The sequence below is a fragment of the Nocardioides sp. WG-D5 genome (assembly GCF_054031175.1).
Genome location: NZ_CM132928.1, coordinates 5,193,083 through 5,248,172, shown reverse-complemented (window position 1 = coordinate 5,248,172; position 55,090 = coordinate 5,193,083). Strand labels below are relative to the sequence as shown.

The 55,090-nt window shown below is 70.1% G+C and carries 54 protein-coding genes and 1 tRNA gene (2 of these 55 cut by a window edge); 23 read left to right on the top strand and 32 right to left on the bottom strand.

Going from position 1 to position 55,090, the window contains the following annotated elements; translation table 11 throughout:
• Together ACWZJV_RS25375 and ACWZJV_RS25370 are read right to left on the bottom strand one after the other, a co-directional pair.
• On the bottom strand, positions 1–464 hold the 5' end (the start) of the coding sequence (locus ACWZJV_RS25375; RefSeq protein ID WP_457179286.1) for an NAD(P)-binding protein. It extends 901 nt beyond the left edge of the window; 464 of the gene's 1,365 nt are visible here — the first part of the coding sequence; the start codon lies at positions 462–464; the stop codon falls past the left edge of the window.
• A gap of 50 nt (positions 465–514) precedes the next feature.
• Positions 515–934: a DUF309 domain-containing protein gene (locus tag ACWZJV_RS25370; protein WP_457179285.1), complete on the bottom strand. Its 420-nt coding sequence runs from the start codon at positions 932–934 to the stop codon at positions 515–517.
• Positions 935–1,001: 67 nt separating this feature from the next.
• Between ACWZJV_RS25370 and ACWZJV_RS25365 the strand changes: the two genes are divergently transcribed.
• Positions 1,002–1,559, top strand: a complete 558-nt coding sequence (locus ACWZJV_RS25365) for a YciI family protein (RefSeq protein ID WP_457179284.1) — start codon at positions 1,002–1,004, stop codon at positions 1,557–1,559.
• A 62-nt stretch (positions 1,560–1,621) separates the two neighbouring features.
• Here the strand turns inward: ACWZJV_RS25365 and ACWZJV_RS25360 are convergent, their stop codons facing one another.
• Together ACWZJV_RS25360 and putP are read right to left on the bottom strand one after the other, a co-directional pair.
• Positions 1,622–1,825 carry a cold-shock protein gene (locus ACWZJV_RS25360; RefSeq protein ID WP_008361680.1) on the bottom strand — a complete coding sequence of 68 codons (204 nt, stop codon included), beginning with the start codon at positions 1,823–1,825 and terminating at the stop codon, positions 1,622–1,624.
• 217 nt (positions 1,826–2,042) lie between these two features.
• Entirely contained in the window at positions 2,043–3,551 is a 1,509-nt protein-coding gene (putP, locus tag ACWZJV_RS25355; protein ID WP_457179283.1) for a sodium/proline symporter PutP, read from the bottom strand.
• A 95-nt stretch (positions 3,552–3,646) separates the two neighbouring features.
• On the opposite strand from putP, the gene ACWZJV_RS25350 reads away from it, so the two are divergent.
• The gene (locus tag ACWZJV_RS25350; RefSeq protein ID WP_457179282.1) at positions 3,647–3,997 is read left to right on the top strand and encodes a UBP-type zinc finger domain-containing protein; all 351 of its coding nucleotides are present in this window, start codon (positions 3,647–3,649) and stop codon (positions 3,995–3,997) included.
• 54 nt (positions 3,998–4,051) lie between these two features.
• Here ACWZJV_RS25350 and ACWZJV_RS25345 read toward each other — a convergent pair whose 3' ends face one another.
• Positions 4,052–5,020, bottom strand: a complete 969-nt coding sequence (locus ACWZJV_RS25345; protein WP_457179281.1) for an ATP-binding protein — start codon at positions 5,018–5,020, stop codon at positions 4,052–4,054.
• Positions 5,021–5,073: 53 nt separating this feature from the next.
• Positions 5,074–5,622, bottom strand: coding sequence for a CGNR zinc finger domain-containing protein (locus tag ACWZJV_RS25340; RefSeq protein ID WP_457179280.1), 549 nt, complete (start codon positions 5,620–5,622; stop codon positions 5,074–5,076).
• 26 nt (positions 5,623–5,648) lie between these two features.
• On the opposite strand from ACWZJV_RS25340, the gene ACWZJV_RS25335 reads away from it, so the two are divergent.
• Together ACWZJV_RS25335 and ACWZJV_RS25330 are read left to right on the top strand one after the other, a co-directional pair.
• Positions 5,649–5,843 (top strand): hypothetical protein, encoded by a 195-nt coding sequence (locus tag ACWZJV_RS25335; RefSeq protein ID WP_050800949.1) that lies wholly within the window; start codon positions 5,649–5,651, stop codon positions 5,841–5,843.
• A gap of 121 nt (positions 5,844–5,964) precedes the next feature.
• Complete coding sequence (locus ACWZJV_RS25330) at positions 5,965–6,633, top strand: TetR/AcrR family transcriptional regulator (RefSeq protein WP_196874584.1); 669 nt, start codon at positions 5,965–5,967, stop codon at positions 6,631–6,633.
• Positions 6,634–6,664: 31 nt separating this feature from the next.
• Here the strand turns inward: ACWZJV_RS25330 and ACWZJV_RS25325 are convergent, their stop codons facing one another.
• The 3 genes from ACWZJV_RS25325 to ACWZJV_RS25315 are packed head-to-tail and all read right to left on the bottom strand — an operon-like array spanning position 6,665 to position 9,740.
• Positions 6,665–7,762, bottom strand: a complete 1,098-nt coding sequence (locus ACWZJV_RS25325) for a catalase family protein (RefSeq protein WP_457179279.1) — start codon at positions 7,760–7,762, stop codon at positions 6,665–6,667.
• A 13-nt stretch (positions 7,763–7,775) separates the two neighbouring features.
• Positions 7,776–9,119, bottom strand: coding sequence for a Dyp-type peroxidase (locus ACWZJV_RS25320; RefSeq protein ID WP_196874586.1), 1,344 nt, complete (start codon positions 9,117–9,119; stop codon positions 7,776–7,778).
• Positions 9,120–9,131: 12 nt separating this feature from the next.
• Positions 9,132–9,740 (bottom strand): hypothetical protein, encoded by a 609-nt coding sequence (locus tag ACWZJV_RS25315; protein ID WP_457179278.1) that lies wholly within the window; start codon positions 9,738–9,740, stop codon positions 9,132–9,134.
• 231 nt (positions 9,741–9,971) lie between these two features.
• On the opposite strand from ACWZJV_RS25315, the gene ACWZJV_RS25310 reads away from it, so the two are divergent.
• Genes ACWZJV_RS25310 through mhpA form a run of 5 tightly spaced genes read left to right on the top strand, consistent with a single transcriptional unit; the run spans position 9,972 to position 15,850 of the window.
• Positions 9,972–11,105, top strand: coding sequence for a VOC family protein (locus ACWZJV_RS25310; RefSeq protein WP_008361695.1), 1,134 nt, complete (start codon positions 9,972–9,974; stop codon positions 11,103–11,105).
• Entirely contained in the window at positions 11,102–12,037 is a 936-nt protein-coding gene (locus tag ACWZJV_RS25305; RefSeq protein WP_008361698.1) for a fumarylacetoacetate hydrolase family protein, read from the top strand. The genes ACWZJV_RS25310 and ACWZJV_RS25305 overlap by 4 nt, the downstream gene beginning before the upstream one ends.
• 5 nt (positions 12,038–12,042) lie before the next feature.
• A complete protein-coding gene (locus ACWZJV_RS25300) occupies positions 12,043–13,950 on the top strand; it encodes an acyl-CoA synthetase (protein ID WP_457181987.1) in 1,908 nt (635 codons plus the stop codon).
• Positions 13,951–13,958: 8 nt separating this feature from the next.
• Positions 13,959–14,309, top strand: coding sequence for a DoxX family protein (locus ACWZJV_RS25295; RefSeq protein WP_008361701.1), 351 nt, complete (start codon positions 13,959–13,961; stop codon positions 14,307–14,309).
• Positions 14,309–15,850, top strand: coding sequence for a bifunctional 3-(3-hydroxy-phenyl)propionate/3-hydroxycinnamic acid hydroxylase MhpA (gene mhpA, locus ACWZJV_RS25290; protein WP_457179277.1), 1,542 nt, complete (start codon positions 14,309–14,311; stop codon positions 15,848–15,850). The genes ACWZJV_RS25295 and mhpA overlap by 1 nt, the downstream gene beginning before the upstream one ends.
• A gap of 60 nt (positions 15,851–15,910) precedes the next feature.
• On the opposite strand, the gene ACWZJV_RS25285 is transcribed toward mhpA, so the two are convergent.
• The 4 genes from ACWZJV_RS25285 to ACWZJV_RS25270 are packed head-to-tail and all read right to left on the bottom strand — an operon-like array spanning position 15,911 to position 20,798.
• Positions 15,911–17,443 (bottom strand): amidohydrolase family protein, encoded by a 1,533-nt coding sequence (locus ACWZJV_RS25285; RefSeq protein WP_457179276.1) that lies wholly within the window; start codon positions 17,441–17,443, stop codon positions 15,911–15,913.
• A 27-nt stretch (positions 17,444–17,470) separates the two neighbouring features.
• Positions 17,471–19,015 carry an FAD-dependent oxidoreductase gene (locus ACWZJV_RS25280; RefSeq protein WP_457179275.1) on the bottom strand — a complete coding sequence of 515 codons (1,545 nt, stop codon included), beginning with the start codon at positions 19,013–19,015 and terminating at the stop codon, positions 17,471–17,473.
• Positions 19,012–19,902, bottom strand: a complete 891-nt coding sequence (locus ACWZJV_RS25275; RefSeq protein ID WP_457179274.1) for an alpha/beta fold hydrolase — start codon at positions 19,900–19,902, stop codon at positions 19,012–19,014. The genes ACWZJV_RS25280 and ACWZJV_RS25275 overlap by 4 nt, the downstream gene beginning before the upstream one ends.
• A complete protein-coding gene (locus ACWZJV_RS25270) occupies positions 19,899–20,798 on the bottom strand; it encodes an alpha/beta fold hydrolase (protein ID WP_457179273.1) in 900 nt (299 codons plus the stop codon). Before ACWZJV_RS25270 ends, ACWZJV_RS25275 begins: the two co-directional genes overlap by 4 nt.
• Positions 20,799–20,824: 26 nt before the next feature.
• On the opposite strand from ACWZJV_RS25270, the gene ACWZJV_RS25265 reads away from it, so the two are divergent.
• On the top strand, positions 20,825–21,541 hold the full coding sequence (locus ACWZJV_RS25265) for a TetR/AcrR family transcriptional regulator (RefSeq protein WP_196874595.1): 717 nt from the start codon (positions 20,825–20,827) through the stop codon (positions 21,539–21,541).
• Positions 21,542–22,048: 507 nt separating this feature from the next.
• Here ACWZJV_RS25265 and ACWZJV_RS25260 read toward each other — a convergent pair.
• Positions 22,049–22,120: transfer RNA gene (locus ACWZJV_RS25260), tRNA-Val, on the bottom strand.
• A 112-nt stretch (positions 22,121–22,232) separates the two neighbouring features.
• Between ACWZJV_RS25260 and ACWZJV_RS25255 the strand changes: the two genes are divergently transcribed.
• On the top strand, positions 22,233–23,042 hold the full coding sequence (locus ACWZJV_RS25255) for an alpha/beta fold hydrolase (RefSeq protein WP_008361713.1): 810 nt from the start codon (positions 22,233–22,235) through the stop codon (positions 23,040–23,042).
• Positions 23,043–23,050: 8 nt separating this feature from the next.
• On the opposite strand, the gene ACWZJV_RS25250 is transcribed toward ACWZJV_RS25255, so the two are convergent.
• On the bottom strand, positions 23,051–23,404 hold the full coding sequence (locus tag ACWZJV_RS25250) for a nuclear transport factor 2 family protein (RefSeq protein WP_457179272.1): 354 nt from the start codon (positions 23,402–23,404) through the stop codon (positions 23,051–23,053).
• 98 nt (positions 23,405–23,502) lie between these two features.
• Here ACWZJV_RS25250 and ACWZJV_RS25245 point away from each other — a divergent pair, with 98 nt between their 5' ends.
• Complete coding sequence (locus ACWZJV_RS25245; RefSeq protein WP_457179271.1) at positions 23,503–24,372, top strand: LysR family transcriptional regulator; 870 nt, start codon at positions 23,503–23,505, stop codon at positions 24,370–24,372.
• Here ACWZJV_RS25245 and ACWZJV_RS25240 read toward each other — a convergent pair.
• Positions 24,354–25,007, bottom strand: a complete 654-nt coding sequence (locus ACWZJV_RS25240; RefSeq protein ID WP_008361716.1) for a DUF3159 domain-containing protein — start codon at positions 25,005–25,007, stop codon at positions 24,354–24,356. The two genes, ACWZJV_RS25245 and ACWZJV_RS25240, sit on opposite strands and share 19 nt — an antisense overlap.
• Positions 25,008–25,229: 222 nt before the next feature.
• Between ACWZJV_RS25240 and ACWZJV_RS25235 the strand changes: the two genes are divergently transcribed.
• Entirely contained in the window at positions 25,230–26,993 is a 1,764-nt protein-coding gene (locus tag ACWZJV_RS25235) for a histidinol-phosphatase (protein WP_457179270.1), read from the top strand.
• Positions 26,990–27,526 carry a hypothetical protein gene (locus ACWZJV_RS25230; protein ID WP_457179269.1) on the top strand — a complete coding sequence of 179 codons (537 nt, stop codon included), beginning with the start codon at positions 26,990–26,992 and terminating at the stop codon, positions 27,524–27,526. The genes ACWZJV_RS25235 and ACWZJV_RS25230 overlap by 4 nt, the downstream gene beginning before the upstream one ends.
• Before the next feature lie 16 nt (positions 27,527–27,542).
• Here the strand turns inward: ACWZJV_RS25230 and ACWZJV_RS25225 are convergent, their stop codons facing one another.
• A complete protein-coding gene (locus ACWZJV_RS25225) occupies positions 27,543–28,172 on the bottom strand; it encodes a trimeric intracellular cation channel family protein (RefSeq protein WP_008361723.1) in 630 nt (209 codons plus the stop codon).
• Here ACWZJV_RS25225 and sepH point away from each other — a divergent pair.
• Together sepH and ACWZJV_RS25215 are read left to right on the top strand one after the other, a co-directional pair.
• Positions 28,075–29,328, top strand: coding sequence for a septation protein SepH (sepH, locus tag ACWZJV_RS25220; RefSeq protein ID WP_457179268.1), 1,254 nt, complete (start codon positions 28,075–28,077; stop codon positions 29,326–29,328). The two genes, ACWZJV_RS25225 and sepH, sit on opposite strands and share 98 nt — an antisense overlap.
• A 156-nt stretch (positions 29,329–29,484) precedes the next feature.
• On the top strand, positions 29,485–31,167 hold the full coding sequence (locus ACWZJV_RS25215; RefSeq protein WP_457179267.1) for an alkaline phosphatase D family protein: 1,683 nt from the start codon (positions 29,485–29,487) through the stop codon (positions 31,165–31,167).
• 149 nt (positions 31,168–31,316) lie between these two features.
• On the opposite strand, the gene ACWZJV_RS25210 is transcribed toward ACWZJV_RS25215, so the two are convergent.
• The 7 genes from ACWZJV_RS25210 to ACWZJV_RS25180 form a co-directional block, all read right to left on the bottom strand.
• Positions 31,317–31,973, bottom strand: a complete 657-nt coding sequence (locus ACWZJV_RS25210; RefSeq protein ID WP_457179266.1) for a thymidine kinase — start codon at positions 31,971–31,973, stop codon at positions 31,317–31,319.
• A gap of 10 nt (positions 31,974–31,983) precedes the next feature.
• Positions 31,984–32,628 (bottom strand): CGNR zinc finger domain-containing protein, encoded by a 645-nt coding sequence (locus ACWZJV_RS25205; RefSeq protein WP_457179265.1) that lies wholly within the window; start codon positions 32,626–32,628, stop codon positions 31,984–31,986.
• Positions 32,629–32,646: 18 nt separating this feature from the next.
• Positions 32,647–33,276 (bottom strand): pyridoxamine 5'-phosphate oxidase family protein, encoded by a 630-nt coding sequence (locus ACWZJV_RS25200; protein ID WP_457179264.1) that lies wholly within the window; start codon positions 33,274–33,276, stop codon positions 32,647–32,649.
• A 111-nt stretch (positions 33,277–33,387) separates the two neighbouring features.
• Positions 33,388–34,512, bottom strand: coding sequence for an alkaline phosphatase family protein (locus ACWZJV_RS25195; RefSeq protein WP_008361735.1), 1,125 nt, complete (start codon positions 34,510–34,512; stop codon positions 33,388–33,390).
• Between the two features lie 4 nt (positions 34,513–34,516).
• The gene (locus tag ACWZJV_RS25190; RefSeq protein ID WP_008361736.1) at positions 34,517–35,101 is read right to left on the bottom strand and encodes a DUF5998 family protein; all 585 of its coding nucleotides are present in this window, start codon (positions 35,099–35,101) and stop codon (positions 34,517–34,519) included.
• Between the two features lie 33 nt (positions 35,102–35,134).
• Positions 35,135–37,837, bottom strand: coding sequence for a bifunctional acetate--CoA ligase family protein/GNAT family N-acetyltransferase (locus tag ACWZJV_RS25185; protein ID WP_008361737.1), 2,703 nt, complete (start codon positions 37,835–37,837; stop codon positions 35,135–35,137).
• Between the two features lie 57 nt (positions 37,838–37,894).
• Positions 37,895–38,785, bottom strand: a complete 891-nt coding sequence (locus ACWZJV_RS25180; protein WP_457179263.1) for a TIGR03620 family F420-dependent LLM class oxidoreductase — start codon at positions 38,783–38,785, stop codon at positions 37,895–37,897.
• Between the two features lie 71 nt (positions 38,786–38,856).
• On the opposite strand from ACWZJV_RS25180, the gene ACWZJV_RS25175 reads away from it, so the two are divergent.
• Complete coding sequence (locus ACWZJV_RS25175; RefSeq protein WP_008361739.1) at positions 38,857–39,159, top strand: ArsR/SmtB family transcription factor; 303 nt, start codon at positions 38,857–38,859, stop codon at positions 39,157–39,159.
• Here the strand turns inward: ACWZJV_RS25175 and ACWZJV_RS25170 are convergent.
• The gene (locus ACWZJV_RS25170) at positions 39,153–39,380 is read right to left on the bottom strand and encodes a type II toxin-antitoxin system VapB family antitoxin (protein WP_008361740.1); all 228 of its coding nucleotides are present in this window, start codon (positions 39,378–39,380) and stop codon (positions 39,153–39,155) included. The two genes, ACWZJV_RS25175 and ACWZJV_RS25170, sit on opposite strands and share 7 nt — an antisense overlap.
• A gap of 176 nt (positions 39,381–39,556) precedes the next feature.
• Here ACWZJV_RS25170 and ACWZJV_RS25165 point away from each other — a divergent pair, with 176 nt between their 5' ends.
• Positions 39,557–42,019, top strand: coding sequence for a DNA gyrase/topoisomerase IV subunit A (locus tag ACWZJV_RS25165; protein WP_457179262.1), 2,463 nt, complete (start codon positions 39,557–39,559; stop codon positions 42,017–42,019).
• 135 nt (positions 42,020–42,154) lie between these two features.
• On the opposite strand, the gene ACWZJV_RS25160 is transcribed toward ACWZJV_RS25165, so the two are convergent.
• From ACWZJV_RS25160 to ACWZJV_RS25135, 6 genes are read right to left on the bottom strand one after another with little or no spacing between them, the layout of a single operon-like run.
• Positions 42,155–43,153, bottom strand: a complete 999-nt coding sequence (locus ACWZJV_RS25160; RefSeq protein ID WP_457179261.1) for a cyclase family protein — start codon at positions 43,151–43,153, stop codon at positions 42,155–42,157.
• Positions 43,150–44,322, bottom strand: a complete 1,173-nt coding sequence (locus ACWZJV_RS25155; protein ID WP_457179260.1) for an alpha/beta hydrolase family protein — start codon at positions 44,320–44,322, stop codon at positions 43,150–43,152. Before ACWZJV_RS25155 ends, ACWZJV_RS25160 begins: the two co-directional genes overlap by 4 nt.
• A gap of 27 nt (positions 44,323–44,349) precedes the next feature.
• Positions 44,350–45,078, bottom strand: coding sequence for an SDR family oxidoreductase (locus ACWZJV_RS25150; RefSeq protein WP_457179259.1), 729 nt, complete (start codon positions 45,076–45,078; stop codon positions 44,350–44,352).
• Positions 45,075–46,064 carry a fumarylacetoacetate hydrolase family protein gene (locus ACWZJV_RS25145; RefSeq protein WP_457179258.1) on the bottom strand — a complete coding sequence of 330 codons (990 nt, stop codon included), beginning with the start codon at positions 46,062–46,064 and terminating at the stop codon, positions 45,075–45,077. The genes ACWZJV_RS25150 and ACWZJV_RS25145 overlap by 4 nt, the downstream gene beginning before the upstream one ends.
• 9 nt (positions 46,065–46,073) lie before the next feature.
• Positions 46,074–47,039 carry a VOC family protein gene (locus ACWZJV_RS25140; RefSeq protein WP_457179257.1) on the bottom strand — a complete coding sequence of 322 codons (966 nt, stop codon included), beginning with the start codon at positions 47,037–47,039 and terminating at the stop codon, positions 46,074–46,076.
• A 26-nt stretch (positions 47,040–47,065) separates the two neighbouring features.
• Positions 47,066–48,193, bottom strand: coding sequence for an FAD-dependent monooxygenase (locus tag ACWZJV_RS25135; RefSeq protein ID WP_457179256.1), 1,128 nt, complete (start codon positions 48,191–48,193; stop codon positions 47,066–47,068).
• Between the two features lie 115 nt (positions 48,194–48,308).
• Between ACWZJV_RS25135 and ACWZJV_RS25130 the strand changes: the two genes are divergently transcribed.
• The 5 genes from ACWZJV_RS25130 to ACWZJV_RS25110 all read left to right on the top strand — a co-directional run bounded on the left by ACWZJV_RS25130 (position 48,309) and on the right by ACWZJV_RS25110 (position 54,188).
• Positions 48,309–49,235 carry a LysR family transcriptional regulator gene (locus ACWZJV_RS25130; RefSeq protein ID WP_457179255.1) on the top strand — a complete coding sequence of 309 codons (927 nt, stop codon included), beginning with the start codon at positions 48,309–48,311 and terminating at the stop codon, positions 49,233–49,235.
• A 121-nt stretch (positions 49,236–49,356) separates the two neighbouring features.
• Positions 49,357–50,547, top strand: coding sequence for an MFS transporter (locus tag ACWZJV_RS25125; RefSeq protein ID WP_457179254.1), 1,191 nt, complete (start codon positions 49,357–49,359; stop codon positions 50,545–50,547).
• 161 nt (positions 50,548–50,708) lie between these two features.
• A complete protein-coding gene (locus ACWZJV_RS25120) occupies positions 50,709–51,716 on the top strand; it encodes an FUSC family protein (protein WP_457179253.1) in 1,008 nt (335 codons plus the stop codon).
• Positions 51,717–51,765: 49 nt separating this feature from the next.
• Positions 51,766–52,473 (top strand): LppX_LprAFG lipoprotein, encoded by a 708-nt coding sequence (locus ACWZJV_RS25115; RefSeq protein ID WP_457179252.1) that lies wholly within the window; start codon positions 51,766–51,768, stop codon positions 52,471–52,473.
• Positions 52,470–54,188 carry an MFS transporter gene (locus ACWZJV_RS25110; RefSeq protein ID WP_457179251.1) on the top strand — a complete coding sequence of 573 codons (1,719 nt, stop codon included), beginning with the start codon at positions 52,470–52,472 and terminating at the stop codon, positions 54,186–54,188. Before ACWZJV_RS25115 ends, ACWZJV_RS25110 begins: the two co-directional genes overlap by 4 nt.
• Here ACWZJV_RS25110 and ACWZJV_RS25105 read toward each other — a convergent pair.
• Positions 54,185–55,090: the 3' portion of an IS481 family transposase gene (locus ACWZJV_RS25105; RefSeq protein ID WP_457176814.1), read on the bottom strand. Its footprint extends 108 nt past the window's final position; the window shows 906 of its 1,014 coding nt (coding positions 109–1,014); its start codon lies beyond the right edge, outside the window; it ends in the stop codon at positions 54,185–54,187. The two genes, ACWZJV_RS25110 and ACWZJV_RS25105, sit on opposite strands and share 4 nt — an antisense overlap.

The following is a 55,090-nucleotide window of genomic DNA, read 5'->3' as shown; positions in this document are numbered from 1 at the left end:
GGCGGCTTCTCGGCGGGGATGCTGGGCGCCAGGTAGCGGGCGTCGACGACCCGGGCACCGGGCATCTCGAACCGCTCCCCCGAGATGTGCGAGACGACGGTGTTGTCCCCGACGTACTCGCTGTTCGGGAAGAACTCGACCTGGCCGGACTCCACCATCCGGTCGAGGGCTCGGGCGTAGTAGGCGCAGATCTCCGCCTGGGCGGCCCGCTCCTGCAGCCCCTTCTCGGGCCCGCGCTGCTGCAGCTGCCCGCCACCGAGCAGCGTCGAGGCGACGCCGTAGAAGGCGGAGGCCTGGTGCAGACGCACGAACGGGTACGCCTCCAGCCAGTGCCCGCCGACGCCGTGGCGGCGGTCGACCAGGGCCACCCGCACGTCGGCATGCTCGGTCAGGGCGTCCGTGAACGCCATCCCCATGGCACCGGCTCCCACCACCAGATAGTCGACATCGACCGTGCGGCTCATGGCTCCACCAAAGCACGACGCCGACCTCGACGGTCAATAGACAGTTGGAGCTATACCCGGTCTCGGGCACAGGCGATGAGCTCGCCGAGGTCGAGACCGTAGGTGGGCCCGGCCCCCTCCTCGTACGCCACCAACCGCCGCGCCGCGCGCTCGATCAGCCGCGAGGCGCCGACGGCGTTGCCGCGCTCGTGGTGGGTCAGGCCGACACACAGCTGGGCCAGGCCCTGCCACAGCTCGCGCTCCTCCTCCGGGCACGACTTCCACCGCACCTCGAGCGCCTCGTGGGCCGCGAACGGGCGCCCTGCGTCCAGGAGCTCGCGGGCGTAGGCCAGGGTCTCCTCCGGCGGGAGCGGCTCCTCGGAGATCGGCTCGACGCCGACCTCGCCGTAGGGCAGCGGGCGCCCGAGCTCGTCACGCGGGCGCGCCTGTTGCGCCCGCCCCTGCTCGTTCCGATCCCGATCGACCACCACGCCTGCCTCCTCGGCTCCCACCTTAGGACCCGTCGGCATAAACCGATTGCACGGGAGGCCGAGGCCCGTGACGCTCGGCCCCATGGAGTTCTTCTGCTACCACCGCGACCGCCCGGGATCGACGCCGCTGCGAACCCGGATGGTGGAGGAGCACTGGGCCTACATGGACACCTTCGCGGAGACGATGATCGCTCGCGGTCCGACCTTCGCGGACGACGACACCCTCACCGGCAGCGTGCACATCCTGGACCTCCCGGATGCGGCAGCCGCCCGGGCGTTCGCGTTCGAGGAGCCGGGCTATCAGACGGGTGCCTACCGCGACGTGATGCTGCGGCGCTGGCACAACTCGCTCGGACGGACGATGTGGGACTTCGACGGCCGACCCGACGCGAACCGCTACCTCGTCCTGGGGTTCACGGAACCGACGCCGGACCGCATCGACCTGCCGCACGGGGACACGCTGATCGCTGCCGGGCCGCTGTTGTCCGACGACGGAGTCGCGACGGTAGGCGCGGCCGTACTGCTGGAGGCGGCCTCGGAGAGCGCCGCGCGGGACGTCCTCTCCCCCGACCACTACGTCGCGATCGAGGTGCATCGATGGACGTTCGGCGGACGACCCGCGTAGGAAGCGTCCCGTATGCACGAAGGGCCCCGACCGCAGCAGCGGTCGGGGCCCTTCGTGGTGAATCAGGAGACGCGGACGTTCTCGGCCTGCGGGCCCTTGGGGCCCTGCGTGACGTCGAACTCGACCTTCTGGTTCTCGTCGAGCGACTTGTAGCCGTTGGACTGGATGGCGGAGAAGTGGACGAACACGTCCTCGCCGCCGCCGTCCTGCGCGATGAAGCCGAAGCCCTTGTCAGCGTTGAACCACTTGACGGTGCCCTGAGCCATGATCTTTTCCTTTGTTCGGTGCCGGGGCACTGTGCCCCGAGCCGCTGAAGACATCCATCTGTGCTGATGTCCAGCGAACCGAAAACCAGGAGTAAGAGATACAAGCCGCGACGTCTTGTGCGGCCAGGACGGCTTACAGAGCCGTCCCTTCAACATGACCCACGGTACGCCATCGAGCGCCGGTTGGTGGTTTCGCCGAGACCTTCGGCTCGGCGGGTCAGACCCGCGCCGCCTCCTCGCGCGGACCGTCGGCGTCGAGCAGCCGGATCGCCTCGTCGAACTCGGCCTCGATGTCCGGGTTCTCCTTGTACGTGGCCAGGCTGACCGCCACGGCGACGACCGTGTTGAGCACGAAGCCCGGCACGATCTCGTACATCTGCGAGCTGAGCGCCTCGATGTTGCCCCACACGACGACGGTCACGGCACCGACGACCAGACCGGCCAGCGCCCCGGACGCGGTGAGCTTCCGCCACCACAGCGCCAGCAGGATGATCGGGCCGAAGGAGGCACCGAAGCCCGCCCAGGCGTAGGCCACCAGGTCGAGCACGGTGCCGGTCTTCGGCCAGGCCAGCACGGCCGCCACGACCGCGATCCCGAGCACGGCGAGCCGGCCGAACAGGACCAGCTGACGGTCCGAGGCGTCGTTCTTGAAGACGGCCTTGTAGAGGTCCTCGACCAGCGCCGAGGAGGTCACCAGCAGCTGGGAGGAGATCGTGCTCATGATCGCGGCGAGCACGGCGGCGAGCATGATGCCCGCGACCAGCGGGTGGAAGAGGATCTGGCCCAGGACGATGAACACGGCCTCCGGGTCGTTGAGCTTCGCGTCGGGGTTCTGCTGGTAGTAGGCGATGCCCACGAGCGCGGTGCCGACCGCGCCGAAGAGGCTCAGCAGCATCCAGCCGATGCCGATGCGTCGCGCGGAGGCGGCCTCCCCTGCCGTACGCAGGGCCATGAACCGGACGATGATGTGCGGCTGGCCGAAGTAGCCCAGGCCCCACGCCGCCGCCGAGATCACGCCGAGGGCGGTCGCCCCTTCCAGCATGCTCAGCCGCGACGGGTCGACCGCGCGGATGCTGTCGAGGGTCTCGGCCGGCCCGCCGGTCACGAAGACGCCGACGAGGGGCACCAGGACCAGGGCGAGCAGCATGATCGCGCCCTGCACGAAGTCGGTGTAGGAGACGGCGAGGAAGCCACCGAAGAGCGTGTACGCCACCACGACCGCGGCCACCACCAGCATGCCGGTGTGGTAGTCCGTGTTGAACGAGCTCTCGAAGAAGACGCCGCCGGCGACCATGCCGGAGGAGACGTAGAAGGTGAAGAACACCAGGATGACGGCGCCGGAGGCCATCCGCAGCAGCCGCGAGCTGTCCTTGAGCCGGTTCTCCAGGAAGCTCGGCACGGTGATGGAGTCGCCCGAGACCTCGGTGTACGTCCGCAGCCGCGGAGCCACGACCTTCCAGTTGAGCCAGGCACCGACGGTCAGGCCGACGGCGATCCAGCCCTCGATCAACCCGGTCGCGTAGATCGCGCCGGGCAGGCCCATGAGCAACCACCCGGACATGTCCGAGGCACCCGCGCTCAACGCACTCACCATCGGGCCGAGGTCACGCCCGCCCAGCATGTAGTCGTCGAGGTTCGAGGTGCGCCGGTAGGCCCAGGCGCCGATGCCGAGCATGGCGACCATGTAGGCCACCAACGCCAGCATTTGATAGGTCAGGTCTGACATCAGAACTCCATATTCGGGGGAAACGCCGCCGCAGAACCTAACCCGTAGACCGCGTTTGCCTGTGATCGGCGTCGTACGCGGGTAGCGTGACCGCCATGACCGGGACACCAGGCATCGACGTCACCGTGCGGCCGTCCGGCAACGGATGTGCGGAGTGCCTCGGCAGCGAGGCCGGGTGGTGGTTCCACCTTCGGCGGTGCGCCGAGTGCGGCCACGTGGGCTGCTGCGACAGCTCTCCGGCGCAGCACGCCAGCCAGCACTTCCGCGAGACGGGCCACCGCTACATGCAGAGCTTCGAGCCCGGTGAGTCCTGGTACTGGGACTTCGAGAACCAGCAGGCGCTCGAGGGCCCGGCGCTGGCCGAGCCGACGAGCCGGCCCGAGGCGCAGTCCCCGCCCGCGCCGGCGGATCGCGTCCCGCAGGACTGGCAGAAGCGCCTGCACTGAGCTGTGCGATCACCATCCCCGCCGGCCACGTCCGGGAAGGGTCGATCACCCCGATCAACTCGGTGAGGCTTCTCCCCTGGAGTCACCGCGCGCCCGCGCCCATTCCTCGTACGGCACCGGGTCGGCGTCCTCCTCGGCCTGGCCGACGATGCTCTCGGTGAACCAGGTACGCAGCGACACCATCTCCGGCGTGGAGCGCAGGGTGAGCAGCTGGTGGGTCTCGCTGATCTCGTCGGCCAGGTTGTCCGCGGCCAGCAGCTCGGGCAGCAGGGAAGCCATCTCGCGAGGCAGGGTCATCTCGATGTCGACGTACTCGAGCCCGGCCGCGGCCGCGTCCAGAGCGATCCGACGACCCATGTGACGCGCGAAGGCCGGTCGGGTCACCAGCCGCTCGATGAGCTGGCCGAGCTCGCGCGGCGGGGTCGGGCCGTCGTCGGAGTCGATGAGCTGCAGCTCACGGACCAGGTCGTCGAGGCGCTGGTCGATCTGGAGCCCGAGCCGCACCGGGCAGGCGGGCAATCGGACGGTGACCCAGTCCGCGGGCAGGACGACCGGCTCCGGCATCGCCTGGTCGCCGTACTCCACCCTGGGAGGTCGTACGTCGTGCTCGACCCCGTCGCCGGCGAGGTCTGCCCAGATCCGCCGGCCGTCGACGCGCTCCTCGATCCCCCATGACTTCGCCAGCACCGACACGATCGCCAGCCCGCGCCCGGTGGTCCCCTGACTCTCGATCGGCGGCGGAGCAACGGCGGGAAGCGGGATCAGCGCGCCGTCGTCCTCGACGCTGAGCCGTATGCCTGGCTCGAGGTCACGCATCCGGACCTGCATGTAGGGGCTGCCGCTGTGCAGGGCGGAGTTCGCCGCCATCTCGGTGATGCACAGCGCCGCGTCGTCGACGAGATGCGGGCGGTCCCACTCCAGGAGCCCGTCGGTGACGAACCGGCGCGCACCGGGCACGCTGGCGGTCTCGGCGGCGAGGCGCACCCGCAGCTCAGGACGGCCTCTGTCGGGCACAGAGATCATGGGGCCAGTCTGCCCCGCGTCTCCCCCGGACGTCACTGAACTCGACAGGCCGATCAGTCGACGGGCAGGGAGCGTCGGGCGCGATGACGACGGACCGCGGCCCGGTTGGCGCAGCGGACCGAGCAGTAGCGCTGGCGTCCGTTGCGCGTGACGTCCACGACCACCGCGGTGCACGGGTCCCCCTCGATCTGCCCCGCGGCGCACCGGCTCAGGCGGTGGATGCCCCGAGTGGTCAGGTGCAGCGCCGTGCCCACGCTGATCACCGCTCGCAGCACATCGGGAAGCGAGTCGTTGGTGTCGTCACGGAAGTGGATGTGCCATCCCTCCTGGTCGTGGTCGGTCAGCCTCGGGTACGCGGTCGCCTGCGCCATCAGCTCGTTGAGCAACCGCGCCCGTTCCGCGGGCTCCTGCGCATCGACCACACGAAGCCACTCGTCGATCACCTCCCGAGTGCGCCGGTGGTCGTCAGGAGACTCACCGAAGTCCATCGTCATCCCGAACTCCCGGGTCCGGGCCTCGATCCCGGCGCGGTCCTCGGGCCAGTCGTCGGCGAGCGAGCCGGCCATCAGCACGGCGTACTCGCCGTAAGGGTTGAGATGCATAAGACCATTACAGCAAAGTGGCGACCATGACCGACAGCGCGACCGAACAGTCCCGGGGCGTGGACGCCCTCCACGAGCACGGCTGGCTCACCGAGTCCAGCCATCAGACGTCGGAGGGTCGAGTTCTCTACGTGCGCTGCGCGCACTGCGGCGTACGTCGCGTCGATCTCCAGCCGCACCCGCTCCTGCCGCCGCAGTCATTGAGCCGCGAGCAGAGGTGATGCCATCGCTCCAGCACGAAGAGAGCACGCACCCAGCAGTCACCAGATGACGAAAGCCTCAGAACTGCAGAACGTTGCTACAATGAACTTTCAGTTCATGTAGAGCGAGGGAGTGCTGAGTATGCCGGACGCGATGAAGCCGTCGGCGGAACAATCCACCCGCACCGAGCGGCGCAAGGCTCGCACTCGTGCGAGCCTGGTTCGCGCCGGTCAGCAGCTGATCGCACAGGGGCGCACGAGCGTCGCGATCCTGGAGATCACCCAGCTCGCCGACGTCGGCATGGGCTCGTTCTACAACCACTTCGAGAGCAAGGAAGAGCTCTTCGACGCTGCCGTGGACGATGCGCTGGAGCGCCATGGCGCCCTCATGGACGAGCTGACGGCAGACCTCGACGATGCTGCCGAGGCCTTCGCGCAGAGCTTTCGCCTCACGGGGCGCCTCCATCGCGCCTACCCCGAGCTCAGCAAGGTGCTGATCTCCACGGGCGCCCGTCTGGTCACCTCGAAGCGGGGTCTGACTCCGCGAGCGCTGAGAGATATCGCCCGCGGGGTCGAGACGGGGCGGTTCACCATGGTCGACCCGGAGATCGCTCTCGTGCTGGCAGGAGGGTCCGCACTCGCACTGGGTCAGCTGCTGCACGATCACCCGGAGCGCGACGACGCGAAGGCCACCGACGAGACGACCGAAGCGCTGCTTCGTACCTTCGGACTGACCACCGAGGAGGCTGCCGAGATCTGCGCCCGACCGCTGCCTGACGTCACCGTTCCCCTGGATGGCTCGGCCGCCTGAGCCCCGAGGCTCAGGCGGCCGAGGCTCGGGGTCAGGCGGGGATCTCGTCGATGCTGACCGGCTCGTGCTCGGCCACGCCGTTGTAGTCGTGGCGGAACGTGCTCGAGTGTGGATAGGCGCTACGGCGGGACCGCATGACAGACCCGAGCGGCCGGTGCGCGGCCAGTGCGTGCCACGGGTTGAACGAGAGCAGGTCGTCGGCGTATCGGCGCCTCGCGTCGCTGTAGGGGTCTTGGGCCGGCAGGTGCACCGTGGCCACGACCTCGTGCGGCGAGAGCTCCTCGGGCCAGAGCACCGAGGCGTCCTCGATCGGCATCCGCTCGACGTCCACGCACAGCTGGGCCCGCAGGTCGTACTCGGCGCCCTGCTCGGTGAAGAAGTCTCCGACGAGCTCGCGCAGCGCGGATTCGCCGAGCTTGGGGTCGACGGGCTGCCCGGTCAGGTTCCTGACGTTGGTCGAACGCGGCGCGACCGACAGCTTTGCCACGTGGTCGCCGTAGCGCACCGCGGCCATCGAGTGGAAGGTCTCGCCGAGGATGTGGTTGTTCTGGGCTGCGAGGGTCTCCACGGCCGGCGGGATCGGCCGGCGCAGGCGGGTCAGGACGGCATCGGCGACCCGCGCACCCGCACCGAGGACCTTGAGCTGTTGATCGCTCTGTCGGGGCTGGCTCTCGAGGAGGTTCTGCAGCTTGGCGTACTCGCCGATCGTGCCGAACGGGAGGGTGGGGTGGTTGACCAGGAGGAAGTCCTGGGTGCTGAAGCCGTCCTCGACCGCCCGATCCCCGGACACGCCCAGGACCTTCATGGCGAACCCGCGCTGAACCGGCACCTGATCCGTACGGAGGTCGCCGGGGGCGGTCGAGAGGCGCACCACGATCGGGTACGTCGCCGGCGCCTCGAACAGGCCCTGTGCGAGGTGCTCGGGTAGACCTGCGTGGACGCGCAGCTCGCCGACAAGCACTCCGTGGCTCTTGGCATGTGCATCGCGCAGGCCGTGCCGATGCTTGGCGGCCACCTGCTTGTTGGCCTCGAGCATGGCTGCCACGACCTGTCGGGTCAGCTCCTCCTCGTCCGGGAAGGGTTGTTCGAGGTCGTCGCGGTATCGGACATAGCCGACGGGTTCGGTCATGATGATCTCCGGTTCAGGCCGTTGGTTCCTGGCTCAGCCAGGCGATGGCGGACAGGCTGGGCATGAACAGGTACTCCCCGCCCAGCAGCGTGTTGAAGCTCTGGATGCCCTGGACGCGGCGCGGAGGTGTGCCGGGCACCGTGAAGTAGGCCCCCTTGTCCTGGTGGGAGATGAGTGGGTCCTTCTCCTTGTCGAGGCCGGCGAAGTTGCCCGAGTTGACCCATTCGCTCTGCAGGAACTCGACGGTGTCGATCGCCCGCGCGCTGAGCGCGATGAAGTCCAGGCCGCGACTGCTTCCGTCGTCGCGTACCTCGCTGTCGGGGACAGCGTCGCCGTAGGACGTGCTGCGACGGATGAGCCGGCGGATCCTGAGGTCGGTGAGGATCTCGAGCTTCGAGTCGCGCGGGTTCATGCGCCGGATGTGCGATCCCAGCGGCGTACGCAGCCCGCGAGGGTCCTCGGCGTACTTGAAGTGGTTCTGCCGTCTCGGATCTTCGCCGAGCGCCGGGTCGTCGCGGTCCGGGGAGAGCGCGAGCGGGGCGCCGCTGCGCCAGCGGCCCACGAGCTTCGCCGCGAGCAGCTCCCGCTCCTCGGCGGTGTCGGCGTTGTCGTGCAGGAACCGGTTGAACGCGGCGACGTGGGAGTGGTACTTCCGGAAGACCACGTAGGTGCCGTTGCGTCCCAGGACGCTCGGGCTCGGCATCGGCAGCGGTCGGCCCGTCTCGCTGGGATAGCCGAGGACGAACTCGCCCGGCTTGATCGGCCGCCCGTCGCCCGGCATCGTCTCCGCACCGCTTCCTTCGACCGCGGGCTGCGTGAAGCCGTCGCGGTAGCCGAACACGTTGAACCCGGTGGCCCCGAAGTCCTGGTGCGACAAGAGGTCGACCCCTGCCACCTGGGCCAGCTCTCGCTGGTAGCCGTCGACGGCGTCCTGCCACGCCTCCTTGCTCTCGGCGTAGACGCTGACAGCAAGATGGGCACGGCCGGTGCCGAAGGGGAACTCCCAGTTCTGCGGAGCGTTGGGGCCGGTGTCGCGAAGCCTCTCGGCGCGGGCCGCCATGCCGGCACGGAAGTTGGCAGGGAACGAGGCCAGGCTCTCCTCGGAGACCCCCAGTGCCTCCAGCCCCGGGTAGCTGATCGCCACGACGGTCCAGGCCGGGACGGGCTCGTCCCAGCGGGCCGCGGAGGTGATCCGCGGCGCGAGTCGCCGCAGGAGCTCCCTGCCGGCCGCGGCATCGGTGATCTCCAGGATCGCGTGGGTGCCGAAGTACGGCTCGGGCCGCGCTCGCAGGACTGCCGCCTGGATGTCGTCCAGTTCGAGCGTCGGCTGTTTGGTCAGGCGGCGGAACAGGTCCATGGCCGCGCGAGATCAGTTCAGCTCGGTGAGGAAGTTCTGCACCGTGCGGTCGAGGCGCTTCAGACGGTTGGCGCCGGCGACCGTGAGGGTGGGATGGGCGACGAACCAGGCCTCCGCCGGGAGCTGGTACTGGACGATGAAGTCCTTCACATCCGGCGACTGGATCCCAGGCCAGCCCTCGACGTTGCCGAACAGGTAGTCCATGAACTCGGGGATCTTGGTCGCGAAGTCGTCGATGTAGGGATCCCACTCGCCGTCGTAGGCGGTGGCGAAGAGCAGCTTGGTGTCGTCGTCGAGGAACACGAAACGCATGTTGTGCAGCGTGCCGACCTGGCCTGCGCCCGCCAGGTTTCCCCCGACGAGGCCGAAGAACTTGCGCAGCTTCTCGGCGCCGCCCGGCTTCAGCGGCATGATCGCCGTCAGCTCTGACACCTCACCGCTCTTGGCTCCGACGCGGCCGGCTGAGGTGACGGCGTGCTCGACCATCTCCTCCTTGTCGGCGAGCAGCTCGGCCACTCGCAGCTTCAGTGCGATCTTGGCGTCGTCGATGACGGCGTCGATCTTCTCGCGGATGGCGGTCGGCAGACCCTGGAATCGGTTCTCGAGATCGCGGTCACTCATGGTTCCCCCTTGGTCGATGGATGGCGCCCCGGAACTGGAGCGTCGCTACGACAGTACTCCAACCTGACGAATTTGTCAGTCCTGCTGGTTTCGGCAAACAGCCGTTCGCAATAGTCCCCGAAAGCACACTGACCAGCTTTCGCTCAAGAATGCCGATTTCGTCAGCGAGGTCTTGACTGAGGATATGCTCGTAAGTGACGATTGTCTCAGTTGAGATGAAGGGAGTGGATGATGGCTGGCCATCACGGCACGCACAACGACCTCCACAGCGAGCAGGGCGCCGTGCGCGGCGAGCACCCGGGCCGAGCGACCGACCCGGTGATCAAGGTGCGCGACCTCGCCTGGCTGGAGTTCCAGAAGCCCGACCTCGCGGCCTCGGAGCGGTTCGCCCACGCGTTCGGGTTCAGCACGCTGACCCGCACGGCGGACGAGCTCCTGCTCCGCGGCACCGAGGCCGGCGGACCCTGCGTCATCGTGCGCAAGGGACCCTCCAAGTACCTGGGCGCGGCCTTCCAGGCAGCAGACGCCTCCGATGTCCTACGGCTCGCGGGTGCAGTGGGCACGAGCGCCGCACAGCTCCCCGAGAACCTCGGGGGCCTGGGCGTCGACCTGGTCGACCCGAGTGGCGCCCGGGTGCGAGTGGTGGCCGACCTGTACGAGCATCCCGCCCTGCCTGATCAGCCGGTGCAGATACTCAACACCGGCCGGCAGACCCTGCGGGTGAACCGGACCCAGCGGCCCGCGCGCGAGCCCGCACGCGTCGAGCGGTTGGGCCACGTCGTACTCCAGACCACCACGTATCTCGAGACGCTCGACTGGTACCTGGAGCACCTCGGCCTGATCGTGAGTGACTTCAAGTATTTCGAGGGCCAGCGGGAGCGCGGCCCGACGATGAGCTTCATCCGCTGCGACCGCGGGTCGGAGCCCGCCGACCACCACACGCTGGCGATGACGCTGGGGCCTCGCAACCGCTACGTGCACTCGGCCTACCAGGTCGCCGATCTGGATGCGCTCGCGGCGGGCGGAGAGCACCTGCTCGCACTGGGCTACTTCCGGTCGTGGGGAATCGGCCGTCACATCGAGGGGAGCCAGATCTTCGACTACTGGCGCGACCCCGACGGGTTTCTCGTCGAGCACTTCACCGACGGTGACCTCTTCGACAACACCCTCGAGCCCGGCTGGTCTCCGATGACCGCCTCCGGTCTGGCCCAGTGGGGCCCCTCGGCCTCTGCCGACTTCATGGGCGTCTCTCCCCGGCGCACCGACACCTTCCGCGAGCTCGGTTCGATGATCACCGCGCTGCGCGGTGACAACGAGTTCGACCTCTCCCGCCTCCGCGGCCTCCTGAAAGTTGCCTCCTCATGACCATCTCCGTACTCCGCACCGCCGACGCCTGGTGGGTGCAGAAGACCGACGGCGCCACCCGCGTCGAGACCGACGCCCTCACCACCGCCGACCTGCTGGCCGACCGGACCGCCGTGGTGGCGGCGCTGTCGCAGCCGGCCACGACCTCGGTGGAAGACCTCGACCTGGTCTCGCCCGTGACGGTGCCGTGCCGCGTCGTGGCGCAGATGACCAACTACGCCTCCCACGTCAAGGACGCGGGCATGAACCCGGCGAGCATCCCGCTCACCTTCTTCCGCAAGACCTCTGGGTCGATCAGCGGCCCCTACGACGAGGTCGTACGGCCGCCCCACGTCCGTCTGCTCGACTACGAGGCCGAGATCGGCATCGTCATCGGACGCTCGATGCCGGTCGGCACCACGATCACCGAGGACAACCTCGCAGACTTCGTCGCCGGCCTCGTGATCACCAACGACGTCTCCGCACGCGACGTACAGCTGCCCAAGACCCAGTTCTTCGAGGCCAAGTCCTACCCCACCTTCACCCCGACGGGCCCGGCGCTGCTGCTGCTGGAGGCCGACGACCTGAAGCGGTTCACCGACCTCCGTCTGCGGCTGTGGGTCAACGGCGAGCCACGCCAGGACATGACCGTCGCAGACATGATCTACAGCCCCCTCGAGGCCCTCCGGGCACTGTCCCTCTTCCAGCGCCTCGATCCCGGTGATCTCCTGCTCACCGGCACCCCCGTCGGCACGGCGCTCAGCGCACCCCCGAAGCCGATCGAGATCATCGGCTCCTTGTTGCCGCCGGCGACCAAGTGGCGGCTGTTCTTCCGGGCCCAGGGCAAGAACCCGAAGTACCTCGAGGAGGGCGACGTCATCGAGATCGCCATCGCGACCGACGACGGCGCTCTCGACCTGGGCCGGCAGCGCACCGAGGTGAGGCACGGGTGAACAGCATGCTCTGGCCGACGTACGACGCGCCCGGCGACCTGACCGAGATCGAGGCGGTGCCTCTCGCCGACCGCGGGCTGCCCGGATCCACCTACTCCCTGCTGAGCCGGGCGGCCTCTCTGTGGCCCGACCGGGTGGCGGTGTCCGTCCTTCGCGACGCCGCACGGTGGGAGCAGCCCTCCGAGCGGACCTTCCAACGGCTTCTGGCGGATGTGCATCAGGTCGCCAACCTGCTGCACCGTATCGGCGTCGGACGAGGCGATGCCGTCGCGCTGCTGTCCCCGAACTGCGACGAGCTCATCACTGCGACGCTCGCTGCGCAGCTGGCGGGCGTCGCGGCCCCGATCAACCCGGGACTCTCGCCCGACCACATCACCCAGCTCCTGAACAGGTCCGGCGCCCGGGTGCTCATCGCCGCCGGCCCCGAGCTCGACCCAGGGGTGTGGCAGACAGCCCGCGAGATCGCGTCCCGGGGTGAGCTGGACGTCCTGCTGGTGCTGCGACCCACCGCCGGAGATGGACCGGCCGAGCCGCTTGCGGCGATCGGGGACGTACGTCTGGACTACCTGTCCGTGCTGGCGCAGGAGGAACCCGACTTCGGTTTCGCAGGAGTCGAACCCACCGGCAGCGACCTGGCCGCCGTCTTCCACACGGGCGGAACCACCGGCACCCCGAAGCTGGCCGCCCACACGCACGCCAACGAGGTCTCGGACGCCTGGATGATCGCGGCCAACGGCCTGCTCGACGAGGACAGCACCGTGTTCGCCGCGCTCCCGTTGTTCCACGTCAACGCCTTGGTCGTGACCACGCTGGCCCCGCTGTTCAAGGGGCAGCGCGTCGTGTGGGCCGGACCGCAGGGCTACCGCGACGCGAATCTCTACGGGTGCTTCTGGCGGCTGGTCGAGCGTTACCGGATCGCCGCGATGAGCTCGGTGCCCACCGTCTACGCCCTCCTGGCCGGGTGCCCGGTGGACGCCGACATCACCTCCCTGCGCTTCGCGCTGGTCGGAGCCTCTCCCCTGCCGCTGGCCGTACGCGAGAGCTTCGAGACGCACACGGGAGTCGCGTTGGTGGAGGGATACGGACTCACCGAGGCCACCTGTGCCAGCGCCCGCAGCTTCCCGTATGCCCCTCGCCCGGGAGCGGTCGGACAGCGACTGCCGTACCAGCAGGTCAAGACCGTCGAGATCTCCCCGAGCGGCGAGTGGGTCGACCTGCCGCACGGCACCGTCGGCATCCTGGCGATCAAAGGACCCACGGTCTTCCCCGGCTACGTCACCGGCCGCAGCAGCGAGGGACGCCTCCTGCTCGACGGCCTCGGCAAGCTCCGCGACGGGTGGTTGGACACCGGCGACCTGGCCTGGATCGACGCCGACGGCTTCGTCCACCTGGCCGGTCGTGCCAAGGACCTGATCATCCGTGGCGGGCACAACATCGACCCCGCCGTCATCGAGGACGCCCTGCTCTCCCATCCTGACGTGACGGCTGCACAAGCCGTCGGCCGTCCAGATCTGCATGCCGGCGAGGTGCCCGTCGCCTTCGTCACGTTGGCACCTGGTGCCACGGCGACCCCTGCCGAGCTACGCGATTGGGCGCGCGACAACGTGACCGAGCAGGCCGCCGCACCCAAGTCCGTCACCGTCCTCGAGGCCATGCCCGTCACCGACGTCGGCAAGCCCTACAAACCCGCTCTCCGAGCCGAGGCGACCCGCGACGCGGTCGAGGCCGCCCTCGCCGGCATCGACGGCGTCGCCGAGGTCCGCGGGCTGGTCGAGGACGGCGGCGTGGTCGCCGAGATCGAGACCACGACCGGACTCGAGGAGGCACTCGTCAAGGACGCCCTCGGGCTCTATCCCATCGCCTGGCGCCTCGCCGCGACCGTCCCCGATCCCCTCGTGCGCACCCGACCGTAGGAACCTCGATGACCATACTCTTCATCCTCACGGTCGCCCTGGCCGCTGTCTTCACAGCGCTGGGCGCGGCCAAGCTGCTCGGTCTGCCCGCCATGGCTCAGCGAGCCGCCCACGTCGGATTCAGCGTCGCCGCCTACCGCGGCATCGGTGTCCTCGAGATCGCCGGCGCGGTCGGGCTGCTCCTGGAATCGGTCTCGAGGTTCATCCCCGTCGCGGCCGCGCTCGGGCTGTTCCTCCTTCTCGCTGGAGCGACCTTCGTCCATCTCCGTGGCGGGGACGGCGTCAAGGAAGCAGCACCGGCGCTGGTGCTCGGTGGCCTGGTCGTCGTCGTGCTGGCACTCAGGCTGGGGAGCCTGTGATGAACTCAGCAGCTCCCTCCGAGACGTACCCGATCGTCATCGCCGGCGCCGGCCCGACCGGCGTCACCGCCGCAACACTGCTGGGGCACTACGGCATCCGATGCCTCGTGCTGGACCGCTGGGACGGGGTCTACCCCCAGCCTCGCGCTGTTCATCTGGACGACGAGATCTACCGGATCCTCGCCGAGCTCGGGCTGGCAGACGACTTCGCTGCGATCTCGCGACCTGCGCACGGTCTGCGACTCGTCGACCGGGATCTCCGGGTTCTGGCGGAGTTCGACCGGAGAGGCGAGCAAGGACGCCACGGGCACCCGCGCGCGAACATGTTCGACCAGCCGGCTCTCGAACACCTGTTGCGCACGAACCTGAAGGACCAGCCGAGCGTCACCGTACGTGGCAACGTCGAGGTGACCGATGTGACCCAGGACGGTCACGGCCGTGTCCGCGTCGACTTCACCGACCGGATCACCGGTGCCCACGAGTCGGTCCTGGCGACGTACGTCCTCGGCTGTGACGGTGCGAACAGCGTCGTGCGGTCCGCCATCGGAGCCCGGATGGAGGACCTGCACTTCGAGCAGCGCTGGCTCGTCGTGGACGTCGCGACCTCGGCCGACCTCGACCAGTGGGAGGGCGTGCACCAGGTCTGCGACGCCACCCGTGCCGCGACGTACATGCGCATCGGCGAGACCCGGTACCGGTGGGAGTTCCAGCTGCTGCCGGGAGAGACCGCCGACGACTTCGCCTCGCTCCACGCGCTGCTCCCGATGATCCAGCCCTGGGTCAGGGGCACCGCCATCTCCTATCTCGAGCTCGTCCGAGTCGCGGAGTACACCTTCCGTGCCCAGGTTGCGGACCGGTGGCGCGATGGCAACGTGTTCGTGTTGGGCGACGCCGCACACCTGACGCCGCCCTTCATCGGCCAGGGCATGGGCGCGGGCCTCCGAGACGCGATGAACCTCACCTGGAAGATCGCCGGTGTGCTGGCCGGAGACCTCCCCGAGAGCGTGCTGGAGACGTACGAGGCCGAGCGCAAACCCCATGCTCGGGCGCTGATCCGCATCGCCAAGCTCATGGGCGTCCTGATGACGCAGGGCGGCCGCGCAGGCGACACCGCTCGCCGCGTCCTCGCCCCGCGCCTGCGCTACATCCCAGGCATGCGGGCCAGGATCCTGGACAGCGAGACCCCCGCACTGGCGCGCACCGCACTCGTCAGGAGGTCGAGGCTCCGCCGCTCGCCGGCAGGGCATCTGGCACCGAACGCGGTCATCTCCGACGGCCGCCGGTTCGACGAGACCGTCGGGCACCGGTTCGCTGTCGTCTCCGCGCAGCCCCTCACCGCTTTCCAACGCTCGTTCCTGACCAGCCGGGGCGCGGTCGCGGTCGAGGCCCCCGCCGGTTCCCCGCTCCACGCCTGGCTCACGCACAACCACGTGGCCGCGGCGTTGGTGCGGCCGGATCGAACGGTCATGCTCGCCAGCCGCGACGTGGCCGCCGTCTGTGCCGCGACGCCGACCTTCTGCCCCGAGCGGGAGCGGTCGTAGGGCAGCAGCGGCCGACGCGCCGTCACCGGCTCCGCGGGCCGCACATGCGCGGGTATCAATTCATCGTCTGGTTCTGGACCGTTGGCCCTTGGCGGACTGGGCGAGCATGACCCTGAACACCATGTCGTCCAGGCCGCGGACCTGCAGAGCCTTTCCTGCGACCCGAGCTCCGATCGCGGTTGCTCTGTCCAGCGGGAATGCTGCCCGGACGTAGGTGTACGCCTGGTCGAGGCTGTGCTGGGTCGCAGCCGTGAAGATCCGATCGGCGGCCTGCTGAAGACGTAGCTCGATCCCGTGCCAATCGGTACCCACCAGTTTCCCGTCCCGTTTGACGATCCGGCCGTCAACCATGACCAGCTCGACGTCGCCGGCCCCTGCTTGCACGACGACGGTCTTGACCGGGTCGAGGAGAGGCGACAGGTGGTGCTCTGCGGTGCGCACCAGGATCAGGTCGGCACGCTTTCCGACCTCCAATGTGCCCACCTCGCGGTCCAGGCCGGCCGCGCGGGCGCCGTCGATGGTGGCGGCGCGCAGGGCGTGCTCCGTGGTCAGCTGCAACTTCTCCGGCATCATTCGGTGGTCGCCGAGCTTGTCGTTGGCGGCCATGCGCCCGGCTGCCAAGGCCAGGCGCATCTGGGTGAACAGGTCCCCCGAGCCTCCCGAGACGATGTCGACTCCCAGACCACAGGCCACTCCTGCGTTCCGTGCCCTGGGCCAGATCGGAGTTCCCATACCCATCTGCATCTCGCTCTCCGGGGTCACCGAGATCGAGGCGCCGACGCTCGCGATACGTGACAGGTCGGCGCGGGACAGCACGTTCCCGTGGACCAAGAGTGTGCGGTCGTCGATCATGCCCTTGGCCAGGAGTCGGGTGACATAACGGGTGCCGCGGGCGAACGGCCCGTTGGCGACGTGCACCGAGAACCGATGCGCGCCCAGGCGCCGGGCAAGCTCCACCTCCGGGACGGTGTAGTGCAAGGGGGCGAAGAGGAAGTCGCTGCCGCTGATCCCGAACCGGATCAGACCAGCGTCAGCAGGCAGCCTCGCGGCGCGAAGCCTCTCCGCGTCCTGGTGGCGCCAACGGGAGGTGAAGGTTCGTTCAGGCTCGATGGGTACGTCGGGGTTCGCGACATCGGGCAGGCCGTAGCAGTAGACGGCTCGAATCCCCGCGTTCTCCAGACCCGTGAGCAACGCGTCGGCATGATCCGGGGTGACGACCAGGTGAGCGTTGTCGACCACCGTTGTCACGCCGGCGTTCAGCGCATCCAACGCGCCTGCGTAGTTGGCCAGTTCCGCGTCAGCCGCGGTGAAGTGGGGCGCGTAGCCGTAACGCACCAGCGCCATGTAGTCGTACAGGGTCCCGTCGGCCAAGGTGGCTCGCAGGAGCGACTGCCAGGTGTGACGGTGCGTGTCGACCATGCCGGGCATGACGATGCCTGCACGTGCGTCGACCACCTCGGCATCGGTGACTCCGAGGTCTTGTCCGATCGCGGCGATCCGACCGTCCTCGACCAACAGCTGGTTGAGTCCAGGCGGAGCCGGTTCGGCGACGGTCAGCAGGTTGGCGTTGGTGATCAGTACGCGTCTGGACATGGATCGACCTCGGATCGATTGCGGCTTTCAGGTGGCGGAAGGGGTCAGCAGTGGGATCGCGGCCGTCGACTTGCTGACCATGTCTCCCGAGGCGATCGAGGCGAGATAGCCATCCGGGCGCACCAGGAGCAGCGTGTCCTCGTCGACTCCGTATGAGTCGCGGAAGCTCCCGTCGTCATCGGTCAGAATCAGATCGGCGGTCGGGGACTGTGCGTCGATCGCCACCGTCCTCAGGGCCGCGCCGGCCGCTGGCCACTGGAATTCGCTCAAGGCACGAGCTGCTCCCTCGCCGTACGCGACAGCGGTGAAGTGTGGGCCTCGGTAGGCATCGAACATCCTCGTGGGCTGCCCCTCGGCGTCGACCACCTTGGCATCCGGCGCGCGGTCGCCGGCGCTGAGCCGGCTGGTGGCCTGGTCACCGGAGGCTGCCAGCGGACCGCCCCGATAGGTGATCCCGAGCTGCTGTTCGTCCTTGCCACGACGGATGCTGGTGAGATCGAGCTTGCCGATGGCCTCGTACTTCTTGGTCGACAGGCCGAGGACTCCGGCTGCGATGGGCTGGCGCTCGGCCTCGTAGGAGTCGAGAAGGGCGTCGTCAGCTCCCGCGAGGACCTGGCCGAGCTTCCAGCCGAGGTTGTAGGCGTCCTGGATGCCGGTGTTGAGGCCTTGAGCTCCTGCGGGGGTGTGCACGTGCGCTGCGTCCCCGGCGATGAAGACCCGGCCCTGGCGGTAGGTGCTGGCGAGCCGGATGTTGGGGCGGAACACCGACCGCCAGCGGATGTCTTGGAGCTCGACACCCGATGCGTGGGTGTGGACACGGATCCGCGCGTTGATCTCGTCGAGATCGGTGGGCGGGTTCTCGTCCGGCGCGAGCCGGACCATCCATTGGAAGAGATCGCTGTCGGGCAGTGGGCACGCCGCGACGAAGCCTGCACGGATCCGGGGCCACATGTGCCACCGGTCTCGCGACAGGCCGGTGGTGGTGGCGTCGACGATGAGGATGCGGTCCTGCTCGTCGGTCGACCCGATGAAGTCGATGCCGAGTGTGGAGCGGGTCGTGCTCGCACCACCGTCGGTGCCGACCAGGTAGCGGGCGGTGACGTGTTCGACGCCGGCGGCCGTGGTGAGGGTCGCGGTGACCGTCGTGTCGTCCTGGGTGAATCCGGTGATCTCGGTGCCGTACTCGACCTTGCCGCCCAGCTCGGCGAACCGAGCGTGCAGCGCCGCGTCGGTGGCGAACTGAGGAATGAGCCACGTGTTGGGATACGGCACGTCGGCGGTGGCCGCGCGGTTCTTCATCATGCTCCACGGGATCACGGCCCGCCCGAGGTGGAGGCCGAGCTTGGGATACAGGCTCCCCTGGTCGAGGACGGCCGAGAGAACACCGAGATCGTCGAGGACCTCGAGTGTTCGCGGCTGGAGTCCCTTCGCGCGGGACCCTTCAAAGGAGCGCGGTGCCTTGTCGACGATCCGGACGTCGAGGCCGCGACGCACCAGGTCGATCGCCAGCGCCGAGCCACTCGGGCCGGCACCAGCGATGAGTACGTCGATCACGGTGTCATCTGTCTTCATTGCTCGAGCCGTTCTGTTGGATGGGTGGTGAACGACGCGACCAGGTGCGCGACCTCGTCGGGTCGCTCGAGTGGCGTCATGTGCCCGCACTGCGTGATCACGTGACACCGTCGCGGCTGCAGGAGTGTGCGAGCCTCGTCGAGGCTGGCGATCGGGGTGACATGGTCGTCGTCGCCCCAGATGAGCATGGTGGGAATGCCCGAGTGGCCGGTGCGACCGAAGAGCTCGGCCCGGCCGTGCAAGGGCAGATTCTGCAGCGTCGAGAACAAGGCGTACATCGAGCCTTGGTAGCGGAAGGCGTCATGCACCATGCGAGTCAAGGCCGCCGCACTTGCGTCGTCTCGCACGTTGTGGTCCAGATGGTTTTCCAGGAGTCGCCGTCCGAGTCGTCTGCCAACGAATGCCGCAGCGTGATCGCTCTTGAAGAGCCAGCGGCTCGCCGGGGCGGCGGACAGCCCAGCCGGCCCGGCAAGAGTCAGACTCTTGATGTCCGAGCGCCCCGCCACGTACGCCATGGCGATGATCGCGCCCATCGAGGTCCCGACAACGTGGTGAGGTGGGAGTCCGAGCGCTTCCACGAGCTCCTCGACCTGACCGACGAAGACTGCCTCGTCGTAGTCGCACGTCAGGCGCTGCGAGTAGCCACGTCCATAGGCGCTGAACGCGAGCGTTCGCAATCCCATGCCGTGCAGGTGCTCGGCCAGGCCGTCCCAGTAGAACAGGGGAACGGTCAACCCTCCGGTGAGGACGACGGTCTCGCCGTCCTCGGGACCGGTCAGCTCGTAGTGCGTCACGCCCTGGGACAGCTCGACGAAGCTTCCGCGTAGGCCGAGCCTCGCTCGCTCGTCCAGGAGAAGGTCCTCACCCTGACCGACGAAGTACTTCATGATCGCGCCCCGTCCTGCCTCGGGCGATCTCTGTGGAGATCCGGATCGCCTTCCAGAAACTCGCGGATCCGCGCGGCAACCCACTCAGGGTCCTCCTCGGGCAGCAAGTGGCCCCCGGTCGGGTGGGTCCGCTCGACCGCCCCCACGATGTCCCGGCCGAAGTGCTGACCATCGATCGACCGGCTGCGAAGCACGAGCGTCGGTACGGCGACATCAGGAATCAGGCTGCTGCGGTCCTCCTGGTCCGTGTTCGCGAAGTCGACGAAGGCAGACCGGTTGCCGGGAAGGCTCATCATCGCGTGGACGCGGTCGACCATCGCCTCGTCCACGATCGACGGTCGACCGACCAGAGCGCGAAGGTTCCGCTCCGTCGCCCGCCTCGGAAGCCCGCGCCGCAGCAGCGGGCGGAGGATCGGGTTGCGGGCCAGCCGTATGCCCATCGGGAGCGACTTCTCGGGATAGCCCGTGGCGTTGATGAGCACCAGGTTCTCCACCCGAGAGGGTTCGGCCAGGGCAAGGTTCCAGCCGATGTTGCCGCCGAGCGAGTTGCCGACGACGGAGAAGCGTTCCAGGCCCAGCTCGGTCATGAACCCAGCGACCGTGTCGACGTACGTCGACACCCGGTAGTCCCGGTCGGGGCGCGGTCCGGTGAGCCCGAAACCAGGGAGGTCGAGGGTGATGACGTCGAACGACGTGGACAGGCGCTCCGCGACGCGCTCGAAACCGTGGATCGACGAGCCGCTCCCGTGCAGCAGCAGAAGCGGGCGGCCGCTGCCGGAGCGCTTGAAGTGCAGCCGCAGGTCGCCGACGACGGCGAATCGAGAGTCCGGGTCCGGATCAACAAGGGAGGATTTCATAACGGATACAGTGTTGTCATTAATGCTGGCGCTTGTCAACAACTATCGGATACGATGTAACCGATATGAATGCGCGCACTGATTCCGCTGCCGAATCGACCTCAGGTCCGGACGGCGACACCGACGCCCCTCGTCCTGGCCGCTCGCGCGGCCGTCCGCCTGTCCCCAAGGAACGAATCGTTGCGACAGCACTGAAGATCGTTGACGAGGAAGGTGCCGAGGCCCTCTCGCTCCGCGTTCTGGCGCAACGGCTGGACTCGAGCACCGCGACCCTGTATCGACACTTCTCCAATCGGGCCGAGCTGATCAACCACGTGATCGACCACACGTTCGGCAGGGTCCCTGTTCAGGTCGACGAGCTCCGGAGCCTCGGCTGGGAGAACGCGTGCCGAGCCATGGCCACGTGGATGTTCGAGAACCTTCGACGCCATCCGAACGTCGCACCCCTACTCCTCGCCCAGGTGCCCACCGGGCCGAATGCGTTGGCACTGCGGGAGGTCGCCCTCCAGGTGCTTCTGGACGCCGGGTTCCAGCCACCAGTCGCAATCCGTTGCTACGCGACGCTCGCGCGATTCGTCCTGGGTTTCGCCATCCAGCTCAACGGTGAGGACACAGAGGACGCGGCACCCGCCCAGGCCTATCGGAACCCCGGCGACGACAGCCGCCCCGCCTCAGCTGCCGTGGCCGACTTCTTCCCCGTCCCGCTGGATGACGAGTTCAGCTTCGGCCTCAATCTTCTGGTGACCGGACTGGCCCAACTGCGACGAGAAGGAAGCGCATGAGGTCCTCACAACCCTCTCGAGAACCCGCGCGAGGCTCCGCCGAGGGCTCCGGCTCGAGCTCGGTCGAGATCCCAGCGGCAGCAGCGCGCATCGCCGCCACCGCCCCACCGGGCCGAATCCCCTTGCCGATCAACCGGCTCACGGCACCTCTCCTCCGGGCAGCCGTCAATCGGCGCGTTCGCCAGCAGATGCGTACGGCGCTCACGAACTTCGACGGTGACATCGTCGAGGACATCGTCGCCGGTGTGCGCGTCACCCGCGCTTGGAAACGCTCAGCAGCACTGAACGGTGGCATGCAGCCATGGGCCGTCTCACCCAGATCAGCCGGGTCCGAACTCTGACCAGGTCATGTATCTGAGCGGGGTCCACGGTCCGTCCGCGACGAAATGCGCGTGGCCACCTGTTCAGGCAGTTTGTCAGGCAAGACCGGACAATCGTTCGACGGACCGAAAAGCAAACCAGCCTCCGACCCGGGTAAAACACCTGGTCGGAGGCTGGTTCTTCGCGTGCGTGATACTGGGTTCGAACCAGTGACCCCTTCGGTGTGAACGAAGTGCGCTACCACTGCGCCAATCACGCGTTGCGGGTGAAACATTAGCGCATCCGCTCGCCGGACCCACATTCGGGGACACGCCGGACGTAGGCTCCGAGCCATCGGCACGACACCCGAGGGCAACCCGAAGGAGCAACGATGCTCGCGTACGAACGGACCGGCAGCGGGGAGCCGCTGCTCCTGATCCATGGCATCGCGCACCGCCGGCAGGCGTGGGCGGGGGTGGTGGAGCGGCTGGCCGACGAGTTCGAGGTGATCACCGTCGATCTGCCGGGACACGGTGAGTCGCCGGCGTTCGATCTGGCGGGACGTACGGTGCGGGAGGCGGTGACGGCGGAGCTCCATGCGCTGCGCAGCGAGCTCGGGGTCGAGCGGCCGCACGTCGCGGGCAACAGCCTCGGTGGGCTGCTCGCGCTGGAGATGGGCGATGCGGGGCACGCGCGTACGGTGACGGCGCTCTCCCCCGCCGGGTTCTGGATGAACCGCGTCGACTACCTCTACGTGCGGGGCCTGTTCGCCGGCATCCAGGCGGTCGCGCGGCCGCTGGCGCCGGTGGCGGGGACGGTGCTGCAGTCTCGGGTGGCGCGTACGGTCACGATGAGCCCCTTCTTCGCCCACCCGGAGCGGATCGACCCGGCGGTCGCGGCCGCCGACACGGCCAACATGGTCGCCTCGCGGGAGGGGATCAAGACGTTCTTCAGCGGTGTCTACCGCTACGACTACCCCGGGCCACCCGAGCCCGACGTCCCCACCACGATCGCCTGGGCATCGCGCGACCTCACCCTGCTCCCCTACCAGGCCAAGGTGGCCGCGCGTCGGCTTCCGCACGCGAACCACCGCTGGCTGGCGGGGTGCGGCCACGTACCGATGAACGATGACCCCGACCTGGTGGCCGAGGTCATCCGCGAGACCGCTCGTACGCAGCCGCGCGGCCAGCAGGTCGCCTAGCAGGTCGCCTACCCGCGCGCGGCGAGGATCCCGCGCGGGTCGAAGGCGACCCGGATCTCGGTGATCCGCCCGTCCTCGACGCGCATCCAGTTGGCGGTCGGGGCGGGCTCGGCGACGGTGGTGTGCAGGTCGAACCAGGTGATCACACTCGGCCCCTCGGCGAGCCGCTCCTTCACCTCGATCCTGTCGAGCACCTGCGCCATCCCCTCCAGGCCGGCGACGCACTCGTCGGCGCCCTCGATGGTGGCGAGCGGGCCGGCGAAGCTCACCTCGTCGGCGAGCAGCGAGCGCAGGCGGGCGAAGTCGCGCTCCTGCCAGGCGGTGAAGTACGCCTCGGCGAGCTCGGCAGCGGATGCGGTCATCGGGTCTCCTCAGTCGGTCCGGTTTTCACCACCCAGCCTGACCGGGATCGATCCAGCACTCAAACAGATAGTTCTGCTGGTTGCTAGCATCAATGCTTATGGAGATCGGACAGCTCCGCTACTTCGTCGCCGTCGTCGACCACGGCTCGTTCACGGCCGCGGCGCAGCGGCTCCACGTCAGCCAGTCGGGCATCAGCGCCCAGCTCGCCAAGCTCGAGCGCGAGCTCGGGCACGACCTGCTCGTCCGGGGGCCTCGCAGCGTACGGCTCACCCATGCCGGCGAGACCCTCCTCCCCCGCGCCCGCGAGGCGATCCGGGCGATCGAGGGCGTGCGGCAGAGCGCCGACGAGCTGAGCGACCTCATCCAGGGCCACGTACGCCTCGGGATGATCGCCGGCTGCACGATCCCCGGCTTCCTCGACGCCGTCGCCACCTTCCACCGGGAGCACCCTGGCGTCGGCGTCGAGCTCGTCGAGGACACCTCCGACCGCCTCCAGCGACGTACGTTGGCCGGCGAGCTCGATCTGAGCCTGATCTCCCACGCCGGACCCGTCATCGACGGCCTGGCCACGAAGTCGGTCAGCGACGAGCGGCTCGCGGTGATCACGCCGGCCGGTCATCGCCTCGCCGGCGCCCGGCCCCGGCTCGCCGACCTCCACGCGGAGACGGTGCTGTGCATCCCACCCGGGACCGGCGTACGGACGGCTCTGGAGCAGTCATGCGCCCAGGCCGGGGTGGAGTCGAAGGTCGACCTGTCAGGGTCGAATCCAGAGACGCTGCTCGGGCTCACCGCGCGCGGGCTGGGGGTCTGCGTGCTGGCCGAGTCGATGGCGGCCGGGACGGATCTGGTCGCGACGCCGATCGTGGACGCAGAGGTGCGCGCCGGGCTGGCGCTGGTGATCCGGGAGGGCGACCAGCAGCGCGCCACCCGCCGGCTCCACGGCCTGCTTCAGGCGGCGCTGACCTGAGGGTGGCGCAGCCCGGGGTGGTCCTCGGGCAGGGAGCGGCGCAGCACGAACCAGCTCACCAGCAGGCAGAGCGCGACCAGGGGCCAGCTGAGCGCGACCCGGGCGATCGCCAGGGCGACCACGTCGCCGGACCACCACAGCGGGCCGAAGATCGCGACCCGGATGACGTACTGACAGACCCAGACCCAGCTCGCCAGCGCATATCCGCGCAGCAGGACGGGATCGCGGCGCCAGGCACCGCGCTGGCGCAGCACCAGGCCGACGACCACGCCGAGCAGCGGCCAGCGGAACGCGATGCTGACCACCCACACCAGGGCGCTGGCCGCGTTGGCCGCGAGCTGGACCACGAAGAAGTCCTCTGCCCGCCCCGTACGCAGCGCGATCATCGCCGCGACCGCGACCCCGGCCACGCCCAGCAGCACGGCGCGCGGCTTGCGGCCCTTGCGCCACTGCCAGACGGCCACGAGCGCGGCCAGGCCGAGCGCCACCACCGTCGCAACCCACAGCTCCCCGCTGACCAGCCAGCCGGCCACGAAGGCGACCGGCGGCACCGTGGCGTCGATGGCGCCGCGGGCTCCTCCGAGGAGGTCGGCCAGGGTCTCGGCGTCGTCGTCGCGGCGGTCGGTCGTCGTCACGCGAGTAAGGGTAGCCTTACTAGCAAGTGGCATGACGTCTCGGGCTGCCGAAGTGACGCCCCGCCCGGCCGAGGTGACGCCTCGGCCTGCGGGGGTGACGGCTCGGCAAAATTTCACCGGGAGGGCAACCGGGCGACGTACCCCGGCCATTCGGCGCCGATTGGCTCTGAGCGCCGCTGCTCGGGCACGCGGAGACGGCTTATCTCACGCGGAGGTTTCAACGTGTCACACGAGCACCACTCCCACTCGCACGGGCCAGACGGTCACCACCACGCCCACGAGCACGGCCACGAGCACGGCCACTCCCACTCTCACTCCCACGAGGTCGACGAGATCACCCTCGCCGCCTCCTCGGACGCGTCCGACAGCGACCTGCGTCCCGCCGAGGTCTCCCGGCGCAACCTGCTCCGCGCCGCCGGCATCGCAGGTGCCGTGACCGCCGGGATGGCGGGCATGACCGGCGTGACCCCGGCGATGGCCGAGACCGCGACCGCCACCGCCCGGACCGGCAACCGGGCCACCATCCGGCACTGGCTCGCCGGCGACCACCACATCCACACCCAGCACAGCTCGGACGCGATGTACCGGGTCATCGACCAGGCGCAGCACGGCGCGGCGTACGGCCTGGACTGGCTGGTCATCACCGACCACGGCGGCGCGACCCACGCCAAGCTGGGCGTCGAGCTGGTCAACCCCGACATCGTGGCCGCGCGCAAGGTCCTCGAGGACACCCTGATCTTCCAGGGCCTGGAGTGGAACATCCCGGCCGCCGAGCACGGCACCGTCTTCGTCGCCCCGGGCGCCCACGAGGTCGCGGTGCTCAAGCAGTTCGAGAACGACTACGACGGGTCCGTCAAGGGCGCCAGCGGCAACTCGCCGGAGAACGAGGCGCTCGCCGTCGCCGGAATCCAGTGGCTCGGCAAGCAGGTCGACAAGCGCCGCGTCGCGGACGCCCTCTTCCTGGCCAACCACCCGGCCCGCAACGGCATCGACAGCCCGCACGAGGTGCGCGGCTGGCGTGACGCCGACCCGCGGATCGCGATCGGCTGGGAGGGTGCACCCGGCCACCAGGCAGCCGGTCTGCCCGCCGGCTACGGTCCCGGCAGCGCCCGTGGCTACTACGGCAACGGCCCGGGTCCGAACTCCTTCCCCGGCTACCCCGCCGAGTCCTACCGCTCCTGGGGCGGCTTCGACTGGTTCACCTCCACGGTCGGCGGCCTGTGGGACTCGCTGCTCGCCGAGGGCAAGCCGTGGTCGATCAGCGCCAACTCCGACTCGCACGTCAACTGGGGCGACACCTCGCGCCGCCCCGACGGTTCGGACTCGGCGTACTTCAACGCCAACGGCCGCTACGGCGACCCGGTCTACGCCGGCTCGGTCAACAACACCGCCGGTGACTTCTGGCCGGGCTACTACAGCCGCACCCACGTCGGCGCCACCGAGCGCAGCTACGGCGCGGTCATGAAGGGCCTGCGCAACGGCCGCGTCTGGGTCGACCACGGCGCACTGGTGAAGTCGGTCGACGTCCGCGTCGTCTCCTCCGACGGCGGCTCGGAGAGCCTCGGCGGCACCCTGAAGGCGAAGAAGGGCAGCCGGATCTCGCTGGTCGTCACCATCGCTGCCCAGGACGTGCCGAACTGGTCGCAGTTCATCCCGTCACTCAACCGGGTCGACGTGATCCGGGGCGCGGTCGACCCGACGTACGTCTCGGACCGCGACACCTGGAAGGCGCCCGACACTAAGGTGATCGAGCAGACCGACACCTCGGGCCGCACCGGCACCTTCCAGCTGCGCTACGACCTCGGTCGCGTCGAGGAGGCGTTCTACGTACGCGTCCGCGGCACCGACGCCAACCGGTCCCAGCCCGGCTACCTCGGTGCGAGCGTCGACCCGGCCGGTCCTGCGATCGACATCGTCGGCGACGCCGACCCGTGGGTCGACCTGTGGTTCTACACCAACCCGGTCTGGGTCGTCCCGACTCGATGACCACCCTGGCCGTCGACGCCGACGCCCGGGATCTCGCCGGCGCCGAGCACCTCGTCCACCGCCTGGACGAGGTGCTCGGCGCGGGCCGGCCCGAGGACGCGTACGTCATCAGCACCCATGTCGTGCGCGAGCCGACCGCCCGCTTCGTGGCCGTCCTGGACTGGCCCGGCGGCCCGGCGGTCGAGGAGCTGACCGCGCTGCTCGCCGACCGGCTCCCCGATGCGTACGTCACCCTCGGCTCCCCCGCGATCGGCGAGGCGGAGGCCCGGACCGCCGGCCGCCTGGCCCGCTACCCCGGCCGGACGAGTATCGAGACCGTCACCACGGTGGCCGCGGTCGAGGCCGGCAGCGTCGTCGACGCCGTCGAAGGGCTGGCCGGGATCGACCTCGAGCCGGGGGACACCCTCGACCTCACCGGGTTCGCGCGGCCGGTGTGGCGCGAGGGGCGCTGCGTGCTCCTGGTCCAGCGGGCCGCCGCCGGTCTGGTGCCGTTCGAGGCCCGCCACCAGATCCCCTGCTGCTCCGACCACTGAGACCAACCGAGAGACCTCAGACCGACGCGGAACCCCGCGGCAGCGGCGCCTCCCAGTGGCGCCACATCGCCAGCAGCCGCCACCCGGAGCAGGTCACGAACGCGACCGCCATGGCGAGCGTCGCGGGTATCCCGGCGTAGAGCCCGAAGGCCGCGACCGCGGCGCCGGCGAAGGCCGGGATGGCGTAGAAGACGCTGCGGCGCAGGATGATCGGGACCCGTCCGGCGAGCACGTCGCGGATCGCGCCGCCACCCACGCCGGTGGCCAGGCCCATGATCGCGGCCGCGAGCGGGGAGAGCCCGAAGTCGAGCGCCTTGACGGCGCCGGCGATGACGAACAGCCCCAGCCCGAGGGCGTCGAAGACGTTGACCATGGGCTCCAGGCGGCCCAGCGCGGGGTGGAAGAAGAACGTCAGCAGACCGGCCGTCATCGGCACCACGAGGTAGCGCCAGTCGGAGAGCGCGGCGACCGGCGTCGCGCCGATGGCCATGTCACGCAGGAAGCCGCCGCCGAGGCCGGTGACGCAGGCGAGGACGATCACGCCGAAGATGTCGAGCTCCTTGCGGACCGCCATCAGGCCTCCGGAGAGCGCGAAGACGAAGCACCCGACCAGGTCGAGCACGAGAAGGGTCAGCGACTGTTCCACTGCCAAATGGTCGCCTCGTTGGTCCCGAAAACCCCAAATGCCACGGCCTCGCGGCATGGGCACCCCATACGATGACGGTCAGTGGCGTAGGGTCGTCACAACCGTTTCTAGAATTGAGAAGAGGATGTCGGCCGAAGGATTGCCTTTGACTCCGGGCCAGCTCGAAGAGCAGGCACCGGATGAGGTTGGTCCCGTCCTTCTGCGGCTCATCTCGGTCAGTGACGATGGTCTACGCATGCTTCTCGTCGATGACGAGGATCGTGAATACACCGCCGACATCGACGACCGTCTCCGTGCAGCACTCGAGGCTGTGTCGACCCGCCGATCGGAGCAAACCGTGAACAAGACCCCGAGCAGCAGCCTGCGGCCCCGTGACATTCAGACCCGTATCCGTGCGGGCGAGAGTGCCGAGGAGGTCGCCGCTGTCGCCGGCACCACGGTCGAGAAGATCTTGGCCTTCGCCGGTCCCGTCCTCGCCGAGCGCGAGCACATGGCGCAGCGTGCCCAGCAGGCTTCCGTACGCCGTCGGCCCGGTGAGGCCGCCAGCACCGCCCGCACCCTGGGCGAGGCCGTCAGCGCCCACTTCCAGACGATGTACGTCGACCCCGATTCGGTCAACTGGGACTCCTACCGGCGTCCCGACGGGCGCTGGAAGCTCACCGGTGAATACGAGACCGCCGAGCGCTCCGGCATCGCCGAGCTGACCTACGACGCCCCCGGCAACTACGTCGAGCTCGACAACGACGACGCCCGGTGGCTGACCGGCGAGAAGCTCGAGGCCGCTGCGCCCGAGCCGGAGCCGGTCGTCACCGACGACATGCTCGCCGCCCGCCGGCGCCGCGCGAAGAGCCCGGCCCCGGCCGCACCGGCCACCCCTCCCCCGGCTCCCAAGCCGGTCCCGGCGGCCAAGACCGCGAAGCCGGACCCGGTCGATGTGGACACCCCGCTCGAGGCCTTCCTGGGCGACGAGAGCCCGACCGAGAAGCAGACAGCGGTCCCGGCCGAGCCGGAGCCCGTCGCCGAGCCGGCAGCCGCCGAGGCAGAGCCCGCCGAGGAGGCTCCGCAGAAGCCCGCCAAGAAGGCGTCCTCGCGCCGCAAGCGCGCCTCGGTGCCGAGCTGGGACGAGATCATGTTCGGCGGCGGCAAGCAGGACTGACAGACTCCTCACACCACGTTCACGGACCGGCCATCGGCCGGTCCGTGATGCGTTGGGGAGCCGACCGACCAGTGTCGGGCTGGGGTCGGTCGGCGTTCATGCGCCACCGATGAAGTGAGTGGAGGCAAGCACTTCCACCTTTCTCGGAGGCCCCCGATGCTCCTGCCCGAATCGCTGAGCCGACGCTCCCTCCTCTCCGGCACCGCCTCGACCGGTGTCACCGCAACCGCCGCCATGCTGCTCGGCACCGGCTCGATCCCCGCCGACGCCGTGTCCGTCAAGACCGCCAAGCCGCTCTCCGGCTACCCGTTCACCCTGGGCGTCGCCTCCGGCGACCCGCTCCCCAACTCCGTCGTGCTCTGGACCCGCCTCGCCCCCGAGCCGCTCGCCGCCGACGGTCTCGGCGGCATGCCGCAGGAGCCGGTCAAGGTCCGCTGGCAGGTCGCGGAGGATCCCCTCTTCCGCAAGGTCGTCAAGGCCGGCACGGTCACCGCCACCCCGAACTTCGGGCACTCGGTCCACCCCGAGGTGTGGGGCCTGCGCCCCGGCCGCGACTACTGGTACCGGTTCATGGCGGCCGGCGAGGTCAGCCAGACCGGTCACACCCGGACAGCCCCGGCGTACGGCTCCCCGCTGGCACGGATGAGCTTCGCCTTCGCCTCCTGCGCGCTCTACAGCCACGGCTTCTACACCGCCTACCGGCACCTGGCGGACGAGGACGTCGACGTCGTCTTCCACCTGGGCGACTACCTGTACGAGTCCGGCGTCACCGCCGAGAACAACTGGCGCCGGACCACGGTCGACCCCTCGCTGGCCGGAGAGACCCTGGACCTGGCGCGCTACCGCCAGCAGTACGGCCTCTACAAGTCCGACCCGGACCTGATGGCCGCCCACCAGTCGCACGCGTTCGTGGTCGCCCCCGACGACCACGAGATCGAGAACAACTGGGCCGACGAGATCCCCGAGGAGCGCAGCCAGTCGCAGGGCGCGCTGTGGATGCCGCGGCGTACGGCTGCCTTCCAGGCCTACTACGAGCACCTGCCGTTCCGGGCCAGCTCGCTGCCCGACGGACCGGACATGCAGATCTACCGGAACCTGCGCTACGGCGACCTGGTCGACTTCAACGTGCTCGACACCCGGCAGTACCGCGACGATCAGGCCTACGGCGACGGCAGCGACCCGGCCAGCCCGGAGCTGACGCCGGACATCTACGACCCGTCGCGCTCGATGATGGGGCTCGAGCAGGAGGCGTGGCTGCAGCGGAACTGGCGGCAGTCGACCGCCCGCTGGCAGGTGCTCGCCAACCAGGCGCCGATGGCCGAGACGGACCTCGACGAGACCGAGGCCAAGACCCTCTACATGGACCCGTGGGACGGCTACATCGCCAACCGCAACCGGCTCCTCGAGGGCGCCCGCACCAGCGGGATCGAGAACCTCGTGGTCATCACCGGCGACCGCCACCACAACTACGCCAGCAACCTGCTGGCCGACTACGACGACCCCGAGTCGGCCGTCGTCGGCAGCGAGTTCGTCGGCACCTCCATCGCCAGCGGCGGCGACGGCGCCGACATGACCACCGGCGGCGAGAGCCTGCTGCGGGCCAACGACCACCTGAAGTTCTTCAACAGCCAGCGCGGCTACGTACGCGTCAGGGTCACGCCCGACGAGCTCTCCAGCGACTTCCGGGTCGTGCCGTACGTCGAGCGCCGGGGTGCCCCGATCTCCACCCGCGCGACCTACGTCGTCGAGAACGGTCGCCCCGGCGTCCAGCTCGACACCCAGAACGCGGCCGTCGGCACGAAGTACGCCGACGTGCCCATGCCGACGCTCAACCGCTGACCGCTGGTCGAGCCGCCGGAGCCGCTAGGCGAAGGCGTGTCGAGACCAACACAGTCCCGTCGAGCGCCGACAGGACTGTGTTGGTCTCGACACGCTCGGCCGCAAGCGGCCTCGCGGCTCGACCAGCGGAGCGGCTCGACCAGGGGGTGTCAGCCGAACGGCAGGGGCTCGGGCACGAGGGAGACGGACTTGGCCCGGGCCGCCGTGAGGCGGCGGCGGTGGTGCTGGCGGCAGAGGACCTCGTAGGAGACCGCGCTGGGGGTGGTGCCGGATTCACGGTCGGTGTCGCCGACGACGACCTGGTCACCCTCGGTGACCATGACGCCGTCCTCGACCCGGGCGTTGTGGGTGGCCCGCTTGCCGCACCAGCACAGCGCCTCGACCTGCAGCACCTCCGTACGGTCGGCGAGCTCGACCAGACGGGCGGCGCCCGGGAAGAGGCGGGTGCGGAAGTCGGTGAGGATGCCGAAGCAGAACACGTCGATCTGCAGCTCGTCGACGATCTTGGCCAGCGCCTCGATCTGCTCGGGGGTGTAGAACTGGGCCTCGTCGCAGATGAGGTAGTCGACCCGGGCGCCGTGGGTCAGCGCATCGACGGCGTGGCGCCAGAAGTCGAAGTCGTCGGTGACCTCGATCGCGTCGTGGGTCAGGCCCAGGCGAGAGGTGACCACCGCCTCGCCGGAGCGGTCGTGGACGGTGAAGATCAGCCCCACCCTGCCGCGAGCCGCGTGGTTGTGGTTGGTCTGCAGCGCGAGAGTCGACTTCCCCGCGTCCATCGTCCCGGTCCAGAAGGTCAGCTCAGCCACTCGCCGAAGCCTAGTGGTCCGCGCCGCGGCCCGTGGCAGGACCCTCGTCGCTGGACCTGCTCCGCCGATAGTGGCGCGCGACCCGTGCCCGGTTGCCGCAGCCCGCGGAGCACCACTCGCGCCGCGGGTGGTCGCGTACGAAGTAGAGGACGCAGCCCGGGCCGCCGCACGCCTTCAGCTCGTGGGGTGCCTGCCGGGTCAGCACCTCGGATCCGTCCAGCGCGATCAGGTTCAGCTCCCGCTGCAGGCCGGAGCCGTCGGTGAGCCACTCGCGCACGTAGCCGCCCTGCGGGCCGTGGCGCAGGACGGGCGCACAGTGGGAGACGAACTCGTTGAGCACCGCGAGCGCCGCTTCGGTGCTGAGCCCCTCCGAGACGCTGTGCGGCCGGCTGTCGCCGGTCACCTCCGCGGCCAGCCGGCGCAGGGCGTCCCGCAGCGCCCGGGCCCGGCCCAGGTCGTGCTCGTCGAGGTCCTGGTGGCGGCCGAGCCCGGCGTCCTCGGCCCAGGCCTGGAGGTGCGCCACGCTCTCCAGCGAGTCGTGCACGGCCGTCCGGTCGGCCCAGATCGTGTTCATGAGGCGTACGGCCGCGGGCTGGGTCGGATACAGCACCGGCACCTGCAGCTCCACGGCCGTCCCCTCCGTCGTCGAACTCATCTCGATCTAATGGTCAGTCTAGGCTTCAGCCGTTACGCCGCCGCCACGGGCGATGGCCAGCTGGGCCTCGAGCTCGCTGATCCGCTCGGTCAGCTCCGCGACGGTGTTCCGGGCGACCGCCAAGGGCACCAGCTGCGGGATGTGCTGCTTGCAGTTCCAGTCGTACGCCTCGACGTCGATGAGGATCCCGCGCTCGACCTTCGCCGAGCTCCCGGCCAGAGCCAGCGACTCGACCAGCTCGGGATCGTCCTCGGGCTCGACGACCCGCGCGCGACCGAAGATCTTCATCCTGGCCTGCAGCTGGTAGTCGATCAGGAACAGCGAGACCCGCTCGTCGTGGTCGAGGTTGCCACGGGTGATGTACTGCCGGTTGCCCCGGAAGTCGGCGAAGCCCAGGGTGATCTCGTCGATCACCTTCAGGAACCCGGGAGGCCCGCCGCGGTGCTGCATGTAGGGCCAGCCGGTCTCGCTGACCGTGGCCAGGAAGAAGCTGTCCCGCGACGAGATGAACGCGGCCTCGCCCCGCCCGATCCGGTCCGGCACGCTCTCGCCGTCCGCCATACGTGCGTACGCCGCCGCACTCCCGTGGATCGCCTGATGCTCGGTCACCAGCGGCGTGAACGCGACCTGTCCGTAGTGCCCGGTCATCGCCGGCCCTCGACTCCGTGCTCACCCATGACACACCCCTTCCCGCCGGATACGACGAGTCATCACTAATGGATACTTAGGTTGTAACCATTAGAGACGGGGTTCATTCCCCTAGGAGACCAGCAGTGGGATGAGCATCTCGTCGGGCGTCAGCGAGCCGTGCAGCCCGACCAGCGTCGTCTCGTAGTTGAACAGGCTCGTCGAGACCACCGCGTGCTCGCCGTGCGAGGCGACGATGACGTCGCCGAGCCGCGGCAGCACCGACGGGGTGACCGGCCCGAACCAGCCGCGACGGATCGCGGTCTCCCGGGTCATCACCTCGGCCTTGTCGCCCAGCTTCTCCGACCAGGTCGCGACCACGTCGTCGACCGCGCCGCGCGAGCAGTAGAGGTGGCGGAACCGGGCCTCGCCGCCGACCAGCGCGACACCGTCGCGGAGCTCGGGGAAGTCGTCGATGTCGGTGCGGGAAGCCGCAGGCGAGTCGACCATGCCGTGGTCGGCGAGCACCAGCAGTCGTACGGACGGGTCCAGGGCGTCCCGCAGCTGCTCGGCCTCGGCGTCGATCATCGAGAGCTGCTGGAGCCACGGCGAGGAGGCGACCCCGTACTTGTGGCCGGTCCAGTCCAGATCGCCGTCGTAGAGGTAGGTCAGCGACCCCGGCACCCGCGAGAGCGCGACCGCCGAGGCGATCCGCTCCCCCACCCGGTCGGCGCCGACGAACTCCGCGCCCCGGTGGGCGGCGATGGTCAGCCCCGAGCCGCCGAAGGCCCGCTTGTTGATGACCGTGACCGGCACCCCGGCCTCGCCCAGCCGCTGGAAGACGGTCTGGTTGGGCTGCCACTCGACCGGGTCGACGTCCTTACGCCACTGCAGGGCGTTGAGGAGGTGCTCGGTGCCGGGGATGCGCGAGGTGTAGCCGACCAGCCCGTGACCACCGGGCGTCAGCCCGGTCCCGAACGAGGTGAGGCTGGTCGCCGTCGTCGACGGCACCCCGGCCGTACCTGCCTCCTGGTCCTCGCTCAGCGAGGCCAGGAAGGGAGCCGCGTGCGCATAGCGCCGCAGCAGGTTGGTGCCCATCCCGTCGACCAGGAAGACGACGTACGCAGCGGCGGACGGCAGCTCGAGACCGGATCGCGCCTCGGAGGTGCCCAGCGGGATGCCCATGGCGGCGGCGACCGCCGGCAGGACATCACCCAGTGAGCGCTCCCCGTAGGCGGGCGCGAGAAACCCGGTCACCTGCTCACCGGTTGTGGGTGCGAGCCGAGAGCGATTCTGCGAAGGAGAGCAGGCGGGCGACCGAGTCGTGCCCGTCGGCGGCAGCCGAGACGCGCAGCGAGAAGTCGTCGGGGGTGAGGACGCCGGTGTAGCCGTGGTCGGCGTCGCAGTTGGGGTCCGAGCAACCCGCGGGCTCCAGGTCGACGCGGTTGACGCCACCCCACCCGATGGTCATGACGACCTCGGCCGGCTTGCTCGATCCCTTGGTCGGGTTGGTGATCATCCGGGTCACCACGACGGAGTTGACGGAGTCGATGCGCACGGCCTCGGTCGAGGTCGAGGTGTAGGGCTCGGGCAGCAGGTCGTCGCCGGCGTGCTCGTCGGTGTGGGCCAGGATCAGCCGGGTCGGGGTCAGCACCAGCACGGAGAGGTGGCGGCGCACCTCGTCACGGTCGAAGGTCGGCTCGTGGTGCAGGAAGAAGGAGGACACCTTCTCCCCCGCCACGGCGGACGCGACGCAGTCGGCCACCACCTCGGGGTAGTAGCCGGTGCGGTCGATCTCTGCGCGCAGATCGTCGGCGCGGTCGAGATCATCGGTGCGGGTGCTCATACACCCATCCTTCCACGGGCCGCCACGGGCCGCCTAGCCAGGCAGCGTGTCCCCGACCGCCGGGTTGAGGCGGCGTACGAACCAGTCCGAGCGGGGATCGGCGACCAGGTCGACGCGGGCGCTGGCGGTCAGGACAGCGGAGTACTCCTGACCGACCAGGACCAGGGACAGGTCGAGCGAGGAGATCTGGGGCAGGTCGTTCTGCAGCTGGGCGACCTTGAGGACGAGCCGCTCGATCTCGTCGACGTCGACCATGTCGCCGCCGCGGTACCCGAAGAGCAGCGGCGCGGCCTTGATCTCGCGCACCATCGAGGCCGCGTCGCGCTGGGACAGCGGCGGGATCCGGTAGGCACGGTCGGCCAGCAGCTCGGTGATCGCTCCGGCGATGCCGAAGGAGACGACGGGCCCGAACAGCGGGTCCTCCATCGACCGGATCGCGACCGGCACACCCGGCGGCGCGGTGCGCTGCACCGCGAACCCGCCCGTGTCCGGCGGGATCCGGCTGGTGATCAGCTCCCAGGCCTCGGTCATCTCCTCGACGTCGTCGATGTTGCGTACGACGTGGGCCTGGTCGGGCCGCTCCCGGACGCTCTCGACGGTCGCCTTGAGCACGACGTCCCAGCCGAGGTCCTCGGCGGCGGAGATCGCCTCCTCGAGGGTGGTGACCTTGTGGGTCTTCCACAGCTTGATCCCGTACGCCGCCAGCACCATCCCCAGGTCCTCGCGGCTCAGGTCGCCGCCCGAGGGTCGCGCGGCGAGCACGTCGGTGACGATCTTGCGGGCCGTACGCGGGTCGCACTCCTCCGCGCTGAGCCACGGGATCTCGCCGTCGGCGGTGCGCAGCCACACGGCGTACTCCACGACCTTGGCCAGGGCGCGTACGGCCGACTCCACCGAGGAGTAGGACGGCACCGAGCCGCGACCGGCGGTCGACCCGGCGACGTCGGGGACCCTCAGGAGCTCGGGGACACCCTCGGCACCGAGGAAGCTGGTGACCAGCGGCTTGTCGGACTGCTCGCCGACCGCGGCGAGCACGTTGGCGATCTCCTCGCCGGAGACGTTGAGCGGCGGGATGTAGACCGAGATCACCGCGTCGACCTCGGGGTCGTCGATGGCCGCGTCGAGCGCGTCCTCGAAGTCCTCCGCGGAGGGTTCGGTGGGCAGCGGGACCTGCTTGTTGACCTGCAGACCCACCGAGACGGCGGCGTCGGCGGCCAGCAGGCCCAGGGCGTCGGAGTTGCCGACGATGGCCACGCGGCGTCCGCGCGGGAGCGGCTGGTGGGCCAGCAGCTGGGCGACGTCGAACATCTCGTCGAGGGTGTCGACCTGGATGATCCCGGCCTGGCGGAACATCGCGTCGACCGCGGCCGGCGGGGCGCTGATCTTGCGGACCGCGTGGCCCATCGGCACACCCTGGGTGGTGCGGCCGGAGCGGACCGCGACGATCGGCTTGCGCTGCGAGACGCGACGCGCGATGCGGGAGAACTTCCGCGGGTTACCGATGGACTCGAGGTACATCATCACGACCTCGGTCGAGACGTCCTCCTCCCAGTACTGGAGGAGGTCGTTGCCGGAGACGTCGGCGCGGTTTCCGGCGCTGACGAAGGTCGAGAGGCCGAGTCCGCGGTTGTTGACCTTCTCCAGGATCGCCGAGCCGAGCGCACCCGACTGGCAGAAGAAGCCCGCACGTCCGCGCGGCGGCATCGTCGGCGCGAGGCTGGCGTTGATCTTCACCTGCGGGTCGGTGTTGATGACGCCGAGCGCGTTGGGCCCGATCAGCCGCAGACCGTAGGAGCGGGACAGGTTCACCAGCCGGCGCTGCCGCTGGCGGCCCTCCTCGCCGGTCTCGGCGAAGCCGCTGGAGATGACCACGAGCCCGTGCACGCCCTTGGCGGCACAGTCGAGCACGACGTCCTGCACGGCGTCGGCGGGCACCGCGACGATCGCCACGTCGACGTCGTCGGGGATGTCCTGGACGCTCTTGTAGGCCGGCATCCCGCTGACCGCGCTGGAGCTGGGGTTGACCATGTAGACCCGGCCGGTGAAGTCGCCGATCACCAGGTTGCGTACGAGCGCCTGGCCGACGGTCTCCTGCCGCCGGCTGGCGCCGATGACCGCGACCGAGCGCGGGTTGAAGAAGCGGTGGATCGAGGCGGCCTCGGCCTCGTGCTCGCGCAGCGCGAGGCGGCCGACCGCGGTGTCGGTGACGTCGATCCCGAACTGCAGCGAGATGACCCCGTCCTCGTAGACGCTGGCCACCTTGTAGCCGGCGTCGCGGAAGGTCTGGATCATCCGCGCGTTGTCGGGGAGGACGTCGGCGGTGAACTTGGTGACCCCGCGCTCGCGTCCCGCCTGGGCGAGGTGCTCGAGCAGGATCTGCGCGATCCCGCGGCCCTGGTAGTCGTCCTCGACCAGGAAGGCGACCTCGGCCTCCCCGGGCTTGACCACGTCGTAGCGCCCGACCGCGATCATCCGGCCTCTGAGCGTGAGGATGAACGCCACCCGGTCCTTGTGGTCGACCTCGGTGAAGCGCGCGACGTCCCGGGCCGAGAGGTGCGGCATCGGCGAGAAGAAGCGGTAGTACTTCGACTCGTCGCTGACCCGGTGGTCGTAGAAGTCGACCAGCAGGTCCTTGTCCGCCGACCTGATCGGCCGGATGTGTGCCGTCCGCCCGTCGCGCAGCAGCACGTCCGCCTCCCAGTGGGAGGGGTACGGCGGGGTCTGCTGCGCGGTCACGAGAGAAATCTAGCGGTTGGCCCCAGGTCGACGCTCATGGCAAGCCGTGCGAAATCGTCACGAGAGCTCGAGAGCGCTCGCAAGCCGCCGCCACTCGGGCAGCGGCAGCTCGGAAGGGCCGCGCTCGGTGAGCACCTGGACCAGCACGTGGTCCGCTCCGGCGTCGCGGTGGGCATGCAGACGGGCCCGCACGGCGTCCTCATCGCCCCAGGCGGCGCCCAGGTCCACCCAGCGGTCGCTCCCCTCGCCCTCGAAGTCTTCCGGCACGAGGCCGTAGTCCCGCAACGCGCCGGTGTAGTTGGGCAGACCGAGGTACATCGACAGCCGCTGCCGCGCGACAGCGCGAGCGCGTGCCGGGTCCGTCTCGAGGACGACCTTCTGCTCGGCGGCCAGCAAGGGCCCCGCTCCGAGCACGGCGCGTGCGTGCGCGGTGTGCTCCGGCGGCATCAGGTAGGGGTGCGCGCCGGCCGTGCGGTCGCCGGCCAGACCGAGCATGCGCGGGCGGAGGGCAGCCAGCAGCCGGCCCTCCTCCGGGACCGTGCCCGCAGCGTCGAGCTCGTCGAGGTACGCGACGGTTCGGCTGTACGGCTTGACGTACGTGTGCTCGCCGACCTGCTGAGCATGGCTGTTGCCGAGACCGAGCACGAACCGACCACCGTACGCCGCGTCGAGCTCTGCATAGCGGGCCGCCACCGCGGTCGCAGGGTTCTCCCAGATGCTCACGATCCCGGTGACGACGAGCAGGTCGGTGCTGCCGGCGAGCAGGGCCTCGTGCACCGCGAACGGCATCGACGAGGACCCGACCCAGATCGCGCCGTAGCCCAGGCTCTCCACCTCGGCCGCGACCTCACGCGCCCGGCCGAGGTCTGTCCACTGCCGCGCACCGGTCCACACCCCGTAGGACGTCAGCCGCTTCTTGAGCTCGTCCACCTTCTGCTGGTCGGGCATGCAGAACTCCCTCCGATCGACTATGTTCGACGGTGATCGAACATCCCAACCTTGTACGACGGAGATCGAACATGTCAACCGATTCCCGGCCCCCGGCGGCCGACGCAGAGCTCCAGCGCGCTCTCGACGCGGTCGGCGACCCCGTACGACGCTCGATCCTGCGGCAGCTGGCCGCGGCCGATCCGTGGACGATCGCGTGCGGTCAGTTCGACCTCCCCGTGGGGAAGTCGACGCTGACCCATCACTTCAGGTCCCTCGTCGAGGCAGGTCTTCTCGAGCAGCGCGACGAGGGCAACCGGCGGATGAACCGCCTGCTGCGCGACGAGTTCGACCGCCGGTTCCCCGGGCTGCTCGACCTGGTGCTCGATCAGTGACGCACGACGTTGGCGCGGTCGCGCTCGTTGAGCACCCGCCAGCCGTCGTAGTCCCAGTTCCGCGCCAGCTTCTGGGCGTGCTTGGGGGCGTCGCCCTCGTGGTTGCGGAGGACGAGCTCGCGCACGGCGAACTCCACCGCCTCCTGGGGCGTGGCCGCGCCGGAGATCCGCTGGACCTCCGCGAGCAGCTCGGTGTCGAGCTCGATCTGGGTGACAGCCATCTTCAAGCACCTCCATGTGCGTTGAACCGGTGACTCCTGGGCGGTTTGACCTACACAGCCAATGTACGCGGATGTGCGGCGTACGAAAGGGCTGCGTGCCTCGGATCGGAGCCTAAATCGGCACAGTCGGCGAGCCCGGTGTCGCGTTCGCACAGGGATTCGAGACAATGCCCCTTATGGCACGCGGCAAGACCACCCAGGATCTCCCCGACGACTTCGAGGAGCACATCCTCGACACCGACATCGGGGAGGAGATGCGCTCCTCGTTCCTGGAGTACTCCTACTCCGTCATCTACTCCCGGGCGCTGCCCGACGCCCGCGACGGCCTCAAGCCCGTGCAGCGCCGGATCCTGTTCACGATGAACGACATGGGAGTGCGTCCCGACCGCGGCCACGTGAAGTGTGCCCGCATCGTCGGTGAGGTGATGGGCAAGCTGCACCCGCACGGTGACGGCGCGATCTACGACGCCCTCGTGCGGATGGCGCAGCCGTGGGCGATGCGGCTGCCGATGATCGACGGGCACGGCAACTTCGGCTCCCCCGGCGGTGACGACCCCGCTGCGGCGATGCGTTACACCGAGGCCCGGATGGGCCCGGCCGCGCTGGCGATGACCGACGACATCAAGGAAGACACGGTCGACTTCCGCCCCAACTACGACTCGCGGGAGATGGAGCCGAGCGTGCTCCCCGCCGCGATCCCCAACCTGCTGGTCAACGGTGCCACCGGCATCGCGGTCGGCATGGCCACCAACATGGCCCCGCACAACCTGGTCGAGGTCATCGCCGCCGCCCGCCACCTGATCAAGCACCCGGGCGCCGAGCTCGACACGCTGATGAAGTTCATCCCCGGTCCCGACCTCCCCACCGGCGGCACCATCGTCGGCCTGGACGGGATCCGGGATGCGTACGAGACCGGCCGCGGCTCCTTCAAGATCCGCGCCACGACGCGGATCGAGACGTTCGGGCGCCGCAAGGGCATCGTGATCACCGAGCTGCCGTTCAACATCGGCACCGAGAAGATCATCGAGCGGGTCAAGACGCTGGTGCAGTCCAAGAAGATCCAGGGCATCGCCGACCTCAAGGACCTCACCGACCGCCAGCACGGCACCCGCCTGGTGATCGAGGTCAAGAACGGCTTCGTGCCCGAGGCCGTCCTCGAGCAGCTCTACAAGATGACCCCGCTCGAGGACTCCTTCGGCATCAACAACGTCGCGCTCGTCGACGGCCAGCCGCGCACGCTCGGCCTCAAGGAGCTGCTCGAGGTCTTCCTCGGCCACCGCTACGACGTCGTCCGCCGGCGTTCGCAGTTCCGCCGTGACAAGGCCGCCGACCGGCTCCACCTGGTCGACGGCCTCCTGATCGCGATCCTCGACATCGACGAGGTCATCCAGCTGATCCGCGCCTCGGAGAACGCCGGTGAGGCGAAGGACCGATTGATGTCGGTCTTCGACCTGAGCCAGCCGCAGGCGGAGTACATCCTCGACATGGCCCTGCGCCGGCTGACGAAGTTCTCCAAGATCGAGCTCGAGAAGGAGCGCGACGAACTGCAGGCCACCATCGAATACCTCGACTCGATCCTCGGCGACGACGAGATGCTCCGCAAGGTCGTCTCCGACGAGCTGGGCGAGGTGGCCAAGACGTTCGGTACGCCACGCCGCACCGTGCTCCTGGCGTCGGCCGGGACCCCGGCGCTGGAGGCGATGACCCTCGAGGTCGCCGACGACCCGTGCTTCGCGATGCTCTCCTCGACCGGGCTGCTGGCCCGCTCCTCCGACGCCGAGCCCTTCACCACCGGCTCGGCGCGCGCCAACCACGACGTGATCGTCTCGGTGGTCCCGGCGACCGCGCGCGGCCAGATCGGCGTGCTCACCTCCCGCGGCCGTCTCGTACGTCTCGGGGTGCTCGACCTGCCGGCGATGCCGCCGACCCACGGTGACCCCAACCTGTCCGGTGGTCTGCCGCTGTCCGCGCTGCTCTCGCTGGAGTCCGACGAGCGCGCGCTGGCGCTCACCACGCTGGCCACCGACGGGCCGGGCATCGCGCTCGGCACCCGCCTCGGTGTGGTCAAGCGGGTCAACCCCGAGGTGCTGCTCAACAAGGACGAGTGGGAGGTCATCAAGCTCGCCGACGGCGACGAGGTGGTCGGCGCGGCCCAGCTGCGCACCGGCACCGAGTCGCTGGTCTTCGTCACCTCCGACGCCCAGCTGCTCCACTTCCCGGCCGACGCGGTGCGGCCGCAGGGCCGCAGCGCCGGCGGCATGGCCGGCGTCCGGATGGCCCACGGCTCTCGCGTCGTCTTCTTCGGGGTCGTCGCGCCCGACGCTCCGGAGGGCGCCGCGGTCGTGACCGTCGCCGGGTCGTCCTCGGCTCTGCCCGGGACGGAGACCGGCAGCGTGAAGACCACGCCGTTCAGCGAGTTCCCGGCCAAGGGCCGGGCCACCGGCGGCGTACGCGCCCACCGGTATCTCAAGGGCGAGGACACCCTCGTCTTCGCGTGGGTCGGCGCCGCTCCCCCGCTCGCCGCGGCCTCCTCGGGTGCGCCGATCGACCTGCCCGAGATCGACCCCCGCCGCGATGGCTCCGGGGTGCCGCTCGAGCAGCCCATCGACGCCGTGGCCGGGCCCGTAGCCAACAGGTGACGCCCCGCTGGTCGAGCCGCCGGAGCCGCTAGGCGGAGGCGTGTCGAGACCAACACAGTCCCTCCGCGCTCGATGGGACTGTGTTGGTCTCGACACGCTCGGCCGCAGGCGGCCTCGCGGCTCGACCAGCGGTGGTCAGCGTAGGGCGATCGGGTTCACCGGGGCGCCGACGGCGCCGGTGACACGGAGCGGGGCCGCGGTGAGCAGGAACTCGTAGCGGCCGTCCTCCGCGCACGCGACCGCCAGGCCGTCGAGGTCCCACATCTCGCCCAGGAAGAGCCCGAGGTGCGGGATCGCGACCTGGTGGAGCGGCTGGAAGGCGTCGTCGAACTCGTTGGGCCGCACCTCGAAGCCCCAGGTATCGGTGGCGATCGCGGCGATCTCGGTGCGGTGGAGCCAGTCGGCGGTGGTGAAGGAGAGTCCAGGGGCCGGTCCCCCGGCGTAGCCGCCCCAGCCCTCGCCCGCGGCGACGCCGCGGCGGGCGCGGGCGAGCTGCCCGGTGCGTACGACGACGATGTCTCCGGGGCCCACGGCCGAGGTCGGGCCCTGCGCCGCGATCGTGCGCTCCAGGTGCTCCTCGGTGATCGCGAAGCCGTCGGGGAGCTCACCGTCCGTGCCGAGCTCGGTGCCGACCGCGCGGCCGACGTCGAGCAGCACCCCGCGGCCGCAGACCACGTCGGCGACCGTCTCGATCCCGGTGACACCGTCGCCGAGCGCGGTCACCACCGCCTCCGCCGGGCGGCCGTTCCAGGCCCGTCCGTGGTCGAAGATGTGGCCCAGCCCGTCCCACTGGGTCGAGCACTGCAGCGGCATCGCGATGACGTCGTCGGCGCCGCCGATCCCGTGCGGGAAGCCCTGGACGCCGGTGACCGCGTCGGTGCCGGTGTCGAGCATCGTGTGCACCGGATTCGTACGCCGCCGCCAGCCGTTCTGCGGCCCGTCCATGTCGAAGGGCAGCGAGAGCGAGTGGGACCGGCCGGTCCGCACCTGCCCCGCGGCCTCGACCCGCTTCGCGTCGGTGAGGAAGTTCATCGTCCCGCGGACGTCGTCCTCGCCCCAGCGTCCCCAGTTGGAGACCCGGGCGACCGTCTTCGCGATCTCGCCCTCGGGATCGGTGCGGTCCAGGACGGTCACGACGCGTCCAGCTCGGCGAAGGTGTCCGCGACCCAGTCGGCGATGAAGCCGGTGACGTGCGGGAGGTGGTCCAGGCCGATGTGCTCGGTGGTGCCCTCCTCGGGCGTGAAGATCCTCAGCTCACGCTTGGGGCTGCGCGTCGCCTGGTCGTAGGAGCGATGGGCGTAGGAGAGCGGGATCTGCCGGTCGTTCTCACCGTGGGCGATCAGGAACGGCACCGTGATCTGCTCGACCACTCCGTCGAGGTTGACGTCCTCGGCGAACCGGATGAACGTGTCGATGTCGGGCTGCCCCCACACCCACAGCACGTGGTCCCAGTAGTGCGGCACCGGGTTCTCGCCCTCCCGGTCGAGGCGGCGCTTCTGCACCGCACCCCAGTCGTGGTTGGCACCCCAGGCGACGCACAGTGCCAGCCGCTTCTCGTACGCAGCGGCGCGAGGCGCGTAGTAGCCGCCGAGCGACCAGCCCACGAGCCCGATCCGGTCGGCACGTACGTCCGAGCGGGTCTCCAGCCAGTCGACGCAGGCCGCGGCCCAGGCCTCGGTGTCGACGCGCGCGGTGAGACCGTCGAGACGCAGCGCCTCCCCGGCGCCGCCGCAGTCGACCATGAGCGTCGAGATGCCACGCGCGGCCAGCTCGGTGTGGACGCCGGAGCCGACCATCATCTCCTTGGTCGAGTCGAGCCCGTTCCACACGATCATGACGGGCGCCGGGCGACCGTCGGCGTTCGCCGGGTGGAAGTAGGCGGGCAGGCTGGTCTCACGGCCGTCCTCGACGTACGGGACGGCGACCTTCGTCGTCGGCTGGTCGAGCAGCTCGAAGGAGCGGACGAGCAGGTCGACGCTGCGCTGGTACTCGGCGTTGCGGCCCGGGTCCTTCGCGCTCTGCATCCGTTCGGCCTGGGAGACGTAGACCGAGGCACGGAAGAGCTTCTGCCCCGCCGTACGCCGGTGGCCCGCCTTCTCGGCCTCGCCGGCCTGCTCCTCGAGCTGATCGGCGACGCGGCGCCAGGCGGCCATGAACTCGGCGGTGCCGACGTCGGAGCCCTGCGCCGCCAGCTCCCGCAGCGGCCGGCAGGCCCGGTCGACCTCGTCGATCAGTCCGCCGGAGTTGAGCGTGGCGACCACGCCCAGGTTCCAGACGTAGTTGCCGGGAAAGTACTCGAACATCTCTTGTCCTCTTGGTTGTGATGGATCTCAGCGCAGCGCGTCGGAGACGGCCTTGGCGCCGGCGTGCGAGGCGACCCCGCCGTCGACGGGGATCTCGGCACCGGTGACGTATGCCGCCCCGTCACCGAGCAGGAAGACCACGACCGACGCGACCTCCTCGGGTGTGCCGACGCGGCCCAGCGGGGTCGCGGCGACCGAGGCCTCGCGGAACGCGTCAGGCGCGGAGGCGGTCATGGCGGTCTCGATGAAGCCGGGATGCACGGCGTTGACGCGGATCCCCCGCGCCCCCAGCTCGAGCGCAGCGGTGTGGGTGAGCCCGCGAACGGCCCACTTGCTGGTGGTGTAGGCCACCGGATAGTGCCCCTGCAGCGCGGCGAGCGACCCGATGGTGACGATCGACCCGCCGGCCGGCATCAGCGGCGCGAGCGCCTGGATGCCGAGCAGCGGCCCGAGCACGTTGACGTCGTGGGCGTCGCGCATGTCGGCGACGCTCGCGGCACCGACGCGGGCACGCCGGGTCACGCCGGCACAGCTCACCAGCCCGTGGACCGGTCCATGCGTCGACCCGGCGAGCTCGCCCGCCAGCGCGGCCCAGGCGTCCTCGTCGCGGACATCAAGGGCCCGTACGCCGGGCGCGGATTCGCGGTCGACGCCCACCGCCGTCCCGCCCGCGGCGGTCACCGCGGCCGCGACCGCCGCGCCGATCCCCGAGGCCGCTCCGGTGACCACGACCGTACGCCCGGCCAGCGAGCTCATCGAGGCACCTCCCGGGCGGCCGCCCGAGACGCACCGTCGCGACGGCGCACCGGCGGCAGCTCGGGGGCGGGCGGGGCGACCGCGACGGTGTTGGTGAGGGTGCCGATCCCCTCGACCTCGAGGGTGACCACGTCACCGGGCTGCAGCGGCTTCGGCTCCTGCGCGCCACGACGGCCCCAGAGCTCGGCCAGGCACCCGCCGTTGCCGACGGTGCCCGAGCCGAGGACGTCGCCGGCGACCACGCGGGAGTCGCGGGAGGCGTACGCGATCATCGTCTCGAAGGTCCAGCCGATGTTCGAGAGGCGGTCGCGGCCGACCTCGGTGCCGTTGACCGAGACCGTGCACAGCAGGTCGAGGAAGCCGTCCTCGTCGCGGTGCGGCTCGAGCTCGTCGGCGGTCACGATCCACGGCCCGAGCGTCGTCGCGAAGTCCTTGCCCTTCGCCGGTCCGAGACCGACCTGCATCTCGCGACCCTGCAGGTCGCGCGCCGACCAGTCGTTGAGGATCGTGTAGCCGAAGACGTACGCCCCGGCCTCCTCGGGGGAGACCGACCGGCCCTCGGAGCCGATGATCACCGCGACCTCCAGCTCTAAGTCCCGGGCCTCGCAGGCCGCCGGGAACGGGACCTCGGCATCCGGTCCGAGGATCGCGTGCGGGTTGGTGAAGTAGAAGGCAGGGGCGTCGTACCAGGCACCGGGGACGCCGACCGCGCCGTCGACGGAGCGGCGTACGCCCTCGACATGCTCCTCGAAGGCCACGAAGTCACGGACCGAGGCGGGCTCCAGCGGCGCCAGCAGCTCGACCTCGGCGAGGTCGAACGGACGCGCCGCCCGGGCATGGTCGGCGGCACGCTCGAGCACGTCGCGCCCGGCCTCGATCAGCGAGCGCATGGTGTGCCGGACGGCGAACGGGTGCAGGCCGTCGCCGGTGACCAGCCCGACGCGCGGCGCCCGCAGGTCCGGGTCGAGGAAGGTGGCGAGCTTCATCGGCTCTCCTCAGACCGGCGGGGCGACGAAGACGCCCTTGTCCGGGTCGTTGAAGGACTTGCCGGCGATCAGCTCGTTCATCGGGTTGGCGGTGCCCCACTGGTCGGTGACCTCGGGGTCGCTGAAGTCGTAGAGGTGCGGGTGCCAGGTGTCCTCGGCGAGCTCCTCGAGCTCGGTGGTGTACTCGATCGTGTTGCCGTGCGGGTCCAGGAAGTAGCTGAAGGTGTTGTTGCCGGCCAGGTGCCGCCCCGGCCCCCAGATCTTCTCCACGCCGGCGCGCAGCAGCCGCCCCGTGCCGCGCATGTACTCGTCCAGGCCGCGCATCTCAAAAGAGGCGTGGTGCAGTGCGACGTGCGGCCCGCGGGCGACCGCAAGACTGTGGTGGAACGTGTTCGTACGCAGGAACCACATCATCGACCCCAGCCGCGGATGCATCAGGGTGTCGGAGAGCGCGAAGCCGAGGTGGCGCTGGTAGAACGCCACGGTCTGCTCCGGGTTCGGCGAGTTGATGACGACGTGGGAGAGCTTGACCGGGACGGACTCCCCCTCCTCGATCTTCCGATGTTGACGCACGGCAACATCGCAGGAGACCTCGACCGTACGTCCGTCGTTGTCGAAGAAGCGGAAGCCGTAGCCGCCACCCGGGGTCAGCACTGGGCCGGGCTCGCTGACGAGGGTCACCCCGGCGCGGCCGAGCCGCTCGGCCATCGCGTCCACGTCGGCGTGGCTGGCCGCGCCGAAGGCGATCAGGTCCAGCCGCTTGTCGTCGGCGCGGCGCAGGCGCACGGAGTAGTGCTCGGGCGAGCCCTCCGCGGCCAGGAACACCAGACCGGAGTCGGTGGTCTCGGCCGAGAGCTTCCAGGTGTTCGTGTAGAACTCCAGCTGCCGCTCGTAGTCGGGCACGGCCAGGTCGACGTGGCGCAGGTGGGTGATGAGCCGCTCGGCGGGCGGGGTCTCGATGACGGGGTCGGTCACGGTGTTCTCCTCGTGAGATGGGTGGGTCAGGCGGGCTGGGTGACGAGGGTGGCGACGCGGGCCATCAGCCCGGGTACGTCACCGCGCTCGTGCGCCTTCAGCCAGGTGCAGAGCTGGAGCGAGGCCTCGACGACGGCCTTCGCGCGCGGTAGCCGTCGCTCGGTGAACGCGGGCCAGACGGCGTCCAGATCGTCGAGGCCGGTGAGCAGCTCGGCGAGCACCGCGGCGTCCTCGAGCGCCTGGGCGGCGCCCTGGGCCATGGTCGGCGGGCAGCTGTGGGCGGCGTCCCCGATGATCACGACCCGGCCGCGGTTCCACGGGCCGTCGACGACGTGGCTCTCGAAGTGGGTGTGGTTCACCCGCTCGGCGTCGGTCAGCGACGCCCGGATCTCGTCCCACGGCCCGTGGTACGCCTCGGCCAGCTCGCGCATCACCGCCAGGCCCTCCGCCGGCGAGAGGTCGGCCCGGTCCTGGGCCGGCTCGACGATGTAGGCGTAGAGGGAGTCCGGAGAGGTCGGGCAGTAGCCGGCGATGTAGGACGGTCCGCCGTAGAAGAGGTCGGTGCGGGTGACCTCGGCCGGTCGACGCGTGAAGGCTCTCCAGATCCCCATGCCGACCGGCTCGGGCTCGACCTCGATCCCGATCGCCCGACGCGTCCACGACCGCACCCCGTCGGCGCCGACGACGAGGTCGTAGCGCCCGTGCGACCCGTCGGCGAAGGCGACGTCGACGCCCGCCTCGTCCTGCTCGAGGCTCGACGGCGTGACCCCGAAGCGCACCTTGGCGCCGGCCGCGGCAGCCCGCTCCACCAGGATCCGGGCCAGCGCGGGGCGGTACATCCCCACCGTCGCCGGCAGGTCCGGCCCGCCGGTGCGGTGGTCCTCGAGCTCGACCAGCAGGGTCCCGGCCGGGTCGGGCGCACGCAGCCCGAGGGTGTCGTAGCCGAAGCCCTCCGCCCGCACCCGCTCCCACACGCCCAGGTCGCGCAGCACCCGCAGGGCGTTGCCCTGCAGGGTGATCCCCGAGCCGAGGGCGGCGAGGTCCGGCTTGGCGTCGACGAGGTCGACCGAGACACCGCGTTCGGCGAGCAGGATCGCGGTCGCCGTCCCGGCGGTTCCGGCGCCGATGACGAGAACCGAGCTGATGGCGGGCATGAGATCTCCCTGGAGGTGCGGGGGTGGAGTGACGAGCACCACTCTCGCTCCCGCAGAACTATTCAGGAAGGGCAGATCCTCTATCCCGCCTATTCATGGCGTTTATAGTCTGGGCATGGCCGCCGATCCGCTCCGCAACCTCGATCTCAACCTGCTGCTGTCGCTGGACGCGCTGCTCGAGGAGCGCAACGTGACCCGGGCGGCAGAGCGGCTCGGGCTGAGCCAGCCGGCGGTCTCGGCCGCACTGCGGCGTCTCCGGCGGCACTTCGGCGACGAGCTCCTCGTCCGCACCGGCAACCGCTACGACCTCACCCCGCTGGCCACCCAGCTGCGCGGCACCACCACGACAGCGCTCGTCGGCGTACGCCGGGTCTTCGAGGCCGAGCCCGGCTTCGACCCGGCGACCTCGACCCGCGAGTTCACCGTCGTCGCCTCGGACTACTCCGCGACCGTCCTCGGCGACCACCTCGCCACCGAGGTGGCCCAGGAGGCCCCGGGCGTACGCCTGCGGTTCCAGCTGCAGACCCACGCCGACGTCGACCAGGCGCCGGAGTCACTGCGGCACGTCGACGGGATGGTGCTCCCACACGGCTTCGTCCACGACGTGCCCGCGGTCGAGCTCCACACCGACGGCTGGGTGCTGGTCGTCTCGGCCGACAACGACGCCGTCGGCGACGAGATCACCATGGAGCAGCTCGCCGAGATGCCGTGGGTGGTCACCCACCACGCCCCGACCGCCTTCACCCCGGCCGTACGCCAGCTCAGCATGATCGGGGTCGATCCCGACGTCCACGTGGTGACCGAGAGCTTCCTGCCGGTCCCGTTCCTGGTCGCCGGGACCCCGCGGGTCGCCCTGCTGCAGCAGCAGCTCGCCGCGCGGCTGGCCGGGGCCGCCGGCGTACGCACCCTCGACTGCCCCTGGGACGTCCTCCCGCTCAAGGAGGCGTTCTGGTGGCACCCCGCCCACCGCGCCGACCCGGGACACGGCTGGCTCCGCCGGATGATGGCACGCGCCGCGGCGCAGCTGGGCCAGCCGGACTGACCCCAAACCATCGACGGGGCTGATACCCGACAGAAGCAGGTTTGGCTTCCGCAATACCTTCCGCGTCTCCCACGATTCTGTGACTGCTGTCACATCATCTCGGCCGACCGTGGGAGAACCCATGCCCGACACCACCATGCCGTCCCGGCGAGCCGGACGCCCTCAGGGCTTCCTGCTGATGTTCATGAGCTGCCTGCCCGTCCTCGGCGCCGTGCTGCTCGCTCCCGTCCTGCCGCGGATGCAGGACCACTTCGGCGACAGCGGGGCGGCGACCGCGCTGGTGCCGCTCTCGCTCACCGTCCCGGCGCTGATGATCACGCTGCTGGCGCCGTTCGCGGGCCGCATCGTGGACCGGTTCGGTCGCAAGCGGCTGCTGCTGACCGGCCTGGTGGTCTACGCCGTCTTCGGCACCGCGCCGCTGTGGCTGGACGGGCTCGCCGCGATCGTGCTCAGCCGCGCCGGGGTCGGCGTCGCCGAGGCGGCGATCATGACCTGCTGCACGACGCTCATCTCCGACTACTTCTCCGGCACCGAGCGCGACCGCTGGCTCGGGATGCAGACCGTGTTCGCGTCGCTGTCGGCGACCGCGTTCTTCGCCCTCGGCGGTGCGCTGGGTGCCCAGGACTGGCGCACCCCGTTCTGGCTCTACGCCTCCAGCCTGCTCTTCCTCGTCCTCGCCGCGGCGCTCATCTGGCAGCCCGCCGGCGAGACCGCTCGGGCCGGCGAGCGCACGCCCCTCCCACCGTTGCCCGCCCGTGCCCTCGCGCTGCCGTGCGCGGTCACCGTCGTCGGCGGCATCGTCTTCTACACCCCGATCGTGGAGCTGCCCTACGTCCTCGACGCGGCCGGGATCACCGCCGTTCCCACCATCGGCGCGTTCACCGCGCTCGCCTCGCTCGCGACGGCCGGTGGTGCGTACGCCTTCGGCCGGATCTCGGGCCGCGGCACCGCGTTCCTGCTTCCCCTGGCCTTCCTGCTGGCCGGAGCCGGTCTGGTCGTGCTCGGTGCCACCTCGGTGGTGCCGGTCATCGTGCTCGGCGCGGTGGTCGCCTCGGCCGGCACCGGCCTGATGCTGCCCACGCTGCTCGTCTGGGCGCAGTCCGGGCTCAGCTTCGAGCAGCGCGGTCGCGGCACCGGCCTGTGGACCGCCGCCCTGTTCCTCGGCGAGTTCGTCTGCCCGCTGCTCGTCGTCGTCTTCACCGGCGCTCTCGGCGGCCTCGGTGCCGCCGTCGTCCTCGTCGGAGCCGTCGCCGTCCTCCTCGCCCTCCTCACCCGTCGCGTCCTCACCCGCGGCGTGCCCGTCGCCGCTTGAGCTCCGAGTGATCTCCGAGGAGGTCAAGAACCGGGATACCGGGTACCGGATCACTCCGTCGCCGAGCGAGGGAGCATGCGATGACACCTGCCGTCACACCCGTCACGGAGCGATGGGCTAACTTCCGTGCGCGTGTTCGCCGCCTTCCGTGGGGTCAGGCGTTGACGACGGCGGTCGCAGGTGCCATCGCGTTCTGGGTGGGTGCGGTCTTTCACGGCCCGGCGGGCGAGTTCCCCTACTACGCACCCCTGGGCGCCGTGGTGGCGATGTCCACGACCGTGCTGGGCTCGGTGCGCACGTCGGTCCAGAGCATGGTCAGCATCTGGCTGGGCTCGGCGATCGCCCTGGCCATCGGCGCGGTGCTCTCGCCCAGCCCCGCGACGGTGGCGCTGGTGATCGCGGCGGGAACGATCGCGGGTTCCACGGGTTGGCTCGACGACTCCGGCTACTGGGTCCCGACGGCCGCCTTGTTCGTGCTGATCATCGGGACGGAGGACCCGGTGGCGTTCGTGAGCGCCTTCGGCGGCCTCACCCTGATCGGGGCCGCGATCGGAGTCGCGATGACGATGCTCTTCCCGCAGCTGCCCCTCGCGCCCGCGGAGCGAGCGATCAGCGACGTACGTCGCGAGGTGCTGGTCCAGCTCCGGCGGCTGGCACATGCTCTCCAACGAGACACGCCACCGACGGAGACCCAGTGGAGCGACTTCCTGGCGCAGCCGGAGCCGGCCCTGCAGAGCATGCGCGCCGCGAGACAGCTCGTCCTCGACGCCTCCCGCGCGAACAGGCGTCGAGAACGCCACCGATACCGCCTGGACAGGCAGCTCGAGCAGGCGGCGAGCCTCGAGCGGGTGTGCCTCCTGGTCGAGGAGCTCACCCAGCTCCTGGAAGAGGAGGAACGGGAGGGCAACGATCAGGTCGGGCTGGGCCCGGAGCTGCGTCCTCCCACGGCGCGGGCGCTGCTCGCGCTCGCGGACCTGGTGGAGTCGGGCGACGGGCGCACCGCCGACCCGGAGGCCAAGGCGGACGCACAGGCCGCGCTGGCCGCCCTCGTCGACCAGATCCACGAGGTACGCGTGAGCGAATCCCCCGATGACGAGCTGTTCACCGCCGGCGGCATCGTCACCACCATCCGGCGGTGCATCGAGACTCCGCGTCCGGTCCACCGATGAGGCCACCCTGAGCACCGCGGGGGTTGCGGGACGTGGCATTCTGAGCGGCATGCCACTGAGCCTGCCACGCCTCACCTTCGCGCTCGTCGCCCTTCTGGCCGCGCTTCTCGTGATGACCTCCTGCGGCGACGAGGACCCGGCCCAGGGCCGTACGCCGAAGCAGGTGCTCGCGGCCGCGAAGAGCCACCTCGACGAGACGAGCGGAATCAACTTCACGCTCGCCTCCGACGACCTGCCCGAGGGCATCACGACGCTCAAGGCGGCGACGGGGACGCTGACCCGCAAGCCCGCGTTCGAGGGCAAGCTGACCGTGCCGGTGATGGGCGCCGAGGCGCAGGTCGACGTGGTCTCGGTCGACGGCGTCGTCTACGCGAAGCTGCCGTTCACGACCACGTTCCAGGAGCTCGACCCGGCCGACTACGGCGTGCCCGACCCGGCGGCGCTGATCGCGCCGGAGACCGGCATCTCCTCGCTGCTCTCCGCGACCGAGGACGTGAAGATCGGCAAGTCGGTGCGCGGTGGCGCCGACAACGACGAGATCCTCTCGACCTACACCGGCACCCTGCCGGACACGGCGGTCCAGAAGATCCTGGCCGGCGCGGCGGGCGACTTCGACGTCACCTACATCATCAACGACTCCGACGAGCTCACCGAGGCCACGATCAAGGGCCACTTCAGCGGTGAGGGCGAGGCGGCGTACTCCTACACGATCGACATCACCGAGTACGACGTCGAGAAGGAGATCGCCAAGCCGTGAGGGTGATCCTCTGGCTCGCCGCGGTCGCGGTGGCGTTCGCCGCCGCGGACACCTACGTCGTCGTGCTGGCGCTGCCGGACATGATGGCGGGCGTCGGGCTCTCGATCGAGGAGCTCCAGCGGGCCGCGCCGCTGATCTCGGGCTTCCTGCTGGGGTACGTGGCGGTGCTGCCGCTGATCGGACGCCTCGCCGACCTCCTCGGCCACCTGCCGGTGCTCGTCGGCGGGCTGGTGGTCTTCGCCTTCGGCTCGTTCCTGACCGCACTGTCGTGGGACCTGGCGGCGATGGTGGTCGGCCGGTTCTTCCAGGGGCTGGGCGGTGGCGCGCTGGTCCCGGCGACCCTCGCCCTGGTCGCGGCGCTCTACCCCGCCGAGCGTCGCGGCGTTCCGCTCGGCCTGGTCTCGGCGGTCCAGGAGCTCGGCTCCGTGCTCGGGCCGCTGATCGGGGCGGTCGTGCTCGCAATCGCCGACTGGCGCGCGATCTTCCTGCTCAACCTCGTCGTCGGCGTCGTCCTGGCGGTCGCGATCCAACGCCTGGGCCGCTCGGACCCGGCGCTCGCCCGGTCCACCCGACCGGACCTGATCACGCTCCTGTTCCTGCTCCTCGCCGGCGTCGCGTTCGTGCTGCTGGCGGTCGAGCCCGCCGCCCTCGTCCAGGACCTGACCTGGGGGGCGCTCTACGTGCCCGCGGTCGGGTCGACGCGCTGGCTGACCCCGCTGGGCCTGGTCACGATCCTCGCCACCCTCGGCTTCCTGGTGAAGTGGGGCCTGCGGTCCGGCGTACGCAGCGTGCTCGGCCGGATCACCGCCGAGGTCGACCTCCTCGGGGCGCTGCTGCTCTCGATCGCCCTGGCCGGGGTGATCCTCGCCTTCGCGACCGCCGACCCCGAGGTGGCGGTCTTCTCCGAGCAGGGCACCTGGTATCTCGTGGCCGGCGGGCTGGCGCTGCTCGGCTTCGTCTTCCACCTGCGCCGGGCACAGGACCCGATCGTGCCGCGCGGCGCGTTCGCCCGGACGCCGGCGTGGGGCTCGGTGCTGGTCTCGTTCTTCGTCGGGGCGGCGCTGGTGGCCGCGCTCATCGACGTGCCGCTCTTCGCCCGCACCACGATCTACGGCGACAGCCAGCTGAAGGCGGCCCTGGTGCTGCTCGAGTTCCTGGTCGCACTGCCGGTGGGGGCCGTCGCCGGCGGCTTCCTGACCAGGCGGCTGCCGGCGGGGGTGATCGCCGGAGCCGGCATGCTGCTGGCGGCGGTCGCGTTCGTGTTCATGGCGCGCTGGGACGCCGACGCGCTGCGCTCGATCGCGGCGACCGTCGTGCTCGTCGCCGGCGGTCTCGGCTTCGGTCTCGCCCTGGCGCCGGTCAACGCCGCGATCCTGGCCACCACCGAGCAGTCGATGCACGGCCTGACCACGTCCTTCACCGTGGTGGCCCGGATGGTGGGCATGCTCGTCGGCATCTCGGCGCTGACCACGATCGGCCTGCGCAGCTACTACGCCGCCCAGGCGGACCTGCCCTCGCTGTCCTCGGTGTGCACCGGCGGCGGGATGTGCGAGGACTACCAGGACCTGCTCATCGGCGCCGCCATCGCCCAGGAGCACACCGTCTTCGCCGGCGCCGCGGTCTGCGCGGCGATCGCCGCGCTGCTCGCGCTGGTGCTGCTGCGGGGCGCTCCCACCCGGGCCCTGTCGCCGAGCGAGACCGTCACCGCGCTCTAGGTGTTCTGGCCGGGGAGGTTGGGTACGCGGTCGATTGGTGACTTGCCTTTGAGGCTGGTGTGGCCGCGGTGGTGATTGTAGTGATGCAGCCATGCGGGGTATGTGGCTGCTCGGTCGGCTTCTGAGGTGTAGGTCGTGGCGTAGGCCCACTCTTCGAGCAGTGTCCGGTTGAACCGTTCGACCTTGCCGTTGGTCTGTGGTCGATACGGCCGCGTGCGTCGGTGCTTGACCCGCCGGCCGAGCGTTTTGGCCCAGAGCCGGCTGCGGTAGCAGGAACCGTTGTCGGTGAGCACGGCCTTGACGGTGATGCCGTGGGCGGCGAAGAACCTCTTGGCGCGCTTCCAGAACGCTGCTGCGGTCTCCTTACGCTCGTCACTGAGGATCTCGGAGTAGGCCAGCCGGGAATGGTCGTCGACGGCGTGGTGCAGATAGACGTAGCCGCGCGAGGACGCGGCACCGGCTCGGCCTGCCCGGTCGCGGGCCGCGTGAGTTGCTCGCGCCTGTGCCGAGTCCCGACCGAAGACCCTCCACCCACCGCCGTCGGGGATCTTGCCGAGCTTCTTGACGTCGACGTGGATCAGGTCGCCGGGTGCTGGGTGTTCGTAGCGGTGCTTGTCTCGTGAGGAGGTCTTGATCCGGGCGCCGGTGGCCGGGTCGGTCCACTTCAGTCGCGGGCAGCCGTTGCGTCGAAGGACCTGGTGAACGGTGGAGGGGTTCTGGCCGAGGTGGTAGGCGATCCGGGCTGGTCCCCAGCGCCGCGTCACCCGCAGCTTCACGATCCGTCGCTCGGTCCGCTGCGGCAGCCGGTTCGGGCAGCGGTGCGGACGCGAGGATCGGTCGACCATCCCGGCCTTGCCGAGCTCGCGATAGCGCTGGGCCCAGCGCCGCGCGGTCGTGACACC

Excerpts from the sequence above, each read along its gene's own strand:
- ACWZJV_RS25360 (WP_008361680.1), bottom strand. The coding sequence starts at position 1,825 with ATGGCTCAGGGCACCGTCAAGTGGTTCAACGCTGACAAGGGCTTCGGC.
- putP (WP_457179283.1), bottom strand. The coding sequence starts at position 3,551 with ATGTCAGACCTGACCTATCAAATGCTGGCGTTGGTGGCCTACATGGTC.
- ACWZJV_RS25350 (WP_457179282.1), top strand. The coding sequence starts at position 3,647 with ATGACCGGGACACCAGGCATCGACGTCACCGTGCGGCCGTCCGGCAAC.
- ACWZJV_RS25345 (WP_457179281.1), bottom strand. The coding sequence starts at position 5,020 with ATGATCTCTGTGCCCGACAGAGGCCGTCCTGAGCTGCGGGTGCGCCTC.
- ACWZJV_RS25340 (WP_457179280.1), bottom strand. The coding sequence starts at position 5,622 with ATGCATCTCAACCCTTACGGCGAGTACGCCGTGCTGATGGCCGGCTCG.
- ACWZJV_RS25335 (WP_050800949.1), top strand. The coding sequence starts at position 5,649 with ATGACCGACAGCGCGACCGAACAGTCCCGGGGCGTGGACGCCCTCCAC.
- ACWZJV_RS25330 (WP_196874584.1), top strand. The coding sequence starts at position 5,965 with ATGCCGGACGCGATGAAGCCGTCGGCGGAACAATCCACCCGCACCGAG.
- ACWZJV_RS25325 (WP_457179279.1), bottom strand. The coding sequence starts at position 7,762 with ATGACCGAACCCGTCGGCTATGTCCGATACCGCGACGACCTCGAACAA.
- ACWZJV_RS25320 (WP_196874586.1), bottom strand. The coding sequence starts at position 9,119 with ATGGACCTGTTCCGCCGCCTGACCAAACAGCCGACGCTCGAACTGGAC.
- ACWZJV_RS25315 (WP_457179278.1), bottom strand. The coding sequence starts at position 9,740 with ATGAGTGACCGCGATCTCGAGAACCGATTCCAGGGTCTGCCGACCGCC.
- ACWZJV_RS25310 (WP_008361695.1), top strand. The coding sequence starts at position 9,972 with ATGGCTGGCCATCACGGCACGCACAACGACCTCCACAGCGAGCAGGGC.
- ACWZJV_RS25305 (WP_008361698.1), top strand. The coding sequence starts at position 11,102 with ATGACCATCTCCGTACTCCGCACCGCCGACGCCTGGTGGGTGCAGAAG.
- ACWZJV_RS25300 (WP_457181987.1), top strand. The coding sequence starts at position 12,043 with ATGCTCTGGCCGACGTACGACGCGCCCGGCGACCTGACCGAGATCGAG.
- ACWZJV_RS25295 (WP_008361701.1), top strand. The coding sequence starts at position 13,959 with ATGACCATACTCTTCATCCTCACGGTCGCCCTGGCCGCTGTCTTCACA.
- mhpA (WP_457179277.1), top strand. The coding sequence starts at position 14,309 with ATGAACTCAGCAGCTCCCTCCGAGACGTACCCGATCGTCATCGCCGGC.
- ACWZJV_RS25285 (WP_457179276.1), bottom strand. The coding sequence starts at position 17,443 with ATGTCCAGACGCGTACTGATCACCAACGCCAACCTGCTGACCGTCGCC.
- ACWZJV_RS25280 (WP_457179275.1), bottom strand. The coding sequence starts at position 19,015 with ATGAAGACAGATGACACCGTGATCGACGTACTCATCGCTGGTGCCGGC.
- ACWZJV_RS25275 (WP_457179274.1), bottom strand. The coding sequence starts at position 19,902 with ATGAAGTACTTCGTCGGTCAGGGTGAGGACCTTCTCCTGGACGAGCGA.
- ACWZJV_RS25265 (WP_196874595.1), top strand. The coding sequence starts at position 20,825 with ATGAATGCGCGCACTGATTCCGCTGCCGAATCGACCTCAGGTCCGGAC.
- ACWZJV_RS25255 (WP_008361713.1), top strand. The coding sequence starts at position 22,233 with ATGCTCGCGTACGAACGGACCGGCAGCGGGGAGCCGCTGCTCCTGATC.
- ACWZJV_RS25250 (WP_457179272.1), bottom strand. The coding sequence starts at position 23,404 with ATGACCGCATCCGCTGCCGAGCTCGCCGAGGCGTACTTCACCGCCTGG.
- ACWZJV_RS25245 (WP_457179271.1), top strand. The coding sequence starts at position 23,503 with ATGGAGATCGGACAGCTCCGCTACTTCGTCGCCGTCGTCGACCACGGC.
- ACWZJV_RS25230 (WP_457179269.1), top strand. The coding sequence starts at position 26,990 with ATGACCACCCTGGCCGTCGACGCCGACGCCCGGGATCTCGCCGGCGCC.
- sepH (WP_457179268.1), top strand. The coding sequence starts at position 28,075 with ATGTCGAGCTCCTTGCGGACCGCCATCAGGCCTCCGGAGAGCGCGAAG.
- ACWZJV_RS25215 (WP_457179267.1), top strand. The coding sequence starts at position 29,485 with ATGCTCCTGCCCGAATCGCTGAGCCGACGCTCCCTCCTCTCCGGCACC.
- ACWZJV_RS25205 (WP_457179265.1), bottom strand. The coding sequence starts at position 32,628 with ATGAGTTCGACGACGGAGGGGACGGCCGTGGAGCTGCAGGTGCCGGTG.
- ACWZJV_RS25200 (WP_457179264.1), bottom strand. The coding sequence starts at position 33,276 with ATGACCGGGCACTACGGACAGGTCGCGTTCACGCCGCTGGTGACCGAG.
- ACWZJV_RS25190 (WP_008361736.1), bottom strand. The coding sequence starts at position 35,101 with ATGAGCACCCGCACCGATGATCTCGACCGCGCCGACGATCTGCGCGCA.
- ACWZJV_RS25180 (WP_457179263.1), bottom strand. The coding sequence starts at position 38,785 with ATGCCCGACCAGCAGAAGGTGGACGAGCTCAAGAAGCGGCTGACGTCC.
- ACWZJV_RS25175 (WP_008361739.1), top strand. The coding sequence starts at position 38,857 with ATGTCAACCGATTCCCGGCCCCCGGCGGCCGACGCAGAGCTCCAGCGC.
- ACWZJV_RS25170 (WP_008361740.1), bottom strand. The coding sequence starts at position 39,380 with ATGGCTGTCACCCAGATCGAGCTCGACACCGAGCTGCTCGCGGAGGTC.
- ACWZJV_RS25165 (WP_457179262.1), top strand. The coding sequence starts at position 39,557 with ATGGCACGCGGCAAGACCACCCAGGATCTCCCCGACGACTTCGAGGAG.
- ACWZJV_RS25155 (WP_457179260.1), bottom strand. The coding sequence starts at position 44,322 with ATGTTCGAGTACTTTCCCGGCAACTACGTCTGGAACCTGGGCGTGGTC.
- ACWZJV_RS25150 (WP_457179259.1), bottom strand. The coding sequence starts at position 45,078 with ATGAGCTCGCTGGCCGGGCGTACGGTCGTGGTCACCGGAGCGGCCTCG.
- ACWZJV_RS25145 (WP_457179258.1), bottom strand. The coding sequence starts at position 46,064 with ATGAAGCTCGCCACCTTCCTCGACCCGGACCTGCGGGCGCCGCGCGTC.
- ACWZJV_RS25135 (WP_457179256.1), bottom strand. The coding sequence starts at position 48,193 with ATGCCCGCCATCAGCTCGGTTCTCGTCATCGGCGCCGGAACCGCCGGG.
- ACWZJV_RS25130 (WP_457179255.1), top strand. The coding sequence starts at position 48,309 with ATGGCCGCCGATCCGCTCCGCAACCTCGATCTCAACCTGCTGCTGTCG.
- ACWZJV_RS25125 (WP_457179254.1), top strand. The coding sequence starts at position 49,357 with ATGCCCGACACCACCATGCCGTCCCGGCGAGCCGGACGCCCTCAGGGC.
- ACWZJV_RS25115 (WP_457179252.1), top strand. The coding sequence starts at position 51,766 with ATGCCACTGAGCCTGCCACGCCTCACCTTCGCGCTCGTCGCCCTTCTG.